This is a genomic window from Variovorax paradoxus NBRC 15149 (genome assembly GCF_001591365.1).
Classification (GTDB): domain Bacteria; phylum Pseudomonadota; class Gammaproteobacteria; order Burkholderiales; family Burkholderiaceae_C; genus Variovorax; species Variovorax paradoxus.
The window spans coordinates 1223566-1278954 of sequence record NZ_BCUT01000001.1 but is presented as its reverse complement, the minus strand read 5'-3'; the positions used below and the strand labels follow the sequence as shown (position 1 = coordinate 1278954).

Annotated in this window: 54 protein-coding genes (2 of these 54 cut by a window edge); 40 read left to right on the top strand and 14 right to left on the bottom strand. The window is 68.5% G+C overall.

What is annotated here, in order from left to right; genetic code table 11:
* Positions 1 to 598 carry the 3' portion of an OpgC domain-containing protein gene (gene opgC, locus VPA02S_RS06080; RefSeq protein WP_062362832.1) on the top strand. It extends 545 nt beyond the left edge of the window, so 598 of the gene's 1143 nt are visible here — the last part of the coding sequence; the start codon falls outside the window, past its left edge; it ends in the stop codon at positions 596 to 598.
* Between the two features lie 19 nt (positions 599 to 617).
* On the opposite strand, the gene VPA02S_RS06075 is transcribed toward opgC, so the two are convergent.
* A complete protein-coding gene (locus VPA02S_RS06075) occupies positions 618 to 1403 on the bottom strand; it encodes an SGNH/GDSL hydrolase family protein (protein ID WP_062364430.1) in 786 nt (261 codons plus the stop codon).
* Between the two features lie 162 nt (positions 1404 to 1565).
* On the opposite strand from VPA02S_RS06075, the gene VPA02S_RS06070 reads away from it, so the two are divergent.
* Both VPA02S_RS06070 and VPA02S_RS06065 read left to right on the top strand, forming a co-directional pair.
* Complete coding sequence (locus VPA02S_RS06070) at positions 1566 to 2102, top strand: hypothetical protein (protein ID WP_012746505.1); 537 nt, start codon at positions 1566 to 1568, stop codon at positions 2100 to 2102.
* 17 nt (positions 2103 to 2119) lie between these two features.
* Entirely contained in the window at positions 2120 to 3421 is a 1302-nt protein-coding gene (locus VPA02S_RS06065; protein ID WP_081247503.1) for a tetratricopeptide repeat protein, read from the top strand.
* 13 nt (positions 3422 to 3434) lie between these two features.
* On the opposite strand, the gene VPA02S_RS06060 is transcribed toward VPA02S_RS06065, so the two are convergent.
* Positions 3435 to 4913 carry a rhomboid family intramembrane serine protease gene (locus VPA02S_RS06060; RefSeq protein WP_062362829.1) on the bottom strand — a complete coding sequence of 493 codons (1479 nt, stop codon included), beginning with the start codon at positions 4911 to 4913 and terminating at the stop codon, positions 3435 to 3437.
* 15 nt (positions 4914 to 4928) lie between these two features.
* Positions 4929 to 6326, bottom strand: a complete 1398-nt coding sequence (gene argH / locus VPA02S_RS06055) for an argininosuccinate lyase (protein WP_062362826.1) — start codon at positions 6324 to 6326, stop codon at positions 4929 to 4931.
* Positions 6327 to 6375: 49 nt separating this feature from the next.
* Here argH and VPA02S_RS06050 point away from each other — a divergent pair, with 49 nt between their 5' ends.
* The 6 genes from VPA02S_RS06050 (at position 6376) to VPA02S_RS06025 (ending at position 12857) form a co-directional block, all read left to right on the top strand.
* Positions 6376 to 7449, top strand: a complete 1074-nt coding sequence (locus VPA02S_RS06050) for a sensor histidine kinase (RefSeq protein ID WP_062362823.1) — start codon at positions 6376 to 6378, stop codon at positions 7447 to 7449.
* Positions 7446 to 8192 carry a LytR/AlgR family response regulator transcription factor gene (locus VPA02S_RS06045; protein ID WP_012746510.1) on the top strand — a complete coding sequence of 249 codons (747 nt, stop codon included), beginning with the start codon at positions 7446 to 7448 and terminating at the stop codon, positions 8190 to 8192. Before VPA02S_RS06050 ends, VPA02S_RS06045 begins: the two co-directional genes overlap by 4 nt.
* Complete coding sequence (locus VPA02S_RS06040; protein WP_012746511.1) at positions 8189 to 9451, top strand: AI-2E family transporter; 1263 nt, start codon at positions 8189 to 8191, stop codon at positions 9449 to 9451. Before VPA02S_RS06045 ends, VPA02S_RS06040 begins: the two co-directional genes overlap by 4 nt.
* 79 nt (positions 9452 to 9530) lie before the next feature.
* The gene (locus VPA02S_RS06035; protein WP_062362820.1) at positions 9531 to 10679 is read left to right on the top strand and encodes an acetyltransferase domain-containing protein; all 1149 of its coding nucleotides are present in this window, start codon (positions 9531 to 9533) and stop codon (positions 10677 to 10679) included.
* A 5-nt stretch (positions 10680 to 10684) separates the two neighbouring features.
* Positions 10685 to 11437 (top strand): DUF4198 domain-containing protein, encoded by a 753-nt coding sequence (locus VPA02S_RS06030; protein WP_062364426.1) that lies wholly within the window; start codon positions 10685 to 10687, stop codon positions 11435 to 11437.
* Between the two features lie 13 nt (positions 11438 to 11450).
* Positions 11451 to 12857, top strand: coding sequence for an OprD family porin (locus VPA02S_RS06025; protein ID WP_244883388.1), 1407 nt, complete (start codon positions 11451 to 11453; stop codon positions 12855 to 12857).
* Between the two features lie 22 nt (positions 12858 to 12879).
* Here VPA02S_RS06025 and VPA02S_RS06020 read toward each other — a convergent pair whose 3' ends face one another.
* On the bottom strand, positions 12880 to 14136 hold the full coding sequence (locus VPA02S_RS06020) for an MFS transporter (protein ID WP_062362814.1): 1257 nt from the start codon (positions 14134 to 14136) through the stop codon (positions 12880 to 12882).
* Entirely contained in the window at positions 14123 to 14656 is a 534-nt protein-coding gene (locus tag VPA02S_RS06015) for a GNAT family N-acetyltransferase (RefSeq protein WP_062362811.1), read from the bottom strand. The genes VPA02S_RS06020 and VPA02S_RS06015 overlap by 14 nt, the downstream gene beginning before the upstream one ends.
* A gap of 49 nt (positions 14657 to 14705) precedes the next feature.
* On the opposite strand from VPA02S_RS06015, the gene VPA02S_RS06010 reads away from it, so the two are divergent.
* Positions 14706 to 15647 (top strand): LysR family transcriptional regulator, encoded by a 942-nt coding sequence (locus VPA02S_RS06010; RefSeq protein WP_062364424.1) that lies wholly within the window; start codon positions 14706 to 14708, stop codon positions 15645 to 15647.
* Here the strand turns inward: VPA02S_RS06010 and VPA02S_RS06005 are convergent.
* The 3 genes from VPA02S_RS06005 to ppc form a co-directional block, all read right to left on the bottom strand.
* Positions 15628 to 16866: an MFS transporter gene (locus tag VPA02S_RS06005; RefSeq protein ID WP_018903235.1), complete on the bottom strand. Its 1239-nt coding sequence runs from the start codon at positions 16864 to 16866 to the stop codon at positions 15628 to 15630. The genes VPA02S_RS06010 and VPA02S_RS06005 overlap by 20 nt on opposite strands.
* Positions 16867 to 17025: 159 nt before the next feature.
* A complete protein-coding gene (locus VPA02S_RS06000; protein ID WP_062362808.1) occupies positions 17026 to 17601 on the bottom strand; it encodes a hypothetical protein in 576 nt (191 codons plus the stop codon).
* Positions 17598 to 20441 carry a phosphoenolpyruvate carboxylase gene (gene ppc / locus VPA02S_RS05995; RefSeq protein WP_062362804.1) on the bottom strand — a complete coding sequence of 948 codons (2844 nt, stop codon included), beginning with the start codon at positions 20439 to 20441 and terminating at the stop codon, positions 17598 to 17600. The genes VPA02S_RS06000 and ppc overlap by 4 nt, the downstream gene beginning before the upstream one ends.
* A gap of 82 nt (positions 20442 to 20523) precedes the next feature.
* Here ppc and hemC point away from each other — a divergent pair, with 82 nt between their 5' ends.
* The 4 genes from hemC to VPA02S_RS05975 are packed head-to-tail and all read left to right on the top strand — an operon-like array spanning position 20524 to position 24614.
* Positions 20524 to 21450 carry a hydroxymethylbilane synthase gene (gene hemC, locus VPA02S_RS05990; RefSeq protein ID WP_062362801.1) on the top strand — a complete coding sequence of 309 codons (927 nt, stop codon included), beginning with the start codon at positions 20524 to 20526 and terminating at the stop codon, positions 21448 to 21450.
* A 17-nt stretch (positions 21451 to 21467) separates the two neighbouring features.
* The gene (locus tag VPA02S_RS05985) at positions 21468 to 22241 is read left to right on the top strand and encodes a uroporphyrinogen-III synthase (RefSeq protein ID WP_062362798.1); all 774 of its coding nucleotides are present in this window, start codon (positions 21468 to 21470) and stop codon (positions 22239 to 22241) included.
* Positions 22238 to 23329 carry a uroporphyrinogen-III C-methyltransferase gene (locus VPA02S_RS05980; RefSeq protein WP_062362794.1) on the top strand — a complete coding sequence of 364 codons (1092 nt, stop codon included), beginning with the start codon at positions 22238 to 22240 and terminating at the stop codon, positions 23327 to 23329. Before VPA02S_RS05985 ends, VPA02S_RS05980 begins: the two co-directional genes overlap by 4 nt.
* 1 nt (position 23330) lies before the next feature.
* Entirely contained in the window at positions 23331 to 24614 is a 1284-nt protein-coding gene (locus VPA02S_RS05975) for a heme biosynthesis HemY N-terminal domain-containing protein (protein WP_012746524.1), read from the top strand.
* Between the two features lie 114 nt (positions 24615 to 24728).
* Here the strand turns inward: VPA02S_RS05975 and VPA02S_RS05970 are convergent, their stop codons facing one another.
* Positions 24729 to 27956: an Rne/Rng family ribonuclease gene (locus VPA02S_RS05970; RefSeq protein WP_062362790.1), complete on the bottom strand. Its 3228-nt coding sequence runs from the start codon at positions 27954 to 27956 to the stop codon at positions 24729 to 24731.
* Positions 27957 to 28515: 559 nt separating this feature from the next.
* Here VPA02S_RS05970 and VPA02S_RS05965 point away from each other — a divergent pair.
* From VPA02S_RS05965 to VPA02S_RS05950, 4 genes are read left to right on the top strand one after another with little or no spacing between them, the layout of a single operon-like run.
* Positions 28516 to 29628 carry an RluA family pseudouridine synthase gene (locus tag VPA02S_RS05965; protein WP_012746526.1) on the top strand — a complete coding sequence of 371 codons (1113 nt, stop codon included), beginning with the start codon at positions 28516 to 28518 and terminating at the stop codon, positions 29626 to 29628.
* Positions 29621 to 30292, top strand: coding sequence for an HAD family hydrolase (locus VPA02S_RS05960; RefSeq protein WP_062362788.1), 672 nt, complete (start codon positions 29621 to 29623; stop codon positions 30290 to 30292). Before VPA02S_RS05965 ends, VPA02S_RS05960 begins: the two co-directional genes overlap by 8 nt.
* 10 nt (positions 30293 to 30302) lie before the next feature.
* Positions 30303 to 30674: a Rieske (2Fe-2S) protein gene (locus VPA02S_RS05955; RefSeq protein WP_012746528.1), complete on the top strand. Its 372-nt coding sequence runs from the start codon at positions 30303 to 30305 to the stop codon at positions 30672 to 30674.
* 2 nt (positions 30675 to 30676) lie between these two features.
* Positions 30677 to 31720 carry a S49 family peptidase gene (locus VPA02S_RS05950; protein ID WP_012746529.1) on the top strand — a complete coding sequence of 348 codons (1044 nt, stop codon included), beginning with the start codon at positions 30677 to 30679 and terminating at the stop codon, positions 31718 to 31720.
* Between the two features lie 21 nt (positions 31721 to 31741).
* Here VPA02S_RS05950 and VPA02S_RS05945 read toward each other — a convergent pair whose 3' ends face one another.
* Genes VPA02S_RS05945 through VPA02S_RS05935 form a run of 3 tightly spaced genes read right to left on the bottom strand, consistent with a single transcriptional unit; the run spans position 31742 to position 34241 of the window.
* Positions 31742 to 32896, bottom strand: coding sequence for an MFS transporter (locus VPA02S_RS05945; RefSeq protein WP_062362785.1), 1155 nt, complete (start codon positions 32894 to 32896; stop codon positions 31742 to 31744).
* Positions 32897 to 32898: 2 nt separating this feature from the next.
* Positions 32899 to 33663 carry an SAM-dependent methyltransferase gene (locus tag VPA02S_RS05940; RefSeq protein ID WP_018903246.1) on the bottom strand — a complete coding sequence of 255 codons (765 nt, stop codon included), beginning with the start codon at positions 33661 to 33663 and terminating at the stop codon, positions 32899 to 32901.
* Positions 33660 to 34241, bottom strand: coding sequence for a Maf family protein (locus VPA02S_RS05935; RefSeq protein ID WP_018903247.1), 582 nt, complete (start codon positions 34239 to 34241; stop codon positions 33660 to 33662). Before VPA02S_RS05935 ends, VPA02S_RS05940 begins: the two co-directional genes overlap by 4 nt.
* 83 nt (positions 34242 to 34324) lie before the next feature.
* On the opposite strand from VPA02S_RS05935, the gene VPA02S_RS05930 reads away from it, so the two are divergent.
* The 22 genes from VPA02S_RS05930 (at position 34325) to nagZ (ending at position 53780) form a co-directional block, all read left to right on the top strand.
* Positions 34325 to 34882, top strand: a complete 558-nt coding sequence (locus VPA02S_RS05930) for a YceD family protein (RefSeq protein ID WP_062362782.1) — start codon at positions 34325 to 34327, stop codon at positions 34880 to 34882.
* Positions 34883 to 35028: 146 nt separating this feature from the next.
* On the top strand, positions 35029 to 35211 hold the full coding sequence (rpmF, locus tag VPA02S_RS05925; RefSeq protein ID WP_007830466.1) for a 50S ribosomal protein L32: 183 nt from the start codon (positions 35029 to 35031) through the stop codon (positions 35209 to 35211).
* A gap of 61 nt (positions 35212 to 35272) precedes the next feature.
* Entirely contained in the window at positions 35273 to 36370 is a 1098-nt protein-coding gene (gene plsX / locus VPA02S_RS05920; protein WP_080642485.1) for a phosphate acyltransferase PlsX, read from the top strand.
* The gene (locus VPA02S_RS05915; RefSeq protein WP_012746535.1) at positions 36370 to 37347 is read left to right on the top strand and encodes a beta-ketoacyl-ACP synthase III; all 978 of its coding nucleotides are present in this window, start codon (positions 36370 to 36372) and stop codon (positions 37345 to 37347) included. Before plsX ends, VPA02S_RS05915 begins: the two co-directional genes overlap by 1 nt.
* Before the next feature lie 52 nt (positions 37348 to 37399).
* Complete coding sequence (fabD, locus tag VPA02S_RS05910; RefSeq protein ID WP_062362779.1) at positions 37400 to 38353, top strand: ACP S-malonyltransferase; 954 nt, start codon at positions 37400 to 37402, stop codon at positions 38351 to 38353.
* A gap of 26 nt (positions 38354 to 38379) precedes the next feature.
* The gene (gene fabG / locus VPA02S_RS05905; protein ID WP_062362777.1) at positions 38380 to 39123 is read left to right on the top strand and encodes a 3-oxoacyl-ACP reductase FabG; all 744 of its coding nucleotides are present in this window, start codon (positions 38380 to 38382) and stop codon (positions 39121 to 39123) included.
* A 98-nt stretch (positions 39124 to 39221) separates the two neighbouring features.
* Positions 39222 to 39461, top strand: a complete 240-nt coding sequence (acpP, locus tag VPA02S_RS05900) for an acyl carrier protein (RefSeq protein ID WP_007830471.1) — start codon at positions 39222 to 39224, stop codon at positions 39459 to 39461.
* Positions 39462 to 39557: 96 nt separating this feature from the next.
* Positions 39558 to 40802, top strand: coding sequence for a beta-ketoacyl-ACP synthase II (gene fabF, locus VPA02S_RS05895; protein ID WP_012746538.1), 1245 nt, complete (start codon positions 39558 to 39560; stop codon positions 40800 to 40802).
* A 13-nt stretch (positions 40803 to 40815) separates the two neighbouring features.
* Positions 40816 to 41298 carry a hypothetical protein gene (locus VPA02S_RS05890; RefSeq protein ID WP_012746539.1) on the top strand — a complete coding sequence of 161 codons (483 nt, stop codon included), beginning with the start codon at positions 40816 to 40818 and terminating at the stop codon, positions 41296 to 41298.
* Positions 41299 to 41307: 9 nt separating this feature from the next.
* Positions 41308 to 41982 (top strand): RNA polymerase sigma factor RpoE, encoded by a 675-nt coding sequence (rpoE, locus tag VPA02S_RS05885; protein WP_012746540.1) that lies wholly within the window; start codon positions 41308 to 41310, stop codon positions 41980 to 41982.
* 17 nt (positions 41983 to 41999) lie between these two features.
* The gene (locus tag VPA02S_RS05880) at positions 42000 to 42668 is read left to right on the top strand and encodes a sigma-E factor negative regulatory protein (protein ID WP_062362774.1); all 669 of its coding nucleotides are present in this window, start codon (positions 42000 to 42002) and stop codon (positions 42666 to 42668) included.
* 20 nt (positions 42669 to 42688) lie between these two features.
* A complete protein-coding gene (locus VPA02S_RS05875; RefSeq protein ID WP_012746542.1) occupies positions 42689 to 43759 on the top strand; it encodes a MucB/RseB C-terminal domain-containing protein in 1071 nt (356 codons plus the stop codon).
* 99 nt (positions 43760 to 43858) lie between these two features.
* A complete protein-coding gene (locus tag VPA02S_RS05870) occupies positions 43859 to 45349 on the top strand; it encodes a DegQ family serine endoprotease (protein WP_012746543.1) in 1491 nt (496 codons plus the stop codon).
* A gap of 522 nt (positions 45350 to 45871) precedes the next feature.
* Complete coding sequence (gene lepA / locus VPA02S_RS05865; protein WP_012746544.1) at positions 45872 to 47683, top strand: translation elongation factor 4; 1812 nt, start codon at positions 45872 to 45874, stop codon at positions 47681 to 47683.
* Between the two features lie 9 nt (positions 47684 to 47692).
* Positions 47693 to 48658 (top strand): signal peptidase I, encoded by a 966-nt coding sequence (gene lepB, locus VPA02S_RS05860; RefSeq protein WP_062362771.1) that lies wholly within the window; start codon positions 47693 to 47695, stop codon positions 48656 to 48658.
* A gap of 31 nt (positions 48659 to 48689) precedes the next feature.
* On the top strand, positions 48690 to 49058 hold the full coding sequence (locus VPA02S_RS05855; RefSeq protein WP_012746546.1) for a DUF4845 domain-containing protein: 369 nt from the start codon (positions 48690 to 48692) through the stop codon (positions 49056 to 49058).
* A 17-nt stretch (positions 49059 to 49075) separates the two neighbouring features.
* Positions 49076 to 49762 (top strand): ribonuclease III, encoded by a 687-nt coding sequence (rnc, locus tag VPA02S_RS05850; protein ID WP_012746547.1) that lies wholly within the window; start codon positions 49076 to 49078, stop codon positions 49760 to 49762.
* Positions 49763 to 49769: 7 nt separating this feature from the next.
* On the top strand, positions 49770 to 50735 hold the full coding sequence (gene era / locus VPA02S_RS05845; protein WP_012746548.1) for a GTPase Era: 966 nt from the start codon (positions 49770 to 49772) through the stop codon (positions 50733 to 50735).
* Between the two features lies 1 nt (position 50736).
* Positions 50737 to 51510 (top strand): DNA repair protein RecO, encoded by a 774-nt coding sequence (gene recO / locus VPA02S_RS05840; protein ID WP_012746549.1) that lies wholly within the window; start codon positions 50737 to 50739, stop codon positions 51508 to 51510.
* Complete coding sequence (locus VPA02S_RS05835; RefSeq protein WP_062362768.1) at positions 51507 to 52271, top strand: pyridoxine 5'-phosphate synthase; 765 nt, start codon at positions 51507 to 51509, stop codon at positions 52269 to 52271. The genes recO and VPA02S_RS05835 overlap by 4 nt, the downstream gene beginning before the upstream one ends.
* 13 nt (positions 52272 to 52284) lie before the next feature.
* A complete protein-coding gene (gene acpS, locus VPA02S_RS05830; protein WP_012746551.1) occupies positions 52285 to 52677 on the top strand; it encodes a holo-ACP synthase in 393 nt (130 codons plus the stop codon).
* Positions 52674 to 53780: a beta-N-acetylhexosaminidase gene (gene nagZ / locus VPA02S_RS05825; RefSeq protein WP_027729517.1), complete on the top strand. Its 1107-nt coding sequence runs from the start codon at positions 52674 to 52676 to the stop codon at positions 53778 to 53780. Before acpS ends, nagZ begins: the two co-directional genes overlap by 4 nt.
* 7 nt (positions 53781 to 53787) lie before the next feature.
* Here the strand turns inward: nagZ and VPA02S_RS05820 are convergent, their stop codons facing one another.
* A complete protein-coding gene (locus VPA02S_RS05820) occupies positions 53788 to 54321 on the bottom strand; it encodes a M48 metallopeptidase family protein (RefSeq protein WP_027729518.1) in 534 nt (177 codons plus the stop codon).
* A 1-nt stretch (position 54322) separates the two neighbouring features.
* On the bottom strand, positions 54323 to 55389 hold the 3' portion of the coding sequence (locus VPA02S_RS05815) for an Hsp70 family protein (protein WP_018903257.1). Its footprint extends 202 nt past the window's final position; the window shows 1067 of its 1269 coding nt (coding positions 203-1269); its start codon lies beyond the right edge, outside the window; the stop codon is at positions 54323 to 54325.

Below are 55389 nucleotides of genomic sequence, written 5' to 3'. Positions count from 1 at the left end.
CGGGCTGGCGGTGAACTACCTCGGCCTGCCGGTGCCATTCCACGAGATGGGCGCCTTCAACAGCTACGCCTGGCAGTTCCTGTGGTTTGCCGGCCTGTGCCTCGGCGCCAGCCGCAACCTGCCCGGCGCGCGGCCGCTGCGCTTTCCGGCCTGGCTGTGGGTGCCCGCGCTGGCCATTGCGCTCTACGGCTTCTGGTGGCGCCACCACGGCATCAATGGCCAGGCGCCGTTCGGCGGCGACGTGGAGATGAACCTGCTGTTCGACAAGTGGCAGCTCGGGCCGCTGCGCCTCGTGAACCTGGTGGCGCTGGGCATCCTGGCGGTGCGCTTCGGGCCCGGGCTCATGCGCAGGATTCCGCGCCTGCACTGGCTCGAGGCCATGGGCGCGGCCTCGCTGCCGGTGTTCTGCGCGCACCTGGTGGCGGTGCTGCTGGTGCTGGCCTTCTACGGCGACAGCCAGACCGCCCGGCCCTGGTGGGGCGACGGCCTGCTGCTGCTGGCGGTGTTCGCGGGCATGTACGCGGTGGCGCGCTTCACGCGCGGGGCCGACCTGCCGCCGCCGGCGGAAGACGTGCCGGGGGAGACGGTGCGGGCCTGAGCCCGGCCGGGAGCGCCGCTCAGGGCAGCGCCGCTGCGGGCGCCGCGACCGGCACGGGTGCCGGCGCGGCCCCTGGCAAGTGCCCCGCGATGACCGACTGCCAGAGCCGGTAGCCCTCGTCGGTCATGTGCAGCCGGTCGCTCCTGAACAGCTCCGGCCGCGGCCGGCCGTCGGCGCCGAGCATGGGCGTGAAGACGTCGATGTATTCGCTGTCGGGCAGCCGGTTGAGATAGGCCGAGATCACGTTGTTGGTTTCGCGTATCTGCGGCATCAGGTGCTCGCGCGAAGGGCTCGGCTTGATCGAGATGAAGCTGATGCGCGTGTTCGGCAGCTCCGCACGCACCGCATTGGCAAAGCGCGCAAAGCTCTCGAGCACCTGCAGCGGCGTGCGGCCCTCGGCCAGGTCGTTGTCGCCGGCGTACACCAGCACCTGCCGCGGCCGGTAGCGCACCACCAGGTCGCGCGCGAACAGGCTGCAGTCGGCCAGGGTCGAGCCGCCGAAGCCGCGGTTGACGATGCCGGGCACCTGGCGGAAATCCTGCGCGAGGCTTTTCCACATGCGCACGGTGGAGCTGCCCACGAACACCACGCCGCCGGGCGCCGGGAACTGCTGCTGGTCGGCCCGGAAGAAGGCGGCCAGTTCGTTGTGCCAGCGCGCCTTGGCCGCCAGGTATTCGGAGGAGGAGGCGGCCGCATCGGCCGCCGTGCCGTCCAGCGACTCGTAGGGCAGCACGGCATTGTGGTTCTGGGCCTGCGAGGCGAGTGCGGTTGTCAGCAGCAGCGCGGCGGCCAGCGCGGTTTTCATCGAAGGCATCGGAAAGGCGGAACGCTGATCAGATCGTATCTGCGGATTGTGGGGCATGGAGCGCAGCCATCCGGTCCCCGCCCGAAGCCCCTCAAGAAACATCCCGCAACGTATACTGCCCCGCAAAATCGGAGCGGGGCGCACGGGCGTGCGGGCGGGGAAATGAAGCAAATAGCGATCGTCGTCGCGCTCTGCGTGGGCGCGTGGTACTTTTTCATCGGCGGGCGCAAGCTCGACGAGGCCATGGTGCGCAAGTACTACGAGAAAGAGGCGCACGCCATCTACTCGCGCGATGCCGAGCAGCTGTGCAAGCAGCTCAGCAAGAAGGCCGTGATCCAGAACAAGACGATCATGATGGGCCGCACGCAGGAGACCACCAGCGACCGCGAGCAGGCCTGCGACGGCATCCGCAAGTCCTTCAAGATGTTCGAGTCGGTGGGCGAGCGCATGGGCGGCATGCTCACCATCGAGTACGAGTACCACATCGACAGCATCGACGTGGCAAGCGACCGCAAGAGCGCCACCGTCGAAGGCACCAGCGTGCTGAAGATGGGCGAGGCGGCCATGCAGTTCAAGAGCAGCTTCACGCAGCGGCTGGAGCGCGAACTGGGCCAGATGCGGCTCGTGCACGGCGACGGCGTCACGGTAGTGCGCCTGGGCGGGCGCGGCGCCATGAGCCAGAGCGACTTCTTCAAGTAGCCGCAGGCAACGCCATCATGCGCATCAAGGAATCGCTCCCGCCCCCGCCGCCTTTCTGGCACCGCCTCAACAGCTTCTTCGCGTTTCCGTTCCAGCTGCGGCCGTTCATGTACGGCCTGGTGCTCGCGTTCTGCAGCCTGCTGTTCGAGGCCATTCCTTTCCTGCATCCCGGCCTGTCGCTGGTCGTGATCGAGCTGGGCATCGTGCTGGCGGCCAGCCGCTACGGCTTCAAGGTCACGGCGCTCGGATCGCGCGGCATCTGGCGCTCGGCCGATTTTCCGCGCGAGCTGAACGAAGACTGGGTCAACCTGCCCTGGAAGCTGTTTGCCATTTCGGTGGTGCAGGGCGCGCTGATCGGCTGGCTCGCCTGGTACGAACCGGTGCTGGGCACGGTCGCGGTGTTCGTGGTGTCGTTCACCTTTCCGGCCGCGGTGATCGTGCTGGTGCAGTCGGGCAGCTTCTTCCAGGCCATGAACCCCGGCTACGTGATGGATGCGATGCGCATCATCGGCTGGCCCTATGCGCTGCTGTGCTTCTTCCTGTTCCTGCTGAGCGCGGGTGCGCAGATTGCCATCGGCATGCTGCTGCCGATGATCGACGGCCTCATCATGCTGCCGATCGCCAATTTCGCGTTCATCTACTTCGGCTGGGTGATGGCGAGCCTGCTGGGCTACGTGATGTACCAGCACCACGACGCCTTCGGCATCGACCTCCTGCCCGGCGGCGGCGTGGACGGCGGCGCGCCGGTGGACCGCCGCACGCCCGAGCAGATCGCCGCGCAGCGCACCGATGCCGAAGTGGCGCAGCTCATCACCGACGGCGACGTGGCCGGTGCGCTTGGCGTCGCCTACGAGGCGCAGCGCGTGGCGGCGGCCGACGACCTGGCGGCGCAGCGCCGCTACCACCGCGTGCTGCTGCTCGCGCCCGAGAAGGCGTCCACGCTGCTCGACCAGGCGCGCCGCTTCATTCCGCTGCTGCTGCGGCGCGACCTGGCATCCGAGGCGCTCAAGGTCTTCAAGGCCTGCCGCGAAAAGGACAAGGCCTTCGCGCTCGACGACGCCCCCACCGTCATGACGCTGGCCAAGGCCGAATGGCGCAATGGCGATGCGCATGCGGCGCTGGCGCTGCTGTCGGGTTTCGACCGGCGCTTTCGCGGCCATGCAGCCATTCCGCAGGCCTACGAACTGGCAGCCCGGGTGCTGGTGCAGGGGCTCGGCCGCGCCGACATGGCGCAGCCGATCCTGGCGACGCTCGAATCTCGTTTTCCGGACAGCGAGCAGACGCAGGAAGTGCGCTGGCTGCTGCGGCCCGCGGCCTGATCTCCAGCCGCGGTCAGGCGCGCTCGAGGGCGCGCGTCACCATGTCGTTGGGCGCGATCCGCAGCAGGTGCGGCAGCCAGCCGACGGCCATGTCGCGCTCGCCGGCATGCAGCAGGCCGTTGGCGCAGACCGACAGCGTGTCGGCCAGCTCCGGATGGTCGGGCGCGGTCTTCAGCAGCACGCGGCACAGCTTGTCGGCGTCCTGGAACTGGCGCACGCGCGTGAAGCGGCGCGCCAGGCGGGCCATGTCGTCGGCCTTCAGGCGCGCGCCGGGCTTCGCTTGGTCGAGGTAGGTGGTGTAGCTGGCGTGCTGCAGGGCCAGGGTGTCGGGGTCGGTGGCGGGGAGGCGGAAGATGCGGCGCGCGGCCTGGTGGAAATCTTCGCCCGCGGGCTGCAGCCGCGCGGTGTTGAACCAGGCGCGCAGCGTGTCGGTGTCGCCGGGGCGCAAGGCGGCGGCGGCGCGCCACTCGGCGCAGGCGGGCTCGAACTTCATTGCCGCCGACAGCTTGCGCGCGGCGGCCACGTGCTGTTCGAAGCGGTCGTCGTCGGTCGCCATTTCCGATTTCACGGTCTCGGGCGCCTTCACGCGGCCCAGCCACATGGCACCGGCCATCAGCGCGGCGCCCGTCAGGAGGCCGCCCAGGTGTGCCATGTAGCCGACGCTCTGGTCACCCCACCATTGCTGCATCAGCTCGTTGGCGATCCAGGCCGGCAGCAGCAGGAGGGCAGGCGCCGTGACGTAGTTGAAATAGAAGAAGAGCTGGTAGAAGAACCGGATGCGCCGCAGCCGGTACATCACGGCGTACATGCCCATCAGCGCCGAGATCGCACCCGAGGCGCCAAGGCCGTGGCCGCCGTTGCCGGCATAGGCCCAGCCAGACAACAGCGAAGAGCCGACGGCGCCGAGCAGGTAGAAGGCCAGGTAGGTGCCGCGCCCCAGCGCCAGTTCGACCGAGAAGCCGAACAGGAAGAGGAACAGCATGTTGCCCAGAAGGTGGCCGGTGTCGGCGTGCAGGAAGGCCGCGGTGATCCAGGTCCAGGGCTTGGGCTCGGCGCCCTTGTCATGGTCGAGCGACCAGCGCTGGGTGAAGGACGCCGGCCGCATCGCCTCGTACTGCTGGCGGTCGCGCTTCCATTCGGCATGGCGCGGGTTCGCGGGCGTGATGACCTCGCCGGCCTGCAGCTTCTGCAGGAATTTGCTGTCGTTCTGCAGGCTGTCCAGCAGCTGCGGATGGGTTTCCTCGTGCGGCAGCATGCGCCGCGCCTGCTTGCCGCGCCTGGGGTCCGTCTTCTCGAGCCACTCCACGAAGGGCGGCAGCTCCAGCTCGGGCAGCACGCTGTTCACGTAGTAGCGGGCCGCGCGCTCCTCGGCCTTTTCCTCGCTGCGCTGCGGCCCCCAGAACACGATCATGTTCACGAGGATCAGCAGCACCGTCATCCACGGTGGATTGCGCCAGCTCGGTTTGTTCTCGAGCGGGATGGCGTAGAACAAGCGGGGCCTTGGGCGTCAGGCCAGCCGGGCCCGGTGGCGCGCGATCTGCGCCCTGACCTGCGCCGGCGCGGTGCCGCCGAGGATGTTGCGCGCATTGAGCGAGCCGCGCAGGCTCAGCACGTCGTACACGTCTTTCTCGATGTTCGGGTTGAACTGCTGCAGCACGGCCAGCGGCAGCTCCGCGAGGTCGACCTTGTGCGAAGTGGCGGCCTTCACGGCGTGGGCCACGGTTTCGTGCGCGTCGCGGAAGGGCAGGCCCTTCTTCACGAGGTAGTCGGCCAGGTCGGTGGCGGTGGCGTAGCCGCGCAGCGCGGCGGCTTCCATGGCCTCGGGCTTCACGGTGATGCCGCCGATCATCTCGGCAAAGATCCGCAGCGTGTCCTTGAGCGTGTCGACGGTGTCGAACAGCGGCTCCTTGTCTTCCTGGTTGTCCTTGTTGTAGGCCAGCGGCTGGCCCTTCATCAAGGTGATGAGCGCCATCAGGTGGCCGACCACGCGGCCGGTCTTGCCGCGCGCGAGTTCGGGCACGTCGGGGTTCTTCTTCTGCGGCATGATCGAAGAGCCGGTGGTGAAGCGGTCGGCAATCTGGATGAAGCCGAAGTTCTGGCTCATCCACAGGATCAGTTCCTCGCTCATGCGGCTCACGTGCACCATGCACAGGCTGGCCGCGGCGGTGAACTCGATCGCAAAGTCGCGGTCGCTCACGGCGTCCAGGCTGTTCTGGCAGACGCCGTCCATCTTCAGCGTTCTGGCGACCAGCTCGCGGTCGAGCGGGTAGCTGGTGCCGGCCAGCGCCGCGGCGCCCAGCGGCAGGCGGTTGACGCGCTTGCGCACGTCCTGCAGGCGCTCGGCGTCGCGGCTGAACATTTCCACGTAGGCCAGCATGTGGTGGCCAAAGCTCACCGGCTGCGCCACCTGCAGGTGCGTGAAGCCGGGCAGGATGACCTCGACGTTCTTCTCGGCGATGTCCACCAGCGACACCTGCAGCGCCACCAGCAGCTCGGCAATCAGGTCGATCTCGCCGCGCAGCCACAGGCGCACGTCGGTGGCGACCTGGTCGTTGCGGCTGCGGCCGGTGTGCAGGCGCTTGCCGGCGTCGCCCACCAACTGGGTCAGCCGGGCCTCGATGTTCAGGTGCACGTCTTCCAGGTCGAGTTTCCACTCGAAGGCGCCCGATTCGATTTCAGCGCGGATCTGCGCCATCCCACGCTCGATCTCGGCGTGGTCCTGCTTGCCGATGATGCCCTGCGCGGCCAGCATGCCGGCATGTGCCAGGGAACCCTCGATGTCGGCCTGCCACAGGCGCTTGTCGAAGAAGACGCTCGCGGTGTAGCGCTTCACGAGGTCGCTCATGGGTTCGGAGAACAGGGCCGACCAGGCTTCGGATTTCTTGTCGAGTTGGTTTTGAGTCATGGGAGCCGTGGTAGAGGCAATAATGGGTTGGTTACCCGATGTATCAGTGATGCGCAATCCGGCGATTTTATCGGCCACCTCCACCCCCACGCCCCCGGCCCCGCCGGAAAGAGGGCGTTTGGCCGCGCGCGGCAGCCCGGGGCTGTTCGACGCCTGCCAGATCGGGGTGGTGCTGCGCGCGGTGCTGTTCGTGGAGGCGCTGGTGGCGACCGCCACGCTGTTCGTGTCCTCCTCCCCCGGGGAATGGCTGGTGCAGACCGCCACCGTCACGGGCGGCGCGCTGCCCGCCACGCTGCTGTGGCTGGTGGCGGCCTGCGGGCTCAAGAAGCCGCTCGGGCGCCTGCCGCGCCAGGCGCAGTACGCGGCCGGCGCCGCGCTGGGTGCCGTTTCCTCGCTCTATGGCTGCGGCCTGTTGCGGCTGACCGGCGTGCTGGGCACGGCGCCCTGGCTCGCGAGCGCCGTGGCGGGCGCCTTCGTCGCGGGCATGGTGATGGCGGCGATGGTGCTGCGCGCGCGCGGCCAGACGCCGGCCGCCATGACGGCCCGGCTGGAAGAGCTGCAGTCGCGCATCCGCCCCCACTTCCTGTTCAACACGCTCAACAGCGCCATTGCGCTGGTGCGGGAAGAACCCGCCAAGGCCGAGACCATGCTCGAAGACCTGGCCGAGCTGTTCCGCCAGGCGCTGGCCGATCCGGGCGAATCGGGCACGCTGGCCGACGAGATCGCGCTGGCCGAGCGCTACCTGGCCATCGAGCAGGTGCGCTTCGGCGACCGGCTGCGCATCCGCTGGGACCTCGATGCCGCGGCCAGCAGCGCGCGGCTGCCGCCATTGCTGCTGCAGCCGCTGGTCGAAAACGCCATCAAGCACGGCGTGGAGCCCAGCCCCGAGGGCGCCAAGCTGCGCATCCGCACCGAGCGCCGCGGCAGCGTGGTGGTGATCGAGGTGGTCAACAGCCTGCCGCCCTTGCGCTGGGCCGACGAGCCCCTGCCGCGCGGCCATGGCATTGCGCTGGCCAACGTGCGCGACCGGCTGCGGCTCTTGCACGACATGCAGATGCAGTTCAGCGCCGGCATGGACCAGAAGAACTACCGCGTGCGCATTGCCATTCCCGCCGAATCATGACCCTCAAGACCCTGATCGTTGACGACGAAGCCCTGGCCCGCTCGCGCCTGCGCACGCTGCTGCGCGACTGCCGCTCGCCCGCCGCCGAAGTGGTGGCCGAGGCCGCCCAGGGCGCCGAGGCGCAGCAGCATCTCGCGGGCATGGCGCTGGACCTGGTGCTGCTCGACGTCCACATGCCCGGCATCGACGGCATCGAGGTGGCGCGCGCCCTGCGCGGGCGGGCCGACGCGCCGGCGGTGGTGTTCGTCACCGCCCACGCGGCGCATGCCGTGACCGCCTTCGACCTCGATGCGGTCGACTACCTGACCAAGCCGGTGCGCGCCGAGCGGCTCCAGCAGGCGCTGCAGAAGGCCGAGCGTTTTTTGAAGGAGCGGCGCGCGCTGCAGGCCGACGCGCTGCAGGAAAGCGTGCTCATCCAGGACCGCGGCCGCGCCGAGCGGGTCCCGCTGTCGGAGGTGCTCTACCTGAAGTCCGAGTACAAGTACCTCACGGTGCGCACCGCCACGCGCAGCCACATCCTGGATGGCTCGCTGAACGAATTCGAGGAGCGCTATCCCACCCGCTTCCTGCGCGTGCACCGCAATGCGCTGGTGGCGCGCTCGGCCATCCGTGCGCTCGAGAAATACGACGACGGGGAAGACGCCGAAGGCTGGGCCCTGCGGCTCGACGCGATTCCCGAACCCGTGGCGGTGTCGCGGCGACAATTGGCTGCAGTGCGCGAAGTGCTGAAGGAAGCGCGATGACAGATGACCACAAACCGGCCGGCGATGCCCCGGCCGCGCAGCCGCCCCCGGAGCCGCCGCCATCGCCGGCGGAGCCCCCGGCCGAGGTGCCGCCCGAACCCGTGCTGGAGTCCCCGCCCGAAGCCGTGCCGCCCGAGCTGCGGCCGGAGCCCGAACGCCTGCTGCTGCACATGCCGGTCGACGTGCGCAGCGCCTCGCTGGTGGTGCTGGCCGTGCTGGCCAGCGTCTTCGCGCTGCGATGGGGCCAGGCCGTCTTCATCCCGCTGATGCTGAGCCTGCTGCTGACCTACGCGCTGTCGCCGCTGGTCGAGCGGCTGCACCGCCTGTGGCTGCCGCGCTGGATCGCCGCCGCGCTGATCCTCGTCGGCCTGTTCGGCGGCCTGGGCTGGACCGGCTATTCGCTTTCGGGCAATGCCACGCAACTGGCCGAATCGCTGCCCATCGCGGCCCAGAAACTGGGGCAGGCCATGCGCCGGAGCAGGAGCGCCAACGCCACGCCGCTCGAAAGCGTGCAGCAGGCGGCCGCGCAGCTCGAGAAGGCGGCCGAGGAAAACTCCGCGCGCGTCGCGGCCCGCAAGGGCGTTGCGCGCGTGGTGATCGAGCGGCCGTCCTTCAACGTGCGCGACTACCTGCTGAGCGGCACCGTCGGCCTGCTCGAGGCGATCGGGCAGCTCACGCTGGTCGCCTTCCTGACCTACTTCGCGCTGTGCTCCGGCGACACCTTCCGGCGCAAGCTGATCAAGATCACCGGTCCGAGCCTGCAGAAGAAGAAGGTCACGGTGCACGTGCTCGACGACATCACCCGCAACATCGAGCGCTACCTGCTGGTGCAGATCCTGATCAGCGCGCTGGTGGGCGTGACCACGGGCCTCGCCTTCTGGGCCATCGGGGTCGAGAGCGCCGCCGTGTGGGGAATCATCGCGGCCGTGACCAACCTCATTCCCTACGTCGGCTCGGTGATCGTCATGGTGGCCGCCGGGCTGGTGGCCTTCCTGCAGTTCAACAGCCTGGAGATGGGCATCCTGGTGGGCGGCGTGTCGCTTGCCATCCACACGCTGGTGGGCAACCTGCTGATGCCCTGGCTCACCAGCCGCACCAGCCGCATGAACCCGGTGGCCGTGTTCGTGGGCGTGATCTTCTGGGGCTGGCTCTGGGGCGTGTGGGGGCTGCTGCTGGGCATTCCGATCACCATGGTGATCAAGTCGATCTGCGACCGGGTCGAAGACCTGCAGCCGATCGGGGAGCTGCTCGGGGAATAGCCGGCGCGGAATTTCCGGTACGCTACATTATTGGGAATTCATTCCCGATAACACCATGCCTGAAATCCCGCCTCCTTCCATGCCGGCCCGCGCCCGGCTGCTTTCCATCGATGCCCTGCGCGGCCTCGTGATCCTGTTCATGCTGCTGGACCACGTGCGCGAGACTTTCTACCTGCACCACCAGGTGCCCGACCCGATGGTCGCGGCCGAGACGCCGTCCGAGCTGTTCTTCAGCCGCCTGCTGGCCCACCTGTGCGCGCCGGTGTTCGTGTTCCTGACCGGGCTGTCGGCCTTTCTCTATGCCGCGAAGCAGCCCGGCGGCCGCGCGGCGGCTTCCTCCTTCCTGTGGAAGCGCGGCCTGTTCCTCGTGCTGCTGGAGGTCACGGTCATCAACTTCGCATGGACCTTCCAGTTCCCGCCGGCCAAGGTGTTCCTGCAGGTGATCTGGATCATCGGCCTGTCGATGCTGGCGCTGGCGGCGCTGGTATGGCTGCCGCGCAAGGTGCTCATCGTGCTGGGCATCGTGCTGGTCGCGGGGCACAACCTGCTCGACGGCCTGCACTTTCCCGTGGGCCATGCACTGCACGTGCCCTGGGCCATCCTGCATGACCGGGGCTGGATCGAACTGCCCGGTGCTGCACTGAAGCTGCGCACCTCCTATCCGCTGCTTCCATGGATCGGCGTGATCGCGCTGGGCTACGCCGCCGGGCCATGGTTCGCGGCCGGCGCCGATGCCGCGCAGCGCCAGCGGCGGCAGCTGGGCTGGGGCGCGGGGCTGCTGGCCGGCTTCGTGCTGCTGCGGCTGCTCGACGTGTATGGCGACAAGCCCTGGACGGCCGGCGACACCGCCCTGGCCAGCTGGATGGGCTTTCTCAACATCACCAAGTACCCGCCCTCGCTGCTGTTCATTGCGCTGACGCTCGGCATCGGCCTGCTGCTGCTGCGCGCGTTCGAGCGCCGGCAGGGTGCGGCATGGCTGGCGCCGCTGGCCGTGTTCGGTGCCGCGCCCATGTTCTTCTACGTGCTGCACCTGTACGTGCTCAAGTTCCTCTATCTCGGCGCCGAAGCGGCCTGGGGCCGGAACCACGGGGCGCTCTTCGGTTTCGATGCGATGTGGATGGTGTGGGCCGCCGCGGCCGTGCTGGCCGTTGCGCTGTACCCCGCGGTGCGCGCCTTCGCCGGCCTGAAGGCGCGGCGCCGCGACATCGCCTGGCTCAAGTACCTGTGATGGCCATGGCATTCCTTCTTCACAACCCCATGCTGCGCGGCGCCGTCGCGGCTTCGCTGCTGTGGGCCGCATCGGCCGCGGCCCAGGCCCACGGCATCTGGTTTGCCCAGCGCTCGGGCGACCTGGCGCTGATCTACGGCGAGGGCGGCGACGACCTCGACGCCGCCAAGCGCCTGCCGCTCATCAAGGCGGTGGCCGGCTACGACGCGGCGGGCCGCCCGGTGCAGACCGCGCTCGAAGCGGCCGGCAAGCTCGCGCTGGTCGACCTGCGCGAGCAGCCCGCCATCGTCGCTGCCGTGCTGGACAACGGCATCTGGACCAAGGCAGCCAACGGGCAGTGGTTCAAGAAACCCAGGGGCGAGGTGCCGGGCGCCTCGGCCAGCGGCCACAACTTCAAATACGCGGTGCATCTGCGCGCGCCGCTGGGCCGGCCGCTTGGAGGGCTGCCTGGCCATGCGCTGCAGATCGTGCCGGTCGATGCCGCGCTGCCCGCGATGCGCGGCGAACCGCTGCGCCTGCGCGTGCTCTACCGCGGCGAGCCCGCTGCCGGCGTGCCGGTGCTGGCCGACTTCGTCAACGACCCCGATGGCGAAGCGGTGCTGACCGCCGCCGACGGCACGGTCACGCTGCCGGTGCGCAACCAGGGACTCAACGTGATCGCCGCCAGGCTCGATGCGCCCGCGGACGATCCCGCCGCCACCGACAAGGTCGAGCACCTGGCCACGCTGTCGTTCCGGCTCGCGCATGCGCCGGAATGAGGAGGGGCAGGACATGATCCGCACGCAATCGGCATTCCCTGCCGCCCGTCCGGCCCCGTGCCGGCGTTTCCCGAGGGCCGGGCGACGCTGCTGGGGCGCCGCACTGATGATGCTCGGCGGTGCCGCGGCCGGTGCCGAAGCCCCGGTTGCCGAAGCCACCGGAGGCTTCGTCGAAGACACGCGATGGAGCCTGCTGAACCGCACCGTCCTTGAACGCCGCGACTACCTGGACGGCGGCAGGAGCAACGGCGGACGCAATGCCGTGCTGCCCAGGGCCAGGCGCAGCGACTACGCGCAGGAATGGGGCTACGGCCTCATGGGCGCGGTGGAGTCGGGCTTCACGCGCGGCGTGGTCGGCTTCGGCGCCGATGCGCACGCCTACTTTGCGCACAAGCTCTCGGGCGACGACCTGCGCGTCGGCAAGGTCCGCATGCTGCCGGTGGACCGCCAGGGCTACGCACAGGACGGCATTGCGCGCGGCGGCGCGGCGCTGAAGGTGCGCATCTCCTCCACGGTCCTCAAGGTGGGCGAGCAGCGCGCCAAGGCGCCGATCTTCAGTTCCTCCGACACGCGCCTCTTGCCCGAGACCATGCGCGGCTGGCTGCTCACGAGCCACGAGATCGACAAGCTCACGCTGCAGGCCGGCCATTTCACCGGCTCGGCCGACCGCAACGCGCGCGGCACCGCCAATCCGCTGGTCGTCAACTACCTCGACCCGAAGTCGCCGCGCGGCGATGCCTTCGACTTTGCCGGCGCCACGTGGAAGGCGGCGCCCGCGCTTTCGCTCTCGGCCTACCTCGGGCGGCTGAAGGACACCTGGCGCACCGGCTACCTCGGTGCCTCCTACGCGGTGCCGCTCGGCGCGAAGCGCGCCCTGGCCTTCGACCTGCAGCTCTATCACAGCAAGGACACCGGCCGCGCGCTGGCCGGCCCGATCGACAACACCACCGCGAGCCTCATGGCCACCTACACGCACGGCCCCCACCGCCTGGGCGTGGGCTGGCAGAAGGTGGACGGCGACACGCCCTTCGACTACCTGACGCGCGGTGCCATCTGGCTCGGCAATGCCGCGCAGCTGTCCGACTTCAATGCGCCGCACGAGCAATCGTGGCAGCTGCGCTACGAAGTCGATGCCGCAAGCTGGGGCGCGCCGGGACTCGCGATGGGCGCCGCCTACATCCGCGGCAGCGGCATCGACGGCAGCCGCGTGCCCGCCCGCGGCGGCTATGCCTGGCTGGGCTACGGCAAGGACGGCCGGCACTGGGAGCGCGACCTCTGGCTGCGCTACACGGTGCAGGCCGGATCGGCCAAGGGACTGGCCTTGCTGCTGCGCTATGGCGAGCACCGCAGCAACAAGGCGCAGGCCGAACTCGACGCCCGCCAGATCCGCGTGGCCGTCGAATATCCGATCGGGAGTTGATGGTGCGAGACGCCGGCGAAGTTCAGCGCGCACGCCGCGCGCGCTCCAGCCGGCCGAAGCGCACGATCATCCACGGCCCCAGCAGCGCGCCGAGCCCGACCGAGCTCCATGCCGCCACCCAGCTGTACGTGCTGCCGAAGCCGAAGCGCGTCTGTCCCCTGTCCAGCACCAGGCCGAACACCCAGGGGCTCAGCGCACCCGCGCCGAAGCCCATCACCGAGCGCACCGAGTACGCCACGCCCAGCCGGTGCGGCGCCACCACGTCGGCCAGCGCGGTCGAATAGACGGAGGAGTCCGCAATCGCGAGCAGGTTGTAGAGGGCGGCCATCACGGCCAGCAGCCACAGCGGCCAGGTCCACATCCAGCCGAACGCGAAGGACATGCACAGGCTCATGAGCGTGGCGGCCATCATGATGCGTGCGCGGCCGAAGCGGTCGGACGCGGCACCGCCCCCGATGCTGCCGAACACGCTCACCAGGTGCGCGAACGCCGCCAGCGCAATGCCCGCGCCCTGCCACGGCGCGGCGCCGCCGGCCGAGGCGACCAGGTAGGCCGGCAGCCAGGCCCACAGCGCCATCAGTTCCCAGCAGTGGAAGGCATAGGCCCAGTTGCCGGCCATCGCGGGCTTGTCGCGCACCGTCTCGGCCAGCGCATGCCAGGTGCCTTCGCGCGGCGGCGTTCCTGCGCCGGCGGCCGGTGCGGGCGGCCGCATGCGCCGCAGCGCCGGCACCGTGAGCAGTGCGCCGGCGAAGGTGCAGCCCGCCGCCGCCAGCAGGCCGAAGCGCCAGTGCAGGGCGTGGCTGAAGGCCGCCACCACCGCCAGCGACAAGGCGTAGCCCATCGACGCCGAACCAAGAAAGAGCCCCATCGCCCGGCCGCGCACGGCGGGCTCGGCGTTGCGCGCGAGCAGCTGCAGGCCCGGCGTGTACGAGGCGCCCGCGCACAGCCCGGCCAGGCCGTAGAGCAGCAGCGCCGAAAGATGGCCGTGCGCGAAGGCGGCAAAAGCCAGTGCCGAGCACGCGCTGACCGCGCTGCCGATCAGGAAGACGCGGTGCGGGCCGTAGCGGTCGGCCAGCAGGCCGACGGCGAACAGCGAACTCATGTAGCCCACGTGCCATGCGCTCTGGATCGAGCCAGCCTGCGCGGCCGTCATGTGCCAGTCGGCCATCATGAAGGGCAGCACGCCGGAATAGGCGGTGACCACCATGGCCTGCAGCAGCCGGCTCGCGCACAGCAGCGCAAGCCATCCGCGCGCGGGGGCCGGTTCAGCGCAGCGCACGTTGCATGAGCACGGTGTCGACCCACTGCCCGAACTTGAAGCCGACGTTGCGCAGCACGCCCACCGTCTCGAAGCCCAGGCCCTGGTGCACGCGCTGCGAGCCCGCATTGGCGCTGTTGCCGATCACCGCCACCATCTGCGCGAAGCCGCCGTCGGTGCAGCGCCGGATCAGCTCCTGGAGCAGCGCGCGGCCGATGCCACGGCCCTGCATGCCTTCTGCCACGTAGATCGAATCTTCGACCGTGTGGCGGTAGGCGGAGCGGCTGCGGTAGGGGCTTGCATAGGCGTAGCCGGCCACCTCGCCGTCCTTCAGCGCGACAAGGTAGGGGAGGCCGCGCGCCAGCACGCCGGCGCGGCGCGCCTGCATCTCTTCGACGCTCGGCACCTCTTCCTCGAAGGAGCACAGGTCGTGCAGCACGTAGCGGCTGTAGATGGCCTGTACCGAAGGCATGTGGTGCGCCCCGGCGTCGAGGATTTCGGTGGAGGCGAGAGCTTGGGTGGCTTGAACAGGCGAAGGCATGGTCCGGATCTTGACGCTGCGCGGACGATAAGTGAAGCTTCGCCGACTGATGCAAGGCATAAGGAATACTTTGGATAAGACGCTCAACCTCGACCAGCTCCGGTCCTTCGGCCTGGTGATCGAAACCGGCAGCTTCTCGGCTGCGGCCGACCGGCTCGGCCTCACGCAGCCCGCGGTGAGCCTGCAGGTCCGCCAGCTGGAGCGCAGGCTCGCGGTGCGCCTGGTCGAGCGCGTCGGCAAGCGCGCCAAGGCCACGCCGGCCGGTGCGGAACTGCTGCGGCACAGCCACCACATCGAAACCGCGGTGGAGAACGCCATCGACGCGCTGGCGGACCATGCGAGCGGCGTCACGGGCCGCGTGCGGCTGGGCACCGGTGCCACCGCCTGCCTCTATTTTTTGCCGGCCGTGCTGCGCAGCCTGCGCGAGCAGTTTCCGGCGCTCGGCATCGTGGTGAGCACGGGCAACACCGACGACCATGTCCGCAAGGTGGAGGAGAACAGCAGCGACCTTGCGCTGGTGACGCTGCCGGCCGCGGGCCGCTCACTGAGCGTGGTGCCGGTGCTCGACGACGAATTCGTCGCCATCGGCCGCAGCGACCTTGCGCCGCTGAAGGCGCGCGTGGCACCCGCCGACCTGGCGGCGCTGCCGCTGGTGCTGTTCGAGCCCGCGGCCAACACGCGCAAGCTGGTCGACCGCTGGTTCGCGGACGAAGGCCTGCAGCCGCAGCCCGTCATGGAACTGGGCAGTGTCGAGGCGATGAAGGAAATGGTGGCTGCGGGGCTGGGCTACGGCATCGTCCCGCGCATGGCAATGACGGGCCGCGGCGCGCACCCGGGCCTGAAGATCAGCCGCCTGGCCCCCCGCATGCACCGCACGCTGGCCGTGGTGATCCGGCGCGACAAGCCGGTCAACAAGGCCCTGCGCGTGGTGCTCGATGCGATCCTTGCGGCGGGCGCACAGGCCAGCCGCGCTACTCGGCCGAAGAAGTAGCGAGCGCGGCGCCGCCGCGCGCCCGGCCCAGCGTGCCGACGATCAGCGCCGCGATCAGCACCAGCACGCCGCTGAGCACCATCGCGCTGGAGATGCCGTGGTTGTCGACCGTCACGCCGCCGATCAGCGCGCCGGAAGCGATTGCCACCTGGAAGCCGCTCACGAGCAGGGCCTGGCCGGCTTCGGGCGCGTCGGGCACGGCCTCCATCATCCAGCCCGTGAGCGCGACCGGGATCAGGCCGAAGGCCACGCCCCAGATCACGACCACCACCGCGCCGGGCACGAAGCCGGAGCCGATCACCGTCGACAGCAGGAGCGCGGTCGCGAGCATCAGCGCCGCCAGCAGGGTGGTGCCGCGCACGCTGCGCGCCACCAGGCTGCCGCCGAGGAAGGTGCCGACAAAGCCCACCGCGCCATACACCAGCAGCAGCGTCGAGACCGAGTTGGGCGCGAGGCCGAACACCTGCTGCAGCAGCGGCTTCAGGTAGGTGTAGGCCGCGAAGTGGCCGGCAATGAAGAACAGCACCGCGAGCAGCCCGACCTGCGCCATGCGCCGCGTGAGCGGCGTGAGCAGGTCGCGCGCACCGATGGCGCGCACCGGCGGTATCGCGGGCAGCAGCCACAGCTGCACCAGCAGCACCGCGGCCGCGAGCGCGCCGGTCACCGCGAACGAGGCGCGCCAGCCGAACTGCGTGCCCAGGAACGAACCCGCGGGCACGCCCAGCACGGTGGCGGCGGACACGCCCGCCAGCACCAGCGACATGGCGCGCGCCTTGGAGGCGTCCGGCACCAGCTGCGTGGCGGCGGCCGGCGCAAAGGTCCAGAAGCCGCCCACGCACAGGCCGAGCATGAGGCGCGCGACCAGCATGGTCGCGAAGTTGGGCGCAAAGGCGGCCAGCAGGTTCGAGGCGATCAGCAAGGTGGTGAGCGCGATCAGCACGGTGCGCCGGTCGAGCCGGCCCGAAGCGACGATGAGCGCGGGGCCGGCAAAGGCCGCCAGCACGCCGGGCATGGTGATCATCAGGCCGGCCGTGCCGTCGGACACGTTCAGGCCGCGGGCGATGTCGGTCAAAAGGCCGATGGGCATGAACTCGGTCGAGACCATGGCAAAGGTGCCGACGGCGATCGAGCCGACCGCCAGCCAGGCGGAGCGGGCGGTCCTGGCGGGCTCGGGCGCAAGATCGTCGATGCAGGGGTTGCTGCTGGGTGAATTCATCATGGGAAGAAGTCCTGGACCGCGTCGGCAAGCGCATACCGACACGTTGTTGCGAAAGGCTTCCCAGTGTCCGGGCGGACAGGCCCGCCACCAAGGGGCCTGCCGGCAGTAGTCAGTTTCCCGGCGGCGAACAATCGACCCTTTTGCCGTTCCCCACCTTCCCTAGATATGCGGTGCGCGAAGCTCCAGCACGCGCCCATCGGCAATGAACGAATCGCCCACCAGCACGCGGAAGGCCGCACCTGCAGGAAACCGGGGGCCGGCGGTCTGCGGCGACAGCAGCTCGATGTCCAGCGCATGCGGCTTGCCCCGCGCGAGCGCTCCCCCCGGCGGCACGAACCAGCGCGCCGAGAAGCCTTCGTTGCCGACCACCAGCGCGCAGCGGTATTCGCCCGGCGCGAGCGGCACGTCGTGCGAAGGCAGTGCCGGCGGGCGCAGCCTGAGCTCGGCCAGGAAGTGGGGCGTGAACGCGCGCGCCGCATCGAAGCCCGCGGGCTCGGCCGGCGCCGCGCGCCGCGGCAGCTTGCCGATGAGCCAGGCAATGACGTTGCCGATGATCGGCACCCACAGCACCATCAGCAGCGTGCCGATGTCGCGCGTGGTCGTGCCGCGCTCGGCGTAGTGCCGCACGATCGCGCCCGCGACCGCCAGGCCCAGCAGGATGAGGACGATGAGCCTGCGGCGGGACTGGATGGTGGTCATCGTGGAGGCATTGCCCTTCGGTGCATTGGCCTTCATCCGGTGTTGCGCAGGCCGGCCGCCACCCCGTTGATCGAGATGTGGATGCCGCGCTGCAGCCGCTCGCCGCCTTCGCCCGCGCGGTAGCGGCGCATCAGCTCGACCTGCAGGTGATGCAGCGGATCGATGTACGGAAAGCGGTGGCGCACCGAGCGTTGCATCTCGGCGTTGCCTTCGAGCCTTTGCTTGGCGCCGGTGATGAGCGTGAGCGCATCGGAGGTGCGGTGCCATTCGGTGTCGATCATCGAGAACACCTTCTGGCGCAGCTTGCGGTCGGTCACCAGCTCGGCGTAGCGCGAGGCCAGCGCGAGGTCGCTCTTGGCCAGCACCATGTCCATGTTGGAGAGCAGCGTGCGAAAGAACGGCCACTGCGCATACATGCGGCGCAGCAGCGCAGTGCGCTCCTTGCGCGCGGCCGGCGTTGCGGCCGAGGCCAGGAACTGCTCCACGCCCGAGCCGAAGCCGAACCAGCCGGGAATGGTGAGCCGGCACTGGCCCCAGCTGAAGCTCCATGGCACAGCGCGCAGGTCGTCGATCTTGTGGCTCGGGTTGCGCGAGGCGGGACGCGAGCCGATGTTGAGTTCGGCAATCTCGCGGATCGGCGTGGAGCCGAAGAAGTAGTCGCCGAAGCCCGGGGTTTCGTAGACCAGCTTGCGGTAGGCCGACATGCTCGCGCTCGACAGCTCCCCGGCCGCCGACAGGAACGTGGCGGGCGCCGACTTGGCCTGCGGCAGCAGCGTGGCTTCGAGCGTGGCGGCCACCAGCGTCTCGAGGTTGCGCCGGCCGATCTCGCGGTTGGCGTACTTCGAGCCAATGACTTCGCCCTGTTCGGTGAGGCGGATCTGGCCGCGCACCGTGCCGGGCGGCTGCGCGAGGATCGCCTGGTAGCTCGGTCCGCCGCCGCGTCCCACCGTGCCGCCGCGGCCATGGAACATGCGCAGGCGAATCGGGTTGGCCTTCTTCTTGTTGAGCTCGTCGAACAGCGCCACCAGCGCGATGCCCGCGCGGTAGAGCTCCCAGTTGCTCGTGAAGATGCCGCCGTCCTTGTTGCTGTCGCTGTAGCCGAGCATCACGTCCTGCTCGGCGCCCGAGCGCTCGATGAGCGCCTGGATGTTCGGCAGCGCATAGAAGGCGCGCACGATGGGCGCGGCATTGCGCAGGTCCTCGATGGTTTCGAACAGCGGCACCACGATCAGGTCGCAGGTGGCCTTGCCGTTCATCGCGCCGCGCAGGAGGCCCACTTCCTTTTGCAGCAGCAGGGCCTCGAGCAGGTCGCTCACCGTCTCGGTGTGGCTGATGATGTAGTGGCGGATGGCCGCCGCGCCGTAGCGCGCACGCGCCGTGCGTGCGGCCGCGAAGATCGCGAGCTCGCTCTGCGCCAGCGGCGAGTACTCGGCATCGGGCACGCGCAGCGGACGCGCGTCGTCGAGCAGCTTGAGCAGCAGCGTCTGCTTCGCTTCTTCCGCCAGCGAAGCGTAGGCCGGCTCGATGCGTGCGGTGGCCAGCAGTTCGGCGATCACGGCCTCGTGCTTGTCCGAGCTCTGGCGCAGGTCGACCGTGGCCAGGTGGAAGCCGAACACCTCGACCGCGCGGATCAGCGGCCGCAGGCGCGGCGCCGCCAGCACGCTGCCGTGCTTCTCGACGAGCGACTCTTCCACCGTGCGCAGGTCGTCCAGGAATTCCTCGGCCTTCGCATAGGGGTTCTGCGGCGGCACGGCGTGGCGCGCGGCCTCGCCGCCGGTGAGATCGCGCAGCGTGGCCGCCAGCCGCGCATACACGCCGGTGAGCGCGCGGCGGTAGGGCTCGTCCTTGCGGTGCTCGCTGGTGTCGGGCGAGCGCGCGGCCAGCGCCTGCATCTCGACCGACACGTCCACCAGCGTGGCGGACAGCGAGAGCTCGCCGCCGAGGTAATGCACTTCGGTGAGGTAGTGGCGCAGTGCCAGCTCGGCCTGGCGGCGCAGCGCGTATTCGAGCGTTTCGGCCGTCACGTTGGGATTGCCGTCGCGGTCGCCGCCGATCCACTGGCCCATGCGCAGGAAGGGCGCCACCGAAGGCAGCACGCCGCCCTGGCCCAGCGCCTTTTCGAGGTCGGCATAGACGCGCGGAATCTCGCGCAGGAAGGTGGCTTCGTAGTAGCTCAGCGCGTTCTCGATCTCGTCGGCCACGGTGAGCTTGGAAAAGCGCAGCAGCCGCGTCTGCCAGATCTGCGTGACGCGGATGCGCATCTGCGTTTCGTTCTCGGCAAACTCGAGCGGCGTAAGCGCGTCCTTGGCGCCCGCGTAGGCGCTCTGGCGCAGCTTGATCTCGTCGCGCGTGGTGAGCAGCTGAGCAATGGCGCGCTCGGCATCGAGGATGCTCTTGCGCTGCACTTCGGTCGGGTGCGCGGTGAGCACCGGCGACACGTAGCTGCGTGCCAGCGAAGCCACCACCTCGTCGGGCTTGACGCCGGCCTTGCGGATGCGCGCAAGGGCGGTCTGCAGGTCGCCGTCGGCGCTTTCGCCCGCGCGCTCGGCCTCGGTGCGGCGGCGGATCAGGTGCCGGTCTTCGGCCAGGTTGGCCAGGTGGCTGAAATAGGTGAAGGCGCGGATCACGCGCACCGTCTCGGCCGCGCTCAGGCCCTTGAGCAGGTTCTTGAGCGCGCGGTCGGCCGCCTGGTCGGCATCGCGGCGGAAAGCCACCGACAGCGTGCGGATCTTCTCGACCAGCGCATAACTTTCCTCGCCCTCCTGTTCGCGGATCACGTCGCCGAGGATGCGGCCCAGGAGCCGGATGTCGTCGATCAGCGGCTGGTCTTCGGCTTGCCGGCGCTTGGGCGGCGCAGGAGTCTTGCTGGCTTTCATTTCGATGTTTTTCCTGGTCTAGAAAGAATGCGCCGCCTGCGTTGTTGCGGCGCAACATGCTAGCATTCCAGAGGTCTTCAACATGTACTTTTTGGGAGCGGCCTTGAGCAATATCGTGATCGCCACGCGCGAAAGCCGGCTCGCCCTGTGGCAGGCCGAGCACGTGCAGGCGCTGCTGCAGGAACGGGGCCACGCGGTCAGCCTGCTGGGCATGACCACGCGCGGCGACCAGATCCTGGACAAGTCGCTCAGCAAGGTGGGCGGCAAGGGCCTCTTCGTGAAGGAACTCGAACTCGCGCTCGAGGAAGGCCGCGCCGACATCGCGGTGCATTCGCTGAAAGACGTGCCGATGGACCTGCCCGAGGGCTTCGTGCTGGCCTGCGTGCTGGAGCGCGAAGACCCGCGCGATGCGCTGGTGTCGCCGCGCCATGCCTCGCTCGACGAACTGCCGCAGGGCGCCGTCGTCGGCACCTCCAGCCTGCGGCGCGTGGTGCTGCTGCGCGCCTTGCGGCCCGACCTGCGCATCGAGCCGCTGCGCGGCAACCTCGACACCCGCCTGCGCAAGCTCGACGAAGGCCACTACGACGCCATCGTGCTCGCGGCGGCCGGGCTCAAGCGGCTCGGGCTCGAGCATCGCATCCGGGTCGCCTTCGATCCCGACACCATGCTGCCGGCCGCGGGGCAGGGCGCACTCGGCATCGAGGTGCGGGCCGACCGCACGGACCTGATCGCGCTGCTGGCCGCCTTGTCGCATCCGCGCGATTGGCTGGCCACCGCCGCCGAGCGCGCGGTGAGCCGGTCGATGGGCGGCAGCTGTTCCATGCCGCTGGCGGCCCATGCGCGCTGGCAGGCCGACGGTGCGCTGCGCGTCGATGCGGCCTGGGGCGACCCCGAAGGCAACGCTGCGCTGGTGCGGGTCCATGCGCAAGCGCCGGCCGCCGACTTCGCGCAGGCCGGCGCCCTCGGCGAGCGTGCCGCCGCGCTGCTGCGCGACGCCGGCGCGCACTGAAGATTCTTCAAAGAGCGATGGCTGCCAAGCCCGTCATCGTCACGCGGCCGGCGCGCGAGGCCGCGCAGTGGGCGGACGAATTCCGGGCCGCCGGGCTGGACGCCGCGGTGCTGCCGCTGATCGCCATCGAGCCCGCCATCGAGGTGGAGCCGCTGCGCGCAGCGTGGAAGCATCTTCCCGACTACGCGGCGCTGATGTTCGTGAGCGCCACGGCGGTCGAGCATTTCTTCCTGCATGCGGAAGAAGGGCAACGCGCAACCGGCCCGCGCTTCTGGGCCACGGGACCGGGCACGGCGCGCGCGTTGTTGCGTGCCGGCGTGCCGCAAGACGCCATCGACGCACCGCCTCCCGACGCCGCCCGCTTCGACTCCGAGGCGCTGTGGGAGCGCGTGAAAGGGCAGGTCGGCCAGGGCGTGCGCGTGCTGATCGTGCGCGGCGGCGATGCGGCCGGCCAGCCGAGCGGACGCGACTGGCTCGCGCGCGAGATCGACGCCGCAAAGGGGTTGCGCGACACGGTGGTCGCCTACCGGCGCCTGCCGCCATCCTTCGACGACGCGGCGCGTGCGCTGGCACTCGACGGCGCCGCGGGGCGCGCGGTCTGGCTGTTCAGCAGCTCGGAGGCCATTGCCAACCTGTGCGATGCCATGCCGGGCACCGGCTGGCATGCGGCATGCGCGGTGGCGACCCATGCGCGCATCGGCGAAGCCGCGCGGGCCGCGGGATTCGGTGTGGTGCGCGTGTGCCCGCCGCTGCGGGAAGCCCTGGTCGCGTCGATAGAATCCTTCACATGAGTGCTGCGTCCCCGTCCGACGACTTCTCCCCCCCATCTGCCGCCGCGCCGGTGCCCGCCACGCTGGCGATGGCGCAGTCGCCCGAGTCGCAGGCGGCCGCCGCAACAATGCTCTCGCGCGTCGGCTTCGGACTGCTGGCCATCGTGGCATTGGCGGCCCTGGTGATGGCCATCTCGCTGTGGCAGAAGGTCGGCGGCATGCAGGAGCAGCTGGCGCGCCAGAGCGCCGATGCGCTGGCCCAATCGCTCGAGGCGCGCACCCTGGCCCGCCAAGCCATCGACACGGTGCGCGAGACCGCGGCGCGCGCCGCGCTCACCGAAACCCGCGTTGCCGAGGTCGCGCTGCAGCGCTCGCAGCTCGAAGAACTGATGCAGAGCCTCTCGCGCTCGCGCGACGAGAACCTGGTGGTCGACATCGAATCGGCCGTGCGCCTCGCCCTTCAGCAGGCGCAGGTCACGGGCAGCGTCGAGCCCCTGCTCGCGGCCCTCAAGTCCGGCGACCTGCGCATTGCGCGCGCCGCGCAGCCCCGGCTGGCGCCGCTGCAGCGCGCCATGCAGCGCGACGCCGACCGCCTGCGCAGCAGCGCGAGCGCCGACAGCGGCGAGGCGCTGCAAAAACTCGACGAGCTGATGCGCAGCGTGGACGACCTGCCGCCGCTCAACGCCGTGGCCATGCGCGGCTCGGGGCTCAATGCCTGGCAGCCGGAACCCATTCCCGCCGATGCCGCCTGGTGGGAGAGGGTGCTGCTGACGATACGCGCCGAAGCGCGGTCGCTGGTGCGGGTCGGGCGCATCGAGCGGCCCGAGGCGGTGCTGCTGGCACCCGACCAGACTTATTTCCTGCGCGAGAACCTCAAGCTCAAGCTGCTCAATGCGCGGCTTTCGCTGCTGTCGCGGCAGGTCGATGCCGCGCGCAGCGAACTCGCCACGGTGGCCGCATCGCTGAACCGCTATTTCGATCCCGCATCGCGGCGCACGCAGGCCGCCGCCACGCAGCTGCAGCAACTGCAGGCGCTGATGAAAACCGCCGAACCCCCGCGCATCGACGACACGCTGTCGGCGCTGGCCACGGCCGCGGCGGGGCGCTGAGGTGAGAGCCGCCCTCTGGCTCCTCGCGCTGTTCGCCGTCGCGGCGGCGGTGGCGCTGTTCGCGGGCAACAACCAGGGCACGATCACCGTGTTCTGGCCGCCGTGGCGGGTCGACCTGTCGCTGAACCTGGTGCTGGTCATCCTGCTGGCCGCGTTCGTGCTGCTCCATCTTGCATTGCGCGGCCTGGCGGCCTTGTTCTCGCTGCCGACCCAGGCGCGCCAATGGCGGCTGCAGCAAAAGGAACGCATGCTGCACTCGGCCCTGCTGGACGCCATGGTGCAGCTGCTGTCGGGCCGCTTCTCGCGCGCGCGCAAGGCCGCACAAGCCGCGCTGGTGCAGGAGAAAACGCTGGCTGCGCTCGGCGCGAGCCTGCCGCAGTCCCAGCAGGTGCGCGTGCTGTCCCACCTGCTGGCTGCCGAGAGCGCGCAGGCCCTGCAGGACCGGCCCGCGCGCGACGCCCACCTGCAGCAGGCGCTCAACGAAAGCGTCGAGCGCAACGTGCTCGCCAGTCCCGAAACGCGCGAGGGCGTGCAGCTGCGCGCTGCGCGCTGGGCACTCGAAGACCACGATCCCGCGGGAGCCCTCACCCGGCTCGAGGAGCTTCCCCAAGGCGTGCAGCGGCGCACGCTCGCGCTGCGCATCCGGCTGAAGGCGGCGCGCCAGGACGGGCGCACGCTCGAAGCGCTGGAAACGGCGCGCCTGCTCGCCAAGCACCGGGCCTTTTCCGATGGCGCGGCGCAGAGCATCGTGCGCGGCCTCGCGACCGAGCTGCTGTCGGGCGCGCATGACCCGGCACAGCTGCTTCGCGCCTGGGCCGAGCTCGACGCGGCCGAGCGCGAAATGCCCGAGGTCGCGATTCACGCCGCCCAGCGCATGGTGGCGCTGCGCGGCGACCTGTCGCTGGCGCGCGGCTGGCTGCTGCCGGCCTGGGAGCGCATGGTGTCGCAGCCCCGGGGCCTGGGCGACACGCTGCGCGTCAAGATGGCGCGCGCCCTCGAGGCGGGGCTCGACTCGGTGGATGCCGATTGGCTGGCCCGCATCGAAACCGCGCAGCGCAACAACCCGCGCGACCCCAACCTGCAGTACCTCGCGGGCATGGCCTGCATGAAGCGCCAGCTCTGGGGCAAGGCCCAGCAGCTGCTGATGCAGGCCGGCCTGGGCCTGCAGGACACGGAGCTGTACCGGCGTGCCTGGCTGGCACTGGCCGAACTGGCCGAAACGCGCGGCGACGAAGAGCAGGCCGCAGCGGCCTGGAAGCGCGCAGCGCAGACCGAGAAGGCCTGACCGGCATCGGCACCGCGCTGCGGCGCTTGCCGCTCTTGCGTTCCCCATAAAAAAACGGCGCCGATGTGGCGCCGTTCTTCCTTGCCGCCGGGCCCTCGGGCCCGGGCTTCTTCTTCAGTTCACGCCTTGCGCATCGGAAGGTGCCTTTTCGAACGGCAGCGTCATCGCGCCGAGTTCGCGGCGGGTTTCAACCAGCACCAGCGGACCGTCGTCGAGCACGATCGCAGGCGGGCGCTCGCGCGGCACGTGCACCGGCTTCGGCTCGGCCGCGATCGCTGCGCGGGCCTGTGCAATGCGCTCGGCATCCGAGTTCACCCACTGCAGGCCCGAGCTCTCGGCGATCTGCGCGAGTTCGCTCAGCGGCAGCTCGAAGGGTTGCACCTTCGGAAGTGCACGGCCGTTGGCTGCAGCCGCGGGCTTGCTGCTGCTGCTCTCGACGGCGACAGGCGCCGCCGCGACTGCAGCGACCGTGGCTGCGGGAGCTGCGGGAGCGGCTGCGGCCGGGCGATCGAAGTAGCTCCGTGGTGCCGGTTCGCGTGCTTCTTCTTCGCGCACTGCGGCGCGTTCGGCCGTTGCCGGCGGCTGGGGCTGCTGGCGTGCCGGTGCTTCGCCCGCCTCGGCGTTGTCGGCCGATGCGCCGGCCACGCTGGCTTCGCTGTCGTCGCGCGGACCGCGCTCGCGGCGGTCGCGGCCGTAGCGGTCGCGCGAACGGCCGCGGCGCTCTTCGCCTTCGCGGCGCGGTGCCTGCTGCTCGCCGCTGCTGGCTTCGCCTTCATTGGCGGGTGCCATTTCGGCGGCCTCGGCGATGCGGATGTCGGCTTCGTCGAGATTGGCCGGTGCCGCTTCGCCGTTGGCGAAACGCGGCTGGCCTTCGCTGCGGCGCTCGCGGCGGCCATCGCTGCGCTCGCCTCGCGGCGCGCGCTCTTCGCGGCCACCGCGCGGGGTGCGTTCGGCCTGCGTGCCGTCCTGCGCGGCCACGTTGTCGCCGCCGGAGGCATCGCGCGGTGCATCGGTGCCATTGCGCTCGCCGCGTTCGGTCCGTTCACCGCGTTCGCCACGGTCCCGGCGTTCGCCGCGGCCGCGGGGCGCGCGTTCTGCCGGCGCATTGCCTTCATCGCCGGCGGGTGCGCCCGATGCCAGCTGCTGGGCTTCGAGGCTGCCGTCGATCGGCTCGGCCGATGCCGGCCGTGCCTCGCGGCCTTCGCCTTCGCGGCGCTCGCCGCGGCCACCGCGGCGCTGTTCGCCGTCGCGCGGGCCGCGTGCTTCACGGGGCTCGCGAGGTTCGCGGAGCTCGCGCGGTTCGCGCTGTTCACGGGGCTCGCGTTGTTCGCGCGGCTGGGCGGCTGCTTCGCTGCGGATCTCGCTGCCGCGTCCTTCGCGGCGCTCGCCACCGCGGCCGCCGCGGCGTTCGCCGTCGCGGCCACCGGAGCGGCTGCCGTTTTCACCGCGGCCTTCGCCGCCGCGGCCACCGCGGCGCTGTTCGCCATCGCGGGCGCCGCGCGCTTCGCCGTCGCGGCCCGGGCGGCCGCCGTCACGTCGCGTGGGCTTCGGAGGCTCGACCGGGATCACGGCCGGTGCGGGTGCCGGTGCCGGCGTGCCGCCGAACCAGCTCTTGATGCGGGCGAAGAAGCCGGTCTCGGCCGGTGCCGGTGCGCTCGCGACGGGCGGCGCGACCGGTGCCGGGGCCACGGCGGCCGGCGCGCGCACCGGTTCGGGCCGGGGCGGCACCACGGGCGCGGGCGCATCGGGCAGCACGCCCTTGATGACCGGCGTCTGCTTGTTGGTGGGCTCCTGCGAGCGGCGCGTGACCGAGGTCGGGTCCTCGATCTCGTCGGCCATCTTGTAGCTGGCTTCGATGTGGTCCAGACGCGGGTCGTCGTGCTTCAGGCGCTCGAGCTTGTAGTTCGGCGTTTCGAGCGTCTTGTTGGGCACCATCAGCACGGTGACGCGCTGCTTGAGCTCGATCTTGGCGATCTCGGGGCGCTTTTCGTTCAGCAGGAACGAGGCCACCTCGACCGGCACCTGCACGTGCACGGCGGCCGTGTTGTCCTTCAGGCACTCCTCCTGGATGATGCGCAGGATCTGCAGCGCGCTCGATTCGGTGTCGCGGATGTGGCCCGAGCCGCCGCAGCGCGGGCAGGGGATCGACGAGCCTTCGCTGAGCGCCGGCTTCAGGCGCTGGCGGCTCATTTCCATCAGGCCGAACTTGCTGATCGAGCCGAACTGCACGCGGGCGCGGTCTTGGCGCAGCGCGTCGCGCAGGCGGCTTTCGACTTCGCGGCGGTTCTTCGACTCGTCCATGTCGATGAAGTCGATGACGATCAGGCCGCCCAGGTCGCGCAGGCGCATCTGGCGGGCCACTTCGTCGGCGGCTTCGAGGTTGGTGCGGGTGGCCGTTTCCTCGATGTCGCCGCCCTTGATGGCGCGGGCCGAGTTCACGTCGACCGAGACCAGCGCCTCGGTGTGGTCGATCACGATGGCGCCGCCCGAGGGCAGCTGCACGGTGCGCGCATAGGCCGATTCGATCTGGTGCTCGATCTGGAAGCGGCTGAACAGCGCGGCGTCGTCGCGGTAGCGCTTCACGCGGGCGGCATGCTCGGGCATGACGTGCGCCATGAACTGCTGCGCCTGCTCGTAGATGTCGTCGGTGTCGATCAGGATGTCGCCGATGTCGTGATTGAAGTAGTCACGGATCGCGCGGATGACGAGCGAGGATTCCTGGTAGATCAGGAAGGCGCCCTTGCCGCCCTTGGCCGCGCCGTCGATGGCGCTCCACAGCTTGAGCAGGTAGTTCAGGTCCCACTGGAGTTCGGGCGCCGAGCGGCCGATGCCGGCGGTGCGCGCGATGATGCTCATGCCCTTGGGGTACTCGAGCTGGTCCATCGCCTCCTTGAGTTCGGCACGGTCGTCGCCCTCGATGCGCCGGCTCACGCCGCCGCCGCGCGGGTTGTTGGGCATCAGCACCACATAGCGCCCGGCCAGCGAAATGAAGGTGGTGAGGGCCGCGCCCTTGTTGCCGCGTTCTTCCTTCTCGACCTGGACGACCAGTTCCTGGCCTTCCTTGATGACGTCCTGGATGCGCGCCTGGTTGGCGGAAACGCCTTCGGCGAAGTATTGCTTGGAGATTTCCTTGAACGGCAGGAAGCCGTGGCGGTCTTCGCCGTAGTCGACGAAACAGGCTTCGAGCGAAGGCTCGACGCGCGTGACGACGGCCTTGTAGATGTTGCCCTTGCGCTGTTCGCGCCCTTCGATCTCGATTTCGTAGTCGAGGAGCTTTTGCCCGTCGACGATGGCCAGGCGGCGTTCTTCGGCCTGCGTGGCATTGATCAGCATCCGCTTCATGATGCGTTGTCCTTATATGTATCGTTCTACAGGCCCATGACGGGCCAACGATGCACGGACGACGCCCGCGAAACGAGGGGAATTGCCGCTTGGCCCCGGATGTTGTCGCTGCCGCGCCGAGCGCGGACAGGCCTCTTGAGCGTCAGCTCAGGAAGACAGCCGGGGTGGGGGCGCGTGGATGGGCGCGAGCCAGGTTCGGTGTTGAGCAGCTATCTTATTGATAGCTGGTTGCGCAATGGTGGCGCGCGGTGCGGATGACTCAATGCCTGAGGCCGCTGGCAGAAGCCAGGTGGGCCAGCGCAGGCACATTTGAATCAGCAGCATCAACACAAGGGACTCGCTTCGATCCGCCGGCAGCTTGGAAGCTGCAGGCTGGGTATTCCGTATCGGTGTTTCGTGGGTGTCGGCTTGACTTGGGCGCCACGCCTGCCACTTTGCGCAATTGCGCGGGGTTTGCAGGTTCGGCGCCAAAGCGGCATCGACCTCGCAGCATGGTCCTGGGCGTTTGACTGCAGTGATCTAAACTTCTGTCTAATCAAGCACTTACACGACCGCGCTGGTGAAAAACATTATAGGTGCGAAGCAAGGCCCCGCGGCCGCTCCAAATCCCGCAGTTCCAGGCCCCGCAGTCCAAAAGGCTGCGGCGGAGGCCGGCGCGCCGCATGCGGCCATCAAGTTCATCACCGTCGATGCGGAATCCGCGGGCCAGCGGCTCGACAACTTCCTGTTTCGCCATCTGAAGGGCGTGCCCAAGACGCATGTCTACCGGATCATCCGCTCGGGCGAGGTGCGCATCAACAAGGGGCGGGCGCAGGCCGAGACCCGCATCGAGGCCGGCGACGTGCTGCGGCTGCCTCCCATCCGGATATCGCCGCGCGCCGAAGAGGGCGCCACGCCGCCCGCGCCGGCGCGCGAATTCCCGGTGCTGCTGGAGGACGACGCGGTGCTGGCCATCGACAAGCCCGCCGGCGTGGCCGTGCATGGCGGCAGCGGCGTGAGCTTTGGCGTGATCGAGCAATTGCGCACGGCGCGCCCGGGCGCCAAGTTCCTGGAGCTGGTGCACCGGCTCGACCGCGAGACCTCGGGCATCCTGCTGGTGGCCAAGAAGCGCAGCGCGCTGGTGGCGCTGCAGGACCAGTTCCGCGAACGCGAGACCGGCAAGACCTACCTTGCGCTGGTCGAGGGCGCCTGGCCCGCCAACAAGAAGGTGCTCGATGCGCCGCTCGCCAAGTACCTGCTGCCGGGTGACGGCGCGGGCGCCGGCGAGCGCCGCGTGCGGGTGGTCGCCAAGGACCATCCCGATGCCATGCGGGCCGTGACGCTGGTGCGCGTGCTGGCGCGGCTCACGCTGCCGGGTGACGCCGCGCCGCTGTCGCTGCTGGCGGTCACCATCAAGACCGGCCGCACCCACCAGATCCGCGTGCACCTTGCATCGGCCGGCCATGCGATTGCGGGCGACGACAAGTACGGCGACTTCGAGCGCCAGCGCGTGTTGCAAAAGCTCGGCCTCAAGCGCATGTTCCTGCATGCCTGGCGGCTGCAGTTCAACCACCCCGCCACCGGCGAGCGCGTGGCGCTGCAGGCCGGCCTGCCCCCTGAACTGCATGCGTTGATGCCGCCCCAGGCGATCGAAGCGCTCGCCCAACATCCCACTCCCACGGCCAATGACTGATTCCTCCAGACCCCTGCGCTTCGACCTGATCGCCTTCGATTGGGACGGCACGCTCTACGACTCCACACGGCTCATCGTGCGCTGCATCCAGGCGGCGGTGATCGACGTCGGCGGCGCCAAGCCGAGCGAGAACGATGCCGCATGGGTGATCGGCCTGGGCCTGGCCGAGGCTCTTGCGCGCGCCGCGCCCGACGTGCCGAAGGAAAAATACGCCGAGCTCGGCGCCCGTTACCGCTACCACTATCTGCAGCACCAGGACGACCTCGTGCTGTTCGACGGCGTGCTGCAGATGATCGATGCGCTGCGCGCGCGCGGCCACAAGCTTGCGGTGGCCACGGGCAAGTCGCGCCGCGGCCTGAACGAGGCGCTGAAGTCGGTCGCGCTGCGCGACCGCTTCGACGCCTCGCGCACCGCCGACGAGACCTTCGGCAAGCCGCATCCGCGCATGCTGCTGGAACTCATGGAAGAACTCGAGGTGCTGCCCGAACGCACCCTGATGATCGGCGACACCACGCACGACCTGCAGCTGGCGCTCAATGCCGGCTGCCCGAGCGTGGGCGTGAGCTACGGCGCGCACGAGCCCGAGAGCTTCGATGAACTGAAGCCGCTGTTCGTCGCCCACTCGGTGGCCAGCCTGGAGGCATGGCTTCTGGAGAACGCCTGAAAATCGCGGCATGAGCGAAGAACAGCGCATTCCCCTGTGCAATGCCTCGGACCTGGTCGAAGGCAGCCGGGCCGTTCCCTTCGACGTGGTCTACGGCGGCGAAACCTGCCGGGCCTTCGCGGTGCGCTTCGAGGGGCAGCCGCATGCCTATCTCAACCGGTGCAGCCACGTGGCGATGGAACTGGATTTCCAGCCCGACCGCTTCTTCGACGACAGCGGCCAGTGGCTGCTGTGCGCCACCCATGGTGCGGTCTACCGGCCGGACACCGGCGAATGCGCCGGCGGCCCGTGCCGCGGCGGGCTCGTGAAGATCGCCCTCAGCGAACGTGACGGCGTGGTGCACTGGCATACTGCCTGGAACCTCCATCCCCTGAGCTTTTGACAATGACCGACCCGAACCGCACGGAACCCGAAGGTTTTGATCCTTTTGAGCCGGCCACCCCCATTGCGTCCTCGCAGGGCGCGCCGAGAAACATGGCCAAAGACCCCACGCAGCGTCCCGGATGGGAGCGCGCAACGCTCGAGAAACTCGCCTTCGCCTCGCTCAACGAACAAAAGGCGGCGCGCCGCTGGAAGACCTTCACGCGCCTGTCGTGGCTCGCCTTCTTCATCTTCCTGGTCTGGCTCGCGATGTCGCGCAGCACGCCGAGCACCGCCAAGACCACGGCCCACACGGCAGTGGTCGAGATCAAGGGCGAGATCGCCAACGGCGGCGACGCCAGCGCGGAATTCGTGGTCGCGGCCATGAAGACCGCGTTCGAGGACGAGGGCGCCAAGGGCATCGTGCTGCTGATCAATTCGCCGGGCGGAAGCCCCGTGCAGGCGGGCATCATCAGCGACGAGATCAAGCGCCTGAAGGCCAAGCACAAGAAGCCGATCTACGCGGTGGTCGAGGAAACCTGCGCCTCGGCCGCCTACTACATTGCCGCTGCCACCGACAAGATCTTCGTCGACAAGGCCAGCATCGTCGGCAGCATCGGCGTGCTGATGGACGGCTTCGGCTTCACCGGCGTGATGGAAAAGGTCGGCGTCGAGCGCCGGCTGCTGACGGCCGGCGAGAACAAGGGCTTCCTCGACCCGTTCAGCCCCATGAGCGATGCGCAGCGCGCCCATGCGCAGGCCATGCTGAACCAGATCCACACGCAGTTCATCAACGTGGTGAAGAACGGTCGCGGCGACCGGCTCAAGCTCGACACCCCGGGCCTTTTCAGCGGCCTCTTCTGGAGCGGCGAACAGGCCGTCGAGTTCGGCCTGGCCGACCAGCTGGGCAATGTCGACTTCGTGGCGCGTGAAGTCATCAAGGCCGAAGAGGTCACCGACTACACCCGGCGCGACAACGTGGCCGAGAAGCTCGCGAAGAAATTCGGCGCGGCCATGGGCGCGGCCACCGTGCGCTCGCTGCAGTCCGCCACGCCGGCGCTGCGCTGAGGCCGGCGGCGGCGAGGCGTCTCAGGCGCGGCGGCTCTCGTCGCCCGTGAAGCGGGCCGACGCCGCCAGCGCCGCGGCAAACACCACGACCACATAGAGCGCGGCCGTCAGCGAACTGGCCCGCGCGAGCAGCCCGATCACCGCCGGGCCGGCCATGAAACCCAGGTAGGCCACGGCCGAGACGGCGGCAATGCCGATGGCGGGCTCGACGCCGGGCACGCGCGCCGAGGCGCCGAACAGGATCGGCACCACGTTCGCAAAACCGATGCCGACGCCCGCGAAGCCGACCAGCGCGAGCCAGGGCAGGTCGGTCAGCAGCACCAGCGCCATGGCCGCCGCCGCAAGAATGCCGCTGCCGCGCAGCAGCGCCGTCGGCGAGAAGCGCGCGCGCAGGGCGTCGCCGCCGAAGCGCGCGGCCGCCATGGCGGCGGAGAAGCTCGCGTAGGCCAGCGCGGCCTGCTTTTGCGGACTGCCGAGTTCCTGCTGCATGTAGAGCACGCTCCAGTCGTAGATGGCGCCCTCGGCAATCAGGCCCAGCGCGGCGAGCACGCCAAGCACCGCCAGCGTGCCGCGGGGCAGCCGGAAGCGATGGTCTGCCGGGGCCGCATCGCTCGCAACGGGCGGCTTGGGCAGCATGTGCATCGAGGAGCAGGCAACCACCAGCACCATCGCCGCCGCCACCCAGAGCAGATGCGCCTGTGCGCCGAGCCCGGCTGCCAGCGCTGCGCTGCCGCTCGCGGCGCCGGCCATGCCGCCCAGGCTGAACATGCCGTGCATGCCGCTCATCAGGGGCTTGCCGCCGCGCAGCTCGAGCTGCGCCGCCTCGGTGTTGATGGCCACGTCGAACACGCTGGTCACAAGGCCGAAGGCCGCCAGCAACGCCAAAAGAAAAGGATAGCCCGGCATCGCGATCAGGCCGGCGAGCAGCAGGGCGTAGATAGAGCCGCAGAGCGCAGCCATGCGCCGCGGGCCGTGGCGGCCGATCCAGCGGCCGGCGCTGGTCAGCCCGAACATCGCGCCGGCGCCGGCCGCGAGCAGCGCCAGCCCGAGCTCGGCCTCGTCGATGCCGTAGTGCGCCTTGACCGTCGGAACGTGGACGCCCCAGGTCGCAAAGATGAATCCGGACGAAAAGAATTGCGCACGCGAGGCCCAGCGCGTGCCGGCGGTCACTCCCATCGTCAACGCCCGATCGCGAACACGGCAGGCAGGCGTTCGTCCAATGTGCCCGGCTGCGCCTTGGCGCGCCAGGATTTCACGGTTTCGCTGCGCACGTGGGCGCTGGCGAGCGTGAGGCCGCGCGCCACCGCGAGCCGGGTGTTGTGCTGCAGCGTCTGCACCAGCGCCTGCAGCAGCGCCGCGTTGCGATAGGGCGTCTCGATGAACAGCTGCGTCTGGCCTGTCTTGAGCGCCAGCGCCTCGAGCTCGCGGATGCGCACCTGGCGCTCGCCGGCGTCCTGCGGCAGGTAGCCGACGAAGGCGAAGTTCTGCCCGTTGAGGCCGCTTGCGGCCAGTGCCAGCAGCAGCGAGACGGGGCCGGTGAGCGGCACCACGGCAATGCCCAGGTCGTGCGCGGCGCGCGCCACCGAGGAGCCGGGATCGGCCACCGCCGGCATGCCGGCCTCGCTCAGCAGGCCGATGTCGTGGCCTTCGAGCGCGGCGGCCAGCAGCGGCCGGGCGTCGAACTGGCCGGCGTGGTCGCCCTTCTTGTGCACCTCGCGCGGCAGTTCGCGGATGTCCTGCGCCTGCAGCGGCGCCGCCAGCGGCGCGACGGCATCGATCCGCTTCAGGTAGGCGCGGGCCGACTTGGCGTTCTCGCAGATCCAGTGGGTGATCCCGGCAGCGGCCTGGATCGTGCCCAGGGGCAGGGCGTCCTGCAGCGGCGCCTGGGTGTCGCAGCCGAAGTCGAGCGGCGCGGGAACGAGGTAGAGCTTGCCGTGCGTCACAGGAGTTCGACCCCCGCGGCGCGCAGCATCCGGCAGGTGCGGATCAAGGGCAGGCCGACCAGGGCCGTCGGGTCGTCGCTGTCGATCGCGCTCAGCAGGGCGATGCCGAGGCCCTCGCTCTTCGCGCTGCCTGCGCAATCGTAGGGCTGCTCGGCCTGCAGGTACTGCTCGATGGCCGCGTCGCTGAGTTCGCGGAACACCACCCGCACCGGCGCCAGGTCGCGCTGGACGAAACCGGTGGCCTCGCAGACGACGGCCACCGCGGTCTGGAACACCAGCGTCTGGCCGCGCATCCGGCGCAGCTGGGCCGTGGCGCGCGCGTGGTCGCCGGGCTTGCCGAGCGCCTCGCCCGCCAGCTCGGCCACCTGGTCCGAGCCGATGACCACGGCTTCGGGAAAGCGGGCGGCCACGGCGCGGGCCTTTTCGAGCGCCAGCCGCTCGGCCAGCTCGCGCGGCGTTTCACCGTCCAGCGCCGTTTCGTCGACTTCAGGCGGTTGTACATCGAAGGGCAGGTGCAGGCGGTTCAGCAGTTCGCGCCGGTAGCGCGAGGTCGAGGCGAGGATCAAGGGGCGTTGCATGGGCCAGATTGTGCGGGAGCCGCGCAAAACCCTCAGGCATGCCTTTGGGGCGGTGAAGCGGCCGGCGCGCTAGACTGGCGTGGATGAAGAGAGAATTTGCCCCCCAACGGCTCGACGTGGCCGGCTTTGCCGCCGCTGCCGCCACCCTTGGCGCCACCGACCCGGTGCCCAACTGTGTGCGCCTTGCCGCCGAACTGGCGGCCCCGGCGCCCGATGCCGTGGTCCGCTGGACGGCGACCGGCGAAGAGCGCCCGGGCGCCGATGGCAAAGCCGTGCCCTGGCTCCATCTGGAAGCCGACGCGACCGTGCCGCTGACCTGCCAGCGCTGCCTGACGCCTGTGGAGACGCCATTGGTGGTGGACCGCTGGTTCCGTTTCGTCGCCGACGAGGCGACGGCGGAAGCCGAAGACGAGGAATCCGAGGAAGACCTGCTCGTCGTGAGCCGGGACTTCGACCTGCCCACCCTGATCGAAGACGAACTCCTGATGGAGATTCCCGTCATGCCCGTGCACGAGGTCTGCCCGGTCCCGGTGCGGCTCTCGTCCAGCGACGACGACTTCCAGGCGGCCGAAGAGGCCAAGCCGAACCCTTTCGCGGTGCTCGGGGCGTTGCGTTCGCGCAAGCCGGAAGAGGGCAAGTAGCCCTTTCTCGGCACCTGGGCTATAATCATGGGCTTCGCGCGCGCCGCCGTGAGCAGCAAGACAGGTAAGGGCATTCCATGCATGCCCCTGGATTGCCACCGCAAGAGAGCGCATCCAATCACTCACCTAACAGTCCAGGAGCCATCATGGCCGTCCAGCAAAACAAGAAGTCGCCTTCCAAGCGCGGCATGCACCGTTCCCACAATGCGCTGGTCGTGCCCGGCATTGCCGTTGAGCCGACCACTGGCGAAACGCACCTGCGCCACCACATCAGCCCCAACGGTTTCTACCGTGGCCGCCAGGTGCTCAAGAACAAGTCCGAAGCCTGATCTCGCATCCCAAGGCCGAGGCCCGAAGCTACTTTTGCCGTAGCGTCGGGCCTTTGTTTTGATGGCTACGCCTTCTTCCCCCGAATCCACTGCTGCGCCTTCCGCAATCACGCTCGCCGTGGATTGCATGGGAGGCGATCATGGGCCGCGCGTCACGCTTGCGGCCTGCCGCGCGTTCCTCGAGCGGCACAGCGAAGCCTCGTTGCTGCTGGTTGGTGCGCCGGCGGCGCTGGCGGGCTTTGCTGCGCATCCGCGTGCCCGCATCGTCGCGGCCAGCGAAGTGGTGGGCATGGATGACCCGATCGAAATCGCCCTGCGCAAGAAGAAGGATTCTTCGATGCGCATCGCGATCCAGCAGGTCAAGGATGGCGCCGCCCAGGCGGCCATCTCGGCCGGCAACACGGGCGCCCTCATGGCCATTGCCCGCTACCTGCTCAAGACGCTCGAAGGCATCGACCGCCCCGCCATCGCGCCCCAGCTTCCAAACGCCAAGGGCGGCGCCACCACGGTGCTCGACCTGGGTGCCAACGTCGACTGCGACGCGGAAGACCTGCTCCAGTTCGCGGTGCTCGGTTCCGCGCTGGTATCGGCGCTCACGGGCAACGAGGCGCCTTCGGTCGGCCTGCTCAACATCGGCGAAGAAGCCATCAAGGGCAGCGAAACAATCAAAAAGGCCAGCCAACTGCTGCGTACGGCTGCCAACTCGAAGGATCTGAACTTCTACGGCAACGTCGAAGGTAACGATATTTTCAAGGGCACGACAGATATCGTCGTATGTGACGGTTTTGTCGGAAATGTGGCACTGAAGGCCAGCGAAGGCGTGGCCTCGATGATCGGCGAGTTCATTCGCGTCGAATTCTCGCGGAGCATTTTCACGAAGGCCGCAGCAATTGTTGCCTATCCGGTTCTAAAAGCGTTTAAAAACCGGCTCGATCACCGTCGCTACAACGGAGCGGCGCTGCTGGGCCTGCGCGGCCTGGTTTTCAAGAGCCATGGCTCGGCTGACGAAGTGGCTTTCGGGCATGCGCTGGATCGCGCTTATGATGCCGCTCGCAACAACCTGCTCGATCGCGTGCGGGCCCGCATCGCTCACGCCGCGCCATTGCTCGCGCGGCAGGAGCCCGCGGTGCCAGCCGACGCGACGGCCCTTCACGTTTGATGAGCTCTTATTCACGCATCACCGGCACCGGCAGCTACCTGCCGCCGCGCCGGGTGACCAATGACGACCTTGCCAAGGAATTGGCAACGCGCGGCATCGAAACCTCGGACCAGTGGATCGTCGAGCGCACCGGCATCCACGCGCGGCACTTCGCGGCGCCCGAGGTCACGAGCAGCGATCTCGCCCTCGAGGCCGCGAGGCACGCACTCGAAGCCGCGGGCCGCAAGGCCGAAGACATCGACCTGATCATCGTCGCGACCTCGACGCCGGACATGGTGTTTCCGTCGTCGGCGGCCATTCTCCAGAACAAGCTCGGCGTGGCCGGCTGCCCGGCTTTCGACGTCCAGGCGGTCTGCAGCGGCTTCGTCTATGCGCTGACCGTGGCCGACGCGATGATCCGCACCGGCACCGCGCGCTGCGCGCTGGTGGTGGGCGCCGAAGTGTTCTCGCGCATCCTCGATTTCAACGACCGCACCACCTGCGTGCTGTTCGGCGACGGCGCCGGCGCCGTGGTGCTCGAGGCCAGCGAGGAGCCGGGCATCCTGGCGAGCGACCTGCATGCGGACGGCAAGCACGTCGGCATCCTTTGCGTGCCGGGCCACGTCTCCGGCGGCAACGTGCTGGGCACGCCGCTGCTGCACATGGACGGACAGGCCGTGTTCAAGCTCGCGGTGCGCGTGCTCGAGGACGCCGCGCGTGCCACGCTCGCAAAGGCGGGCAAGACCGAGGCCGACATCGACTGGCTCATTCCGCACCAGGCCAACATCCGCATCATGGAAGGCACGGCCAAGAAGCTGAAGCTTCCGCGCGAAAAACTCATCGTCACCGTCAACGAGCATGGCAACACCTCGGCCGCCTCGATTCCGCTGGCGCTCGACGAGGCCGTGCGGTCCGGCAAGGTGAAGAAGGGCGAAACCGTCATGCTGGAAGGCGTGGGCGGCGGCTTCACCTGGGGCGCGGTGCTATTGAATCTGTAGTGCATGGCAATGCCCCTTCGGGCTGCGATGCGACACGACGCTTTTGATAAAAATGAAATCCTTTGCTTTTGTCTTCCCGGGCCAGGGCTCCCAGGCCGTCGGCATGCTCGATGCGTGGGGCGATCACCCGGCCGTGGCCGAAACCCTGCGCGAAGCCTCCGAAGCACTGGGCGAAGACATCGGCGGGCTGATCAAGAACGGCCCGAAGGAAGAACTGGCGCTGACCACCAACACCCAGCCGGTGATGCTTGTGGCTGGCGTCGCCGCGTGGCGCGCCTGGCTGGCCGAAGGCGGGCCCACCCCGTCGGTGGTGGCGGGACATTCGCTCGGTGAATATTCGGCGCTGGTTGCGTCCGGCGTGCTGACGCTCGCGCAGGCCGCGCCGCTGGTGCGTTTTCGCGCGCGGGCCATGCAGCAGGCCGTGCCGGTCGGCGTGGGCGCCATGGCGGCGGTGCTGGGCATGGAAGCCGCCAAGGTGGTGGCGGGCTGCGCGGAAGCCACGGCGTCCTTCGGTGCAGGCAGCGCCGAGATCGTCGAGGCGGTGAATTTCAACGATCCGATGCAGACCGTGATCGCCGGCAGCAAGGCAGCCGTCGACAAGGCCTGCGAGCTGCTCAAGGCCGGCGGGGCCAAGCGCGCGCTGCTGCTGCCGGTGTCGGCGCCATTCCATTCGAGCCTGATGAAGCCGGCCGCCGAGGCGCTGCGCGAAAAGCTCGCCACCCTCACATTGGCGCCCCCGCAGATTCCGGTGCTGAACAACATCGACGTGGCGGTCGAGACCGATCCCGCGCGCATCCGCGACGCCCTGGTGCGCCAGGCCGCCGGCCCGGTTCGCTGGGTCGAAAGCGTGCAGGCCTTGAAACTGCGCGGCGTAGCCTCCATCATCGAGTGCGGGCCGGGCAAGGTGCTGGCCGGCATGGTCAAGCGCATCGCCCCCGAGCTGGAAGCCGCGTCGGTGTACGACCCGGCAACGCTCGCGGACACCCGACAATCGCTCGCCGGCTGAACGGTGCGGGCCCAGACACTTCTTTTATGAGCATTCCCAAATTCGAAGGGCAGGTCGCCCTGGTCACCGGCGCATCGCGCGGCATCGGCGCGGCCATCGCGCTCGAGCTCGCGCAGCGCGGCCTCAAAGTGGTCGGCACCGGCACCACCGACGACAGCGCCGCCAAGATCACTTCGGCGCTCAGCGCCTTCGACGGCCGCGGGCGTGCGCTCGACGTGAACGACGCCGTCGCGGTCGAGGCGCTGATCGACGAGATCGTGAAGGCCTACGGCGCGATCCACGTGCTGGTCAACAACGCCGGCATCACGCGCGACACGCTCGCCATGCGCATGAAGGACGACGACTGGGACGCGGTGCTCGACACCAATCTCAAGGCCGTCTTCCGCCTCTCGCGCGCGGTGATCCGCCCGATGATGAAGCAGCGCTACGGCCGCATCATCAGCATCACGAGCGTGGTGGGGGCGTCCGGCAATGCCGGCCAGGCCAACTACGCGGCAGCCAAGGCCGGCGTGGCGGGCATGACCCGCGCACTGGCGCGCGAGCTGGGCAGCCGCAGCATCACGGTCAACTGCGTGGCGCCGGGCTTCATCGAAACCGACATGACGGCCAGCCTGCCCGAGGCGCAGCAGCAGGCGCTGCTGCAGCAGATCCCGCTGGGCCACCTGGGCAAGCCGGCTGACATCGCGCATGCCGTGGCCTATCTCGCGTCGCCCCAGGCGTCCTACGTGACGGGGCAGGAACTGCACGTCAACGGCGGCATGCACATGTAGCCGCAAGGCGCAATCTTTTCCCGTACCGGGCGCACGGCAAATGCCACAATGCGCCCGGCTAAAATCCACTGTTACCTACAACCCTCAGAGGGAACCAAATGAGCGATATCGAAGCACGTGTCAAGAAAATCATCGCCGAGCAGCTCGGCGTGGAAGAGTCCCAAGTAACCAACGAGAAGGCCTTCGTGGCCGACCTCGGTGCAGACTCGCTCGACACGGTCGAACTGGTGATGGCACTCGAAGACGAATTCGGCATCGAAATTCCCGACGAAGACGCCGAGAAGATCACCACGGTGCAAAACGCCGTCGACTACGCCACCAAGAATCAAAAGGCCTGATCGGCCAGCTGACACTGCAACGACGGCCGGCGGCCCTTTTTTCAACCGCCCGCGCCGCTCGGCAGCTGTTCAGCGCTTCCAGAAAGGTTTGCCGGCATGACCAAACGCCGCGTCGTCGTGACCGGACTCGGTTGCATCGCTCCTGTCGGAAACACCGCAGCCGAATCCTGGGCCAATCTGCTGGCCGGGAAGTCGGGCATTGCGAACATCACCGCGTTCGATGCAAGCGCCTTCGCCTGCAAGTTCGCCGGTGAGGTCAAGGGTTTCGACATCACCCAATACATCTCGGAGAAGGAAGCGCGCCACATGGACCGCTTCATTCATCTGGGGCTTGCCGCCGCCATCCAGGCGGTGCAGGACAGCGGATTGCCGACCGGCGAAGCGCTGTCCTATGAAGAAGCCGTGCGCATCGGCTGCAACATCGGCTCGGGCATCGGCGGCCTGCCGATGATCGAAGAGACGCACGGCGAATACGCGAGTCGCGGCCCACGCCGCATCTCGCCGTTCTTCGTGCCGGCTTCCATCATCAATATGATCTCGGGCCACGTCTCGATCAAGTACGGCTTCAAGGGCCCGAACATCGCCGTCGTGACCGCGTGCACCACGGGCCTGCACGCCATCGGCACGTCGGCGCGCATGATCGAATACGGCGACGCCGACGTCATGATCGCGGGCGGCGCCGAGTCGACCATTTCTCCGCTCGGCATCGGTGGCTTCACCGCGCCCCGCGCGCTGAGCACCCGCAACGATGATCCCGCCACGGCCTCGCGTCCGTGGGACAAGGACCGCGACGGCTTCGTGCTGGGCGAGGGCTCTGGCGTGCTGGTGCTCGAAGAGTACGAACACGCCAAGGCGCGCGGCGCCAAGATCTATGCGGAAGTCTCGGGCTTTGGCATGACCGGTGACGCATATCACATGACCGCGCCCGACGTCGACGGCCCGCGCCGTTCGATGGCCATGGCGTTGGCCAATGCGGGCGTCAACCCCGACGAGGTCCAGTACCTGAATGCGCACGGCACCTCCACGCAGATCGGCGACGTTAACGAGACCAATGCGGTCAAGCTGGCTTTCGGCGATCACGCGAAGAAGCTCGTCGTCAACTCGACCAAGTCGATGACCGGCCACCTGCTGGGCGGCGCCGGCGGCATCGAATCGGTGTTCACGGTGCTCGCGCTGCATCACCAGAAGAGCCCGCCGACCATCAACATCTTCAACCAGGACCCGGAGTGCGACCTCGACTATTGCGCCAATCAGGCGCGCGATCTGAAGATCGATGTCGCGGTCAAGAACAACTTCGGCTTCGGCGGCACCAACGGCACGCTGGTGTTCAAGCGCGTTTGAATCTTGCTCTTCCATGTACAGCGCACCCTCGGTGACCTATCCGGTGGGGCGCTCGCGCGGTGCGACCCGGATCCTGATTGCCACCTGGGCCCTGGGCGCCTGCTGCGCAGGTCTCTCGTGCTTTTTGATCGATAGCGTTGGCTGGCGCCAGCTGCTGCTGGTCCTGAGCGTGCTGTTTTCCGGCGTTGCGGCCGGACTCGGGCTGCGAAGCGACGGTGCCGCGGTGCTGCACTTCGACGGCCTGTGCTGGAGCCTGACGGGCGCCGATCATGGCCGGGCCGTTCATGCGGCGCGCGCCGCCGTGGCGCTCGACCTGCAATCGCTGCTGCTGGTCCGCCTGACCCAGCCGGGCCGCGCCGGGCGATGGATATGGATCGAACAGCGCGCCATGCCCGAGCGCTGGCGCGATGTACGCCGTGCGGTATATTCGCGCGCCCCGTCCGCCTCGCCTGCGGGCGAGCCGTGGCGAGCAACCGCGCCTGCCGATGCGCCCTGAATCTCCCCGATGACAACTTCTCCCCCGCCAGTGCCACCGGACTCCGGCTTGCCCGATGGGTCCGCCGAGGCGCCGCGCCCGGGCGAGGTCGACCTTCAGCTGGTCCAGCGCACGGTCGCGGGCGACCAGAAGGCCTTCGAACTGCTGGTCATCAAGTACCAGCGCCGGATCGAGCGCCTGATCGGGCGCATGGTGCGCGACGTCGACCTGGTCGAGGACATCGCCCAGGAAACCTTCATCCGGGCCTACCGCGCGCTGCACCAGTTCCGCGGCGACGCCCAGTTCTACACCTGGCTCTACCGGATTGCGGTCAACACCGCCAAGAAGGCGCTGGTCGACATGAAGCGCGACCCGACCATCTCCGAAAGCGCCCTGCGGCCGTCTTCTGACGAGGACGATGAAACTTACCGCCCCGGAAACGAACCAATCAGCGACGAAACCCCCGAATCAGTCCTGGCAGCAAACGAGATCGCCCAAGTGGTCGAGGCGGCCATGGAAGCATTGCCGCCCGAATTGCGCCAGGCGGTCACCCTGCGGGAGATCGAGGGCATGAGTTACGAAGAGATCGCCGAGGTCATGGATTGCCCTATCGGCACGGTGCGCTCGCGTATTTTCCGGGCGCGTGAGGCCATTTCGGCCAGGGTCAAACCGCTGCTGGACAACCAGTCCGGCAAGCGTTGGTAGGTAAGCAGGTGAATGAAATGAATCAGACGATGACGGTTCGTGAACAGGTGTCCGCATTGGCGGACGGTCATTTGCATGGCGAGGAGTTCGCGCGGGCCATCGACGCCGTCTGCGCGGAAGAAGACGCGCGCGGTGCCTGGCGCGCCTATCACCTGGTGGGCGACATCCTGCGCTCGGGTGCCCATTCGCCCTGCAGCGACAGCAACGCATTCCTGGCCCGCTTCCAGCAGCGCCTGGCCGCGGAGCCCGCCATTGCGGCGCCGGCACGGGTGCCGGCCGCTGAACCCGCGGTGCTGACGGCGCGCCGAAGGGCCGAGGCAGCCAATGAGCCGGTGTTCCGCTGGAAGCTGGTGGCCGGCGCGGCGTCGCTGGTGGCGGTTGCCGCGATCAGCTGGACCCTGGTCGGGAACGGCATCGGCGTGCCTTCGCCGGGAGCCCAGATCGCAGCAGCGCAGCCGCAGCCGGCCGCCAATTCCGTGCTGGCCGCCGCGGCCGCCAACAGCCAGCTTCCGCCCACCGCCGCGCTCACGCCAACCCGCGTGATGGTCGGCAACGGCAGCCCGCAGGTCATGCTGCGCGATCCGCGGCTCGACCAATTGCTCGAAGCGCACCAGCAAGCCGGTGGCGCATCGCAAATGCCTTCGGGCTTCCTGCGCAACGCGACCTTCGAAGGCCCTGCGCGCTGAGCCGCGCCCGTCTCTCTCCAATGACCGTTCAGATGCCGATCTCCGCACGCGCGTTCGCGCTGGTGTTCGCTGCTTTTTGTTTTGCGCAGATCGCGGCCGCGCAGACCCGGCCCGGACTGGCGAACGCCAAGGGGACGGCCTCGGCCCAGGCGGGCGATGCGCCGCCCCCGATGAGCGTCGTCGAATGGCTGCAGCGCATGCACACCGGGGCGCGGCAGCGCAATTACATCGGCACCTTCGTGGTGTCGGCCGCGGGCGGCGACCTGTCGAGCGCGCGCATCTGGCATGTGCGCGACGGCGACCTGCAGATCGAGCGCATTGAGGCGCTGTCGGGGCCGCCGCGCTCCACGTTCAGGCGCAACCACCATGTAATGACCTTCCTGCCCGAGGCGAAGGTCGTGAAGGTCGAGAAGCGCGAGAACCTCGACCTGTTCCCCAATCTGCCCGACAAGCCCGATTCGTCGATCGGCGATTTCTACGACGTTCGCGCCGTCGGCAAGGACCGCGTGGCGGGCTTCGATGCCGACGTGGTGCAGCTGGTGCCGCACGACGGGCTGCGCTTCGGCTACCGCATCTGGAGCGAACGCCGCTCCGGCCTCGTGGTGAAGCTGCAGACCGTGGACGCCGAATCGCGCGTGGTGGAGCAATCGGCGTTTTCCGAATTGCAGCTCGACGCACCGATCAAGGCGCAGGCGCTCGCGCAGATGATGAGCAACACCAGCGGCTACCGCGTCGAAAAGCTGGAGCTCGAACGCACCAGCGCGCAGGACGAAGGCTGGGTGCTCAAGGCCCCGGTGGCCGGCTTCAAGCCGCGCAGCTTCTACCGGCGTCCGGCCGGCAGCGACAGCAAGGCGGGGCAGGACCGCACCGTCCAGTGGACCTTCTCCGATGGCCTGGCCTCGGTGTCGCTTTTCATCGAGCGTTACGATGAAAAGCGTGCGCCGCGCGATGGCGTACTGACGATCGGGGCCACCAACGCGATTCGCCGGCGATTGCCCGAGCCGGCGAGCGACTGGTGGCTGACCGCGGTGGGCGAGGTGCCGCAGCAGACGCTCAATGCGTTCGCTCAAAGCCTGGCGCGCACGCGCTGACCCGCTGCGCTTGCGCTGCGGATGGCGCTGAACCAAGTCGATATCACCGACTCATAGCTCTTCTTCTTTTGGCCGCTCTGTTCTTTTGAAAGAAAACCGATGATGTTCAAAGTCGAGGGACACAAGCTTCGTTCCTATCTCTTCGCCTTCGGCATGGCCTGCTCGGCTGCCGTGGCGTTCGTGCCGGCCGCGCCGGCCATGGCGCAGACGCCGCAGGCGCGCGGACTGCCCGATTTCGCCGATCTGGTGGAGCAGGTGGGGCCGGCCGTGGTCGGTATCCGCACGGTCGAGAAAGTGACCTCGGGCGGCGGCAGCGGCGAAATGGACGAGGAGATGCAGGAGTTCTTCCGCCGCTTCTTCGGGCAGCCGCTGCCGGGCAACCCGCGTCCGGGCCCGCGCCCGAACCGGCCGCAGCAGCCGCAGGAGGAAGAGCGTCCGCGCGGCGTGGGCTCGGGCTTCATCCTGTCGGCCGACGGCTACGTCATGACCAATGCCCACGTGATCGAGGATGCCTCCGAAATCCTCGTCACGCTGACCGACAAGCGCGAATTCAAGGCCAAGCTGATCGGTGCCGACAAGCGCAGCGACGTTGCCGTGGTCAAGATCGAGGCGACCAGCCTGCCGGTGGTGAAGATCGGCGACATCTCGAAGCTGCGCGTCGGCGAATGGGTCATGGCCATCGGTTCGCCCTTCGGCCTGGAGAACACCGTGACCGCCGGCATCGTGAGCGCGAAGCAGCGCGATACCGGCGACCTGGTGCCCCTGATCCAGACCGACGTGGCCATCAACCCCGGCAACTCGGGCGGCCCGCTGATCAACCTGCGCGGCGAAGTGGTGGGCATCAACAGCCAGATCTATTCGCGCTCGGGCGGCTACATGGGCATCTCGTTCTCGATCCCGATCGACGAGGCGATCCGCGTCAGCGACCAGCTGCGCGCCACCGGCCGCGTTTCGCGCGGGCTGATCGGCGTGACCATCGGCTCGGTCTCCAAGGACGTGGCCGAATCCATCGGCTTGGGCAAGGCGCGCGGTGCGCTCGTGAGCAGCGTGGTGCCGGGTTCGGCGGCCGACAAGGCCGGCGTGCGCGAGGGCGACATCATCACCAAGTACGGCGACAAGCTCATCGAGACCCCCAGCGACCTGTCGCGCTCGGTGGCCAGCACCAAGCCCGGCGCCAGGAACACGCTGACGGTGTTCCGCAACGGCAGCACGCGCGAGCTCTCGGTCACCGTGGCCGAGGGCGATCCGGAAGCCAAGCCGTCCAGCAAGCGCCAGCCCGAGCGCGAGGAGCCGCAGGCCAAGCCGTCGGCGGCCGGCAAGGCGCTCGGCCTCGTGGTGAGCGATCTGACCGACGCGCAGAAGAAGGAGCTCAAGATGCGCGGCGGCGTGCGCATCGAGGCGGCAAGCGATGGGGCTGCGCGGGCCGGGCTGCGCGAAGGGGACGTGATCCTGGCCGTGGGCAATATCGAGGTCTCGAGCGTCAAGGAGTTCGAGACCGCGGTCGCCAAGGCCGACAAGGGCAAGCCCCTGAGCGTGCTGTTCCGCCGCGGCGAATGGGCCCAGTACGCCCTGATCCGCCCCGCACGCTGATCCGGCCTTTCCGTCAAGTGGCCCCACCCGTCACTCGGGTTTGGGGCCTATTTTTTGAGGTGTTTGCGACGCTGGAGCGCCCGGTTTCAAAAAAAATTCCGGGCCAAAAGCGGCCCAGATTTGTTTGCGTTCACTAACTTTCTAAGAGGCTTAGGACGATTTTCGGTAGAATAGAAGCCATTGGGCGGCGGGTCCGCGCATAAGGGGAGAGCTTTCCTCCACCATGCGAGATGTCAGACAGCAGTCCACCGGCGCTCCACAGATCGCCCACAAGTTGTTCATGGAGTGCTCCACCGATCTTGTGGATAAGTTGTTTATATCTTTGATGTTGTGGACCTGCAACGACCCGTTTTGACCCTGTCCCCGGATGTACGTGCCTCCCTTTTTGCCTACAATGAAGTTCCAACTACTGCAGTTGCCATTGCTTGTTGGTTCAGGGCGCGTCTCCAGAAGACGCGCCCTTTTTTCTTGCCTGTCGCACTCTGCGCACGAGCCAATTCAAGTACTTAAGCGTTCCCGTTGATGAATCACATCAGAAATTTTTCGATCATTGCGCACATCGACCACGGCAAGTCGACGCTCGCGGACCGTTTGATCCAGCGTTGCGGCGGCCTCGCGGAACGCGAGATGGAAGCGCAGGTGCTCGACTCGATGGACATCGAAAAAGAGCGTGGGATAACCATCAAGGCGCAGACCGCCGCGCTGCACTACAAGGCACTCGATGGGCAGGTCTACAACCTCAATCTGATCGACACGCCGGGCCACGTCGACTTCTCTTATGAAGTGAGCCGCTCGCTGTCGGCGTGCGAAGGCGCGCTGCTCGTGGTCGATGCATCGCAGGGCGTCGAAGCGCAGACCGTGGCCAACTGCTACACCGCGCTCGACCTCGGCGTCGAGGTGGTGCCGGTGCTCAACAAGATGGATCTGCCCAACGCGGACCCCGACAATGCACGCAGCGAGATCGAGGACGTGATCGGCATCGACGCGACCGATGCGATTCCGTGTTCCGCCAAGACGGGCCTGGGCATCGACGAGATCCTCGAAGCCATCGTGCACAAGATGCCCGCGCCGCGCGGCAATCCCGACGGCCCGCTGCGCGCGATGATCGTCGACAGCTGGTTCGATCCCTACGTGGGCGTGGTCATGCTGGTGCGCGTGGTGGACGGCCGCCTGGTGAAGGGCGAGCGCATCAAGATGATGGCGTCCGGCGCCATGTACAACGCGGACAACATCGGCGTCTTCACGCCGGCCAACGAACCGCGCGCATCGCTCGAGGCCGGCGAGGTGGGCTACATCATCGCGGGCATCAAGGAGCTGCAGGCCGCCAAGGTCGGCGACACCGTGACGCTGATCAAGCCGGGCACGGGCGGCGCGGCCGCCACCGCGACCGAGGCGCTGCCGGGCTTCAAGGAAATCCAGCCGCAGGTGTTTGCCGGCCTCTATCCGACCGAGGCCAGCGAGTACGACTCGCTGCGCGACGCGCTCGAAAAGCTCAAGCTCAACGATTCGTCGCTGCGCTACGAACCCGAGGTGAGCCAGGCGCTGGGCTTCGGCTTCCGCTGCGGCTTTCTGGGCCTGCTGCACATGGAGATCGTGCAGGAGCGGCTGGAGCGCGAATTCGACCAGGACCTGATCACGACCGCGCCAAGCGTGGTCTACCAGGTGGTGCGCAACGACGGCGAAGTCATCATGGTCGAGAACCCGTCCAAGATGCCCGACGTCGGCAAGATGAGCGAGATTCGCGAGCCGATCGTCACCGTTCACCTCTACATGCCGCAGGAATACGTCGGTGCGGTGATGACGCTGGCCAACCAGAAGCGCGGCGTGCAGATGAACATGGCCTACCACGGCCGCCAGGTCATGCTGACCTACGAGATGCCGCTCGGCGAAATCGTGCTCGACTTCTTCGACAAGCTCAAGTCGGTGAGCCGCGGCTATGCCTCGATGGACTACGAGTTCAAGGAATATCGCGCGTCCGACGTGGTCAAGGTCGACATCCTGCTGAACGGCGAGAAGGTCGATGCGCTGTCGATCATCGTGCACCGCAGCCAGTCGCAGTACCGCGGCCGGGCGGTGGTCTCGAAGATGCGCGAGATCATTTCGCGCCAGATGTTCGACGTGGCGATCCAGGCCGCCATCGGGGTCAACATCATTGCGCGTGAGACAATCAAGGCGCTGCGCAAGAACGTTCTTGCCAAGTGCTACGGCGGCGACATCACCCGCAAGAAGAAGCTGCTCGAGAAGCAGAAGGCGGGCAAGAAAAGAATGAAGCAGATCGGCTCCGTCGAGGTCCCGCAAGAGGCCTTCCTCGCGATTCTGCAAGTCGAAGACTGATCTCAAAAAATGGCATTCATCACTTCCCTGGTCCTCGCGGCCTTTGCCGGCTATGTCGGTGCCTGGTACTTTGGTGCCATCGAGGGCAATTTCGCGCTCCTGCTGTTCCTGGCGACGGTGGTCACCGGCCTGTACTGGCTGGCCGAGCGCTTCTACTTCCTGCCCCGGCGCGAGCGCGCCGCCGCGACGCTCGAGGCCTCGCTGAGCGAGCGCAACGCGCGCCTGGCCGGCCAGGGCATCACGCAGGTCGACACCGTCGACGCCAAGGCCAGCGAGCGCCTGCTGATGCAGCCCTGGTGGCTCGACTGGACCGCGGGGCTGTTCCCGGTGATCCTGGTGGTGTTCCTGCTGCGCTCGTTCCTGTACGAGCCCTTCAAGATTCCGTCGGGTTCGATGATGCCGACGCTGCTCACGGGCGACCTGATCCTGGTGAACAAGTTCACCTACGGCCTGCGCCTGCCGGTCATCAACACCAAGATCACCGACGGCACGCCGCTGGCGCGCGGCGACGTGGTGGTGTTCCGCTATCCGCCCAAGCCGAGCATGGACTACATCAAGCGCGTGGTCGGCATCCCGGGCGACGAAGTGGCCTACCTGAACAAGAAGCTCACCATCAACGGCCAGCCGGTCTCCAAGACCCCGATGCCCGACTATCTCGACAGCGAGTCGATGCGCCTGCTCCGGCAGTTCAACGAAGACCTCGGCGGCAAGCAGCACAGGCTGCTCAACGACGATGCCGGTCCGGCTTTCGTCCAGGGTGCCAGCGACTTCCCGTACCGCGAGAACTGCCGCTACTCCGTCGAAGGCGTGGTCTGCAAGGTGCCGGCCGGCAACTACTTCATGATGGGCGACAACCGCGATAATTCGGCGGACTCGCGTTTCTGGGGCTTCGTTCCGGACAAGAACATCGTGGGCAGGGCGTTCTTCGTCTGGATGAACTTCGGCGACCTGGGTCGCATCGGTCCATTCCAATAAGCAGTCAGCATTGTTCGAGGGGTAAGAGGGCATGAGAACAAATCGGTCCATCCGCAGCAGGGCCGCGCACCAGCGCGGCATCTCGTTCATCGGTCTGGTGTTCGTCGCCGTGGTGCTGGGTTGCGTCGGCGTCGTCGTCGCGCAGGTCATCCCGACGCTGATCGAATGGCAGGCCATCGACAAGGCCGCCAACAAGGCCAAGGAAGGCACCACCGTGCCCGAAGTGCGCGCGATCTTCGACCGGGCCCAGGCCATCGACGACTTCCAGTCGGTCTCGGGCAAGGACCTCGACATCAAGAAGGTCGGCGACAAGGTGGTCGTCTCGTATGCCTACGAGCGCGAGATTCCCTTGTTCGGCCCGGCCTTCCTGGTGCTCAAGTACAAGGGCCAGACCCGCTGAACGCGGCGACACGCAAGGTGGACGGCGGCCTCACGGCGCTGCAGGAGCGCCTCAAGCATTCGTTCTCCGACACGCGGCTGCTCCAGCTCGCGCTCACGCACCGCAGTTTTTCGGCCGACCACAACGAGCGCCTCGAATTTCTCGGCGACTCGGTGCTCAACCTCGCGGTCTCGCACCTGCTCTACACCCGCCTCTCGGCCCTGCCCGAGGGCGACCTGTCGCGCGTGCGGGCCAACCTGGTCAAGCAGGACACCCTGCATCGCCTGGCGCTGGAGCTGCAGCTGTCGCCGCTGCTGCGGCTCGGCGAGGGCGAGGCGCGCTCCGGCGGGCCCAACCGGCCCTCGATCCTGGCCGACGCGCTCGAGGCGCTGATCGGCGCGGTCTACCTCGATGCCGGCTTTTCGGCCGCCGAGGCGCTGGTGCGGCGGCTCTACGAATCGGTCGAGATCAATCCGCGCATGGACGCGGTGGCCAAGGATCCGAAGACCGAATTGCAGGAATGGCTGCAGGGTCACAAAATGAAGCTGCCGGTGTACCGCGTGGCGGCCACGCTCGGCGCAGCGCACAAGCAGACCTTCGATGTCGAGTGCGAGGTGCCGGAGCTGGGCCTGCGCGAACGCGGCATCGGTGGTTCGCGGCGCGCCGGCGAGCAGGCTGCCGCGGCGGCCATGTTGATCCGGCTCAAGGCACGCGGGGCCGCGTGAAATCAGAATGAACGACGCTATCAATTCAGCAGCAGAATCCCAGGACCCGGCGGGCGATACGGGCGCAAGCGGCCCACAGCACTGCGGCCTGATCGCCATCGTCGGCAAGCCCAATGTGGGCAAGTCGACGCTGCTCAATGCGCTGGTGGGGCAGAAGATCAGCATCACCTCGCGCAAGGCGCAGACCACGCGGCACCGCATCACGGGCATGCGCACGCTGGGCGCCACGCAGTTCGTGTTCGTCGACACGCCGGGCTTCCAGACCCTGCATGCCAACGCGCTCAACAAGTCGCTCAACAAGACCGTGCAGGGCGCGGTCGGCGACGTGGACCTGATCCTCTTCGTGGTGGAAGCCGGCAGTTTCACGCCGGCCGACGAGCGGGTGCTCAAGCTGCTCGGCAAGGGCATTCCGACCGTGCTGCTCGCCAACAAGCTCGACAACGTGCACCGCCGCGGCGACATCGCCCCCTGGCTGCAGACCATGCAGGCGAAGCACTCCTTCGCCGAGTTCGTGCCGATGTCGGCCAAGAATGCCAAGGATGTCGAGCGCCTGTTCGGCATCTGCGAGAAGTACCTGCCCGAGCAGCCCTGGTTCTATGCCGAGGACGAGCTCACCGACCGCAGCGAGAAGTTCCTCGCGGGCGAGCTGGTGCGCGAAAAACTGTTCCGCCTGACCGGCGACGAACTGCCCTACACCTCGACCGTGATCATCGACAAGTTCGAGGAAGAGCCGCCGCAGAAAAAGGGCCAGAAGCGCCTGCTGCGCATCGCCGCCACCATCGTGGTGGAGCGCGACGGCCACAAGGCCATGGTGATCGGCGACAAGGGCGAGCGCATCAAGCGCATCGGCATGGAAACCCGCGTCGAGCTCGAAAAGCTGGCCGACGCCAAGGTGTTCCTCGAACTGTGGGTCAAGGTGCGCTCGGGTTGGGCCGACGACGAGGCCCGCGTGCGTTCGTTCGGCTACGAATGAAGTGGCCGCTGCCCACCGCGTTTCGCACGAACCGGCGTACGTGCTCCATCGCTACGACTGGAGCGAGTCGAGCCTGATCCTCGAGGTCTTCACCCGCCACCACGGGCGCATCGCGCTGGTGGCCAAGGGGGCGAAGCGGCCGAGTTCCAATTTCAGGCCGGTGCTGCTGCCGCTGCAGCCGCTGCAGCTCAACTACGGCGGCGACGCCGAGATCCGCACGCTCAAGGGCGCCGAGTGGATGGGCGGCCACGTCATGCCGACCGGCGAGGCGCTGCTCTCGGGCTACTACGTCAACGAACTGCTGCTGCGCCTGCTGGCGCGGGACGATGCCCACGAGGCGCTGTTCGATGCCTATGCGGGCGTGGTGCAGGTGCTGGCCGGCGACCATGCCGGCGCGCAGGCCGCCACCCAGGCCGCGGCGCTGCGCGCCTTCGAGCTGCTGCTGCTGCGCGAAGTGGGCCTGCTGCCGTCGCTCGACGTGCAGACCCTCACGCTCGAGCCGCTCGTGGCCGATGCCCGCTACACCCTGGTGCCCGAAGCCGGCCTGCGGCTGGCGGCCGAAGGCGAGGCGGCGCTGTCCGGTGCCGACTGGCAGTCGCTGCAGGGCGTGCTCGACGACCGCGCGCCCTTCACGGCCACGCTGCGCGAGATTGCGACCATGAACGCCGGCAGCAACAGCGCCCTCAGGAACCAGCTGCGCGCGCTGCTCAACTACCATTGCGGTGTGTCCACGCTGCGCACGCGGCAGATGATGAGAGATTTGCAAGCCCTATGAGCACTTCCGGCCAATCCGCTACCACCTCGCTGTCGGTCAACCTCAACAAGGTGGCCCTGGTGCGCAATACGCGCCATCTCGGCATTCCGAGCGTGCTCACCGCCGCCAAGGCCTGCCTTGCCGCCGGAGCGCAGGGCATCACCGTGCACCCGCGGCCCGACGAGCGCCACATCCGGCCGCACGACGTGAGCGACCTGGCCGCGCTGCTGGCCAGGGATTGGCCCGCAATCGAGTTCAACATCGAAGGCAACCCCTTCCACAACCTGATGGACTTCGTGCGCACGCTGAAGCCGCACCAGGCCACCTTCGTGCCCGACAGCGAAACCCAGTCGACCAGCGACCATGGCTGGAGCTTCCCCGAAGACGCCGAGCGGCTGCGCCCGCTGATTGCCGAAGCCAAGGCGCTGGGCGTGCGCGTGAGCCTCTTCATGGACCCCATTCCCGAAATGATGGCCGCGGCCAAGGCGGTGGGCGCCGACCGCGTCGAGCTCTATACCGAGGGCTATGCCTCATCGCGCGGCACGCCGGACGAACAGGCCGTGCTGGCGCGCTATGTCGATGCCGCACGCGCGGCGCAGGCGGCGGGCCTCGGCCTCAACGCGGGCCATGACCTGAGCCGCGACAACCTCACGCCGTTCCTGCGTGCAGTGCGCGGCGTCCAGGAGGTGTCGATCGGGCATGCCTTCATCGCCGATGCGCTCGAACTCGGCTACGCCGCCACCACCAAGGAATACCTGCGCTGCATCCAAGAGGCGCAGTGAGCGCTGCAGCGGCATGATCTACGGCATTGGTACCGACATCTGCGATCTGCGGCGCATCGCAGCAACCTTCGAGCGCCAAGGCGAGCGCTTTGCCCACCGGGTGCTGAGCGACGCCGAATTCGCGGTCTGGAAGGCCCGCAGCGAACGCTGGCCCAAGCGCGGCCTGAGCTATCTCGCCACGCGTTTTTCCGCCAAGGAGGCCTTCAGCAAGGCCATCGGCCTGGGCATGCGCATGCCGATGAGCTGGCGCCTGTGCGAGATCGCCAACCTGCGCAGCGGCAAGCCCGTCATCGTGCTGCATGGCGAGCTCAAGGAGTGGTTCGAAGCCCGGGGCCTCACGGCCCACGTCACCGTGACCGACGAAACCGAATACGCCGCGAGCTTCGTGGTGGTGGAGAAACTATGACCGCCGGGCCCGCCCGTACCCACGCGCCGCTGATCATCGACGTGGCGGCGACCGAACTGAATGACGCCGACCGCCGGCGCATCGCCAATCCGCTGGTCGGCGGCGTGATCCATTTCGCCCGCAACTGGCAGGACCGTGCGCAGATGAGCGCGCTCAATGCCGAGATCAAGGCGATCCGCCCCGACCTGCTGATCTGCGTCGACCACGAAGGCGGCCGGGTGCAGCGCTTTCGCACCGACGGCTTCACGCGCCTGCCCTCGATGCGCGCGCTCGGCGAGCTGTGGATGCGCGACGCCATGCGCGCCACGCAGGCGGCCACCGCCGCCGGCCAGGTGCTTGCCGCCGAACTGCGCGCCTGCGGCGTCGACTTCAGCTTTGCGCCGGTGCTCGACCTCGATTACGGCGGCAGCAGCGTGATCGGCGACCGCAGCTTCCACCGCGACCCGCGCGTGGCGGCGCTGCTGGCCAAGAGCCTGATGCACGGCATGCTGCAGATGGGCATGCGCAACTGCGGCAAGCACTTTCCGGGGCACGGCTTCGTCACCGCCGATTCGCATGTGGAAATCCCGGTCGACCGGCGCAGCCTCAAGGCCATCCTGGCCGACGATGCACGGCCCTACGACTGGCTCGCGGGCACGCTCACCGCAGTGATGCCGGCGCACGTGATCTATCCGAAGGTCGACAAGCGGCCCGCGGGCTTTTCTTCCAGGTGGCTGGAGGACATCCTGCGCAGCAGGCTCGGTTTCGATGGCGCCATCTTCAGCGATGACCTGAGCATGGAAGCAGGGCGCTACATCGACGGCGAGCTGCTGAGCTATGCCGATGCCGCGCTGGCGGCACTCGACGCGGGCTGCGACCTGGCGATGCTGTGCAACCAGAGCATCGGCGATGGCCGCCCGCTCGACGAACTGCTCGACGGCTTTGCGGCCGCGGCCAGTGCGGGGCGCTGGCAGCCCGATGCGAACAGCGAGGCGCGCCGCCGGGCGCTGCTGCCGGAAACGCCGCCGCTCGGCTGGAACACGCTCGCCGATTCGGCGGGCTATCGGCAGGCGAGGCAAGTGCTTGCGCAGGCCGGGCTTGCGGCGCCTCGACAGGGCGCCTGAGGGACGGCTACGGCGCGGCGCCCGGCGCCGGCAGCGAGCTTGCCCACAGCCGCTCGCCGCCCGAATCCAGGTGCGTCAGGTACAGCCGGACATCGAATTCGAGCCGGTGGTAGTCCGGCTCCATGTGCTCGCAGAGCGCATAGAAGCTCTTGTCATGGTCGCGCTCCTTCATGTGCGCGAGCTCGTGGACCACGATCATGCGCAGCCATTCCAGCGGCACTTCCCTGAACAGGCTCGCCACCCGGATCTCGCGCTTGGTCTTGAGCTTGCTGCCCTGCACGCGCGAAACGGTGGTGTGGGTGCCGAGCGCATTGCGGATCACATGCAGCTTGCTGTCGAACGCCACCTTGGAAAGCGGCGGGGCCTTGCGCATGAAATCGCTCTTGAGCTCGCTCACGTAGTCGTAGAGCGCACGGTCCGTCTGCACCTCGTGAAGCGGGCCGGGATAGCGCTTGCGCAGCAGCGGCGCGAGCCCTTCGGTGGCGACCAGCTGCTGCACCTGCGCCAGCAGCGCGGGTGGGTAGCCTGCGAGATATTTCATTTCATGCCACCGGTCCCGCGCAGGCGAGCCCGGTAGCCACGCCGCCGAACAGGTCGCCCTCGACCAGGTTCACGCCCGCGAAGCTCCTGCGCAAGGCCTGCTGGAACGGCCGCAGCGCCGAGGAGCCGCCCGTCAGGTAGATGGCGTCGAGGTCGCCGCTGCGCAGGCCGGCGCGCTTGACGCAGGCGTGCGCGCAGGCAACCACGTTCTCGAGCAGCGGGGAAAGCTGCTGCGCCATGTCGGCGGGCGAGAGCGAGGCGGCCAGCCCCGGCTCGGCGCACGAGAGGTCGATGGCGGTGGGCGCATCGTTCACCGAGGCATCGATCTTCGCCTGCTCGACCTCGCTCGCAATGCGGTGGCCGTGCCGCTCTTCGAGCACCGTCATCAGCCGGTCGTGCAGCCGCGTGTCGCTGTAGCTCGTGCGCAGGTCCTTGGCCTGCCGCACCGCCTTGGCCGCATAGAGCCAGTTGATCAGGTGCCAGGACGAAAGCTCGAAGAACACCTTGCTCGGCACTTCGCGCCCCTGCGCGCCCGTGTGGCGAAAGCCGAATTCCGGCATGACGCGGTCCAGGTTCAGGCGCTGGTCGAAGTCGGTGCCGCCGATGTGCACGCCGCTGGTGGCCAGCACGTCGCTGCTGCGGTCTTCGCGCGCGGCGCGCTCCGGGCCCACGCGCACGACGGTGAAGTCGGAGGTGCCGCCGCCGACGTCGACGATCAGCACCAGCGATTCCTTCGCAACGCGCTGTTCGTAGTCGAAGGCCGCTGCAATCGGCTCGAGCTGAAAGGCGATGTCGTGGAACCCGGCTGCGCGAGCCGCGTGGCGCAGGCTTTCTTCCGCGCGTTCATCCCGTTTGGAATCGTCATCGACGAAGTGCACGGGCCGGCCGATCACGACGCGCTCCGGCACCCGGCCCAGTTCGCGGCCCGCGCGCTGCGCCAGTTCGCGCAGGAAGCGCGCGATGATGTCCTCGAAGCTCACGAGGCCGTCATAGATGGCGGTCTTCTCCTGCATCAGCGCGCTGCCGAGCAGGCTCTTCAGCGAGCGCATCAGGCGCCCTTCGGTGCCCG

Excerpts from the sequence above, each read along its gene's own strand:
- nagZ (WP_027729517.1), top strand. The coding sequence starts at position 52,674 with ATGACCGCCGGGCCCGCCCGTACCCACGCGCCGCTGATCATCGACGTG.
- VPA02S_RS06040 (WP_012746511.1), top strand. The coding sequence starts at position 8,189 with ATGACAGATGACCACAAACCGGCCGGCGATGCCCCGGCCGCGCAGCCG.
- VPA02S_RS05935 (WP_018903247.1), bottom strand. The coding sequence starts at position 34,241 with ATGCAACGCCCCTTGATCCTCGCCTCGACCTCGCGCTACCGGCGCGAA.
- fabD (WP_062362779.1), top strand. The coding sequence starts at position 37,400 with ATGAAATCCTTTGCTTTTGTCTTCCCGGGCCAGGGCTCCCAGGCCGTC.
- VPA02S_RS06025 (WP_244883388.1), top strand. The coding sequence starts at position 11,451 with ATGATCCGCACGCAATCGGCATTCCCTGCCGCCCGTCCGGCCCCGTGC.
- VPA02S_RS05880 (WP_062362774.1), top strand. The coding sequence starts at position 42,000 with ATGAATCAGACGATGACGGTTCGTGAACAGGTGTCCGCATTGGCGGAC.
- VPA02S_RS05985 (WP_062362798.1), top strand. The coding sequence starts at position 21,468 with ATGGCTGCCAAGCCCGTCATCGTCACGCGGCCGGCGCGCGAGGCCGCG.
- VPA02S_RS05820 (WP_027729518.1), bottom strand. The coding sequence starts at position 54,321 with ATGAAATATCTCGCAGGCTACCCACCCGCGCTGCTGGCGCAGGTGCAG.
- lepB (WP_062362771.1), top strand. The coding sequence starts at position 47,693 with ATGGCATTCATCACTTCCCTGGTCCTCGCGGCCTTTGCCGGCTATGTC.
- VPA02S_RS06075 (WP_062364430.1), bottom strand. The coding sequence starts at position 1,403 with ATGAAAACCGCGCTGGCCGCCGCGCTGCTGCTGACAACCGCACTCGCC.
- VPA02S_RS06050 (WP_062362823.1), top strand. The coding sequence starts at position 6,376 with ATGCGCAATCCGGCGATTTTATCGGCCACCTCCACCCCCACGCCCCCG.
- VPA02S_RS06035 (WP_062362820.1), top strand. The coding sequence starts at position 9,531 with ATGCCGGCCCGCGCCCGGCTGCTTTCCATCGATGCCCTGCGCGGCCTC.
- argH (WP_062362826.1), bottom strand. The coding sequence starts at position 6,326 with ATGACTCAAAACCAACTCGACAAGAAATCCGAAGCCTGGTCGGCCCTG.
- VPA02S_RS05875 (WP_012746542.1), top strand. The coding sequence starts at position 42,689 with ATGACCGTTCAGATGCCGATCTCCGCACGCGCGTTCGCGCTGGTGTTC.
- hemC (WP_062362801.1), top strand. The coding sequence starts at position 20,524 with ATGTACTTTTTGGGAGCGGCCTTGAGCAATATCGTGATCGCCACGCGC.
- VPA02S_RS06005 (WP_018903235.1), bottom strand. The coding sequence starts at position 16,866 with ATGATGAATTCACCCAGCAGCAACCCCTGCATCGACGATCTTGCGCCC.
- VPA02S_RS06030 (WP_062364426.1), top strand. The coding sequence starts at position 10,685 with ATGGCATTCCTTCTTCACAACCCCATGCTGCGCGGCGCCGTCGCGGCT.
- acpP (WP_007830471.1), top strand. The coding sequence starts at position 39,222 with ATGAGCGATATCGAAGCACGTGTCAAGAAAATCATCGCCGAGCAGCTC.
- plsX (WP_080642485.1), top strand. The coding sequence starts at position 35,273 with ATGGCTACGCCTTCTTCCCCCGAATCCACTGCTGCGCCTTCCGCAATC.
- VPA02S_RS05955 (WP_012746528.1), top strand. The coding sequence starts at position 30,303 with ATGAGCGAAGAACAGCGCATTCCCCTGTGCAATGCCTCGGACCTGGTC.
- VPA02S_RS05950 (WP_012746529.1), top strand. The coding sequence starts at position 30,677 with ATGACCGACCCGAACCGCACGGAACCCGAAGGTTTTGATCCTTTTGAG.
- VPA02S_RS06000 (WP_062362808.1), bottom strand. The coding sequence starts at position 17,601 with ATGAAGGCCAATGCACCGAAGGGCAATGCCTCCACGATGACCACCATC.
- lepA (WP_012746544.1), top strand. The coding sequence starts at position 45,872 with ATGAATCACATCAGAAATTTTTCGATCATTGCGCACATCGACCACGGC.
- VPA02S_RS05930 (WP_062362782.1), top strand. The coding sequence starts at position 34,325 with ATGAAGAGAGAATTTGCCCCCCAACGGCTCGACGTGGCCGGCTTTGCC.
- VPA02S_RS05890 (WP_012746539.1), top strand. The coding sequence starts at position 40,816 with ATGTACAGCGCACCCTCGGTGACCTATCCGGTGGGGCGCTCGCGCGGT.
- acpS (WP_012746551.1), top strand. The coding sequence starts at position 52,285 with ATGATCTACGGCATTGGTACCGACATCTGCGATCTGCGGCGCATCGCA.
- VPA02S_RS06010 (WP_062364424.1), top strand. The coding sequence starts at position 14,706 with ATGCAAGGCATAAGGAATACTTTGGATAAGACGCTCAACCTCGACCAG.
- VPA02S_RS06045 (WP_012746510.1), top strand. The coding sequence starts at position 7,446 with ATGACCCTCAAGACCCTGATCGTTGACGACGAAGCCCTGGCCCGCTCG.
- VPA02S_RS05960 (WP_062362788.1), top strand. The coding sequence starts at position 29,621 with ATGACTGATTCCTCCAGACCCCTGCGCTTCGACCTGATCGCCTTCGAT.
- era (WP_012746548.1), top strand. The coding sequence starts at position 49,770 with ATGAACGACGCTATCAATTCAGCAGCAGAATCCCAGGACCCGGCGGGC.
- rpoE (WP_012746540.1), top strand. The coding sequence starts at position 41,308 with ATGACAACTTCTCCCCCGCCAGTGCCACCGGACTCCGGCTTGCCCGAT.
- rpmF (WP_007830466.1), top strand. The coding sequence starts at position 35,029 with ATGGCCGTCCAGCAAAACAAGAAGTCGCCTTCCAAGCGCGGCATGCAC.
- VPA02S_RS05855 (WP_012746546.1), top strand. The coding sequence starts at position 48,690 with ATGAGAACAAATCGGTCCATCCGCAGCAGGGCCGCGCACCAGCGCGGC.
- fabG (WP_062362777.1), top strand. The coding sequence starts at position 38,380 with ATGAGCATTCCCAAATTCGAAGGGCAGGTCGCCCTGGTCACCGGCGCA.
- VPA02S_RS05980 (WP_062362794.1), top strand. The coding sequence starts at position 22,238 with ATGAGTGCTGCGTCCCCGTCCGACGACTTCTCCCCCCCATCTGCCGCC.
- VPA02S_RS06070 (WP_012746505.1), top strand. The coding sequence starts at position 1,566 with ATGAAGCAAATAGCGATCGTCGTCGCGCTCTGCGTGGGCGCGTGGTAC.
- ppc (WP_062362804.1), bottom strand. The coding sequence starts at position 20,441 with ATGAAAGCCAGCAAGACTCCTGCGCCGCCCAAGCGCCGGCAAGCCGAA.
- VPA02S_RS05870 (WP_012746543.1), top strand. The coding sequence starts at position 43,859 with ATGATGTTCAAAGTCGAGGGACACAAGCTTCGTTCCTATCTCTTCGCC.
- VPA02S_RS05915 (WP_012746535.1), top strand. The coding sequence starts at position 36,370 with ATGAGCTCTTATTCACGCATCACCGGCACCGGCAGCTACCTGCCGCCG.
- fabF (WP_012746538.1), top strand. The coding sequence starts at position 39,558 with ATGACCAAACGCCGCGTCGTCGTGACCGGACTCGGTTGCATCGCTCCT.
- VPA02S_RS06065 (WP_081247503.1), top strand. The coding sequence starts at position 2,120 with ATGCGCATCAAGGAATCGCTCCCGCCCCCGCCGCCTTTCTGGCACCGC.
- VPA02S_RS05970 (WP_062362790.1), bottom strand. The coding sequence starts at position 27,956 with ATGAAGCGGATGCTGATCAATGCCACGCAGGCCGAAGAACGCCGCCTG.
- VPA02S_RS05835 (WP_062362768.1), top strand. The coding sequence starts at position 51,507 with ATGAGCACTTCCGGCCAATCCGCTACCACCTCGCTGTCGGTCAACCTC.
- VPA02S_RS06015 (WP_062362811.1), bottom strand. The coding sequence starts at position 14,656 with ATGCCTTCGCCTGTTCAAGCCACCCAAGCTCTCGCCTCCACCGAAATC.
- VPA02S_RS05945 (WP_062362785.1), bottom strand. The coding sequence starts at position 32,896 with ATGGGAGTGACCGCCGGCACGCGCTGGGCCTCGCGTGCGCAATTCTTT.